The sequence below is a fragment of the Streptomyces sp. NK08204 genome (assembly GCF_020400585.1).
Taxonomy (GTDB): domain Bacteria; phylum Actinomycetota; class Actinomycetes; order Streptomycetales; family Streptomycetaceae; genus Streptomyces.
In genome coordinates, this window is sequence record NZ_JAINVF010000008.1 from 228,752 (window position 1) to 280,637 (window position 51,886).

Genomic DNA, 51,886 nt, shown 5'->3' on the forward strand with positions numbered 1-51,886 from the left:
CGGCGTGTGGCGGATCCCGGAAGCCAATGTGGAGTTCACCGGGCCGCAGGAGATCCGTGCCGGGGTCGAGCAGCTGCAGAAGGAGTGGGAATACTTCGTGCAGACCGCGCACCCTGGCACGGTCGAGCTGGCGGGCGACACCGCCTCCGGCCGTGCGTACATCCAAGAGCTCGGGCGCCTGCGCGACGGCAGGTCGGGACTGAACTACTCCCTGTACCACGACCGATACCGGCGCACCCCGGACGGCTGGAAGTTCACGGAGCGGGCCTATGAGGTGCGCTACTTCGACACCACGCCACTGGCGGGCTCGGGGTCTTCGCCGGACGCGGCAGGGGCGTCCTGACTCGTGAGGCCGCGATCCGCGCCGGGGACTTGCCGCCGGCGCGGATCGCATCCGCGCAGCCCGGCTTCCTCGGCGTGACGGCGGACCGCACCTGGTTCCACCCGCCCCGCGGGCAGCGACGCCCCCATGCCGCCGCGACTCGGCCCGGGTCCGGCAGCGGCAGGTTCCCGGCGCCGGCTTCCGCATCGGCACAGGAGGCTGCCGCCCGGAGCGCTGCCCCCGCGCCGCTTCACGCCGCCTCGCTCACCGCCGACTGAACCCCGGATCGGCCGATTCCGGCGAAGAGAGCTGAGCGCCGTGGGCGACAGCGGCCCGCCCTGGCCGCACGTTCGTCGTCCATGACGGAGCCATCCCGTCGGCAGCGTCATCCAGACGACGGCGAGCCCTGTCCTGGTCGTGGCGGTCGCAATCGCCCTCGGTCTCCGGTCGACGCGAGCCGCTCGGGCGGGCTTGCCGCGGCGGCCGCCCCACCGCCGTGGCGTTCGCGGTGACCAGGCGGTCGACGGACCTCCGTCTGGACTCCGAGACCGTCGGGTCTGCCGGCGACAAGCCACTGTGGGTCCGGTTCCTGCCGTTCCCCGGCTCCGCGTCGGTGCGACCGACTCGATGCCGCCCGGGCCCGCACCGGTTCGCCGGGAACCAGCCGGTCACGCCCGCGATCCGAGACGCCGCGCGGCCTGCTCTCGCCACGGCGGAGGGCCCAGGTGAGTCACCCGCGGACGGCGGCCGGACCGGTGGCCGGCGGGCACAGCGCCCAGGAGGCCGCCAGCCGGGCAGGCCGACGTCTGTGTGGACCCAGGCATCGATTCCCCCTGTGCGCCCCCGCGTCCAGCCGACGGGCAAAGACCGTGAAGCCGGGCCGTTTCCGCAGCAGCCACCCCCGGCGGTCGGCCGCACGGGTCCTTCAGGGCACGGCAGGACCGTTCCGTAGGCGGCAACAGCGACTCCGCACAGCCTGTGGCGAATACACCGACGCCGCGCCGTGAAACCCCTTGCTTATTCGCTGGGCATCGCCTTTCACGATAGAACACATCGCCTGTACCGGAAGAGTCCGGATCCACTCCGGATAGAGGCCGACTCGCATTCGAATTCCTTGACCGTGCAACATTCACCGTCGCCTATGAAAGGTATTCTCAGCGGCTTCGCCCGGTGTCGATCCGGATACCGAAGTCCGGCGATGCGGCGCCCGCCGGCGACCGATTCGGCCTCCGGCGCCCGGCGAACCCCGATCGCCCTTCGTCCGCAGCGGCGACTCCATGCCCGAGTTGCCGGGATTGGCCGATTGGCCGGTCTGGATGACGGTGGTCACGGAGGCCAGGCCCCCCTCGCTCCGGGTCCGGCCCCGCCAGGTGATTCCCGCGAGTGGAATATATCAATCCGCTCGTTTGGTCACGGTGCCGCGGCAGGATGATCTATCCAATGAGCAATGTCAAGGCTTGATCCACAACGAAAGGCCAACTAATGTCTGTCCGGTCGGCAAAGCCGTGAGCTCGGCAGGAGAGAGGAACTGCACGAGCTGAAGGAACCACAGTCAGGATCAGGGGAAAAGCGTGTCGGCTTCGGCAAATTCCGGTTTACGACCCACTGTCCCTGACCTAATGAGCTATTCCAGGCGGAGCCTGCACCGTCATCCGGTCCACCGGCCGGTGCCCGCCTCTGAAGACCGCGTACGGCGCAGCTCCCGTGGCGCCGGGAAGCACTGTCCCGGCACGGAGATCCGCCGATGACGCCGGAGACCGTGAGCCTCACGGCCACCTGCAGCCAGGGCTCCGGTGCGCCGCGCCCCACACCCCCGTTCGTCGTGCTTCTCGGCACCGACTACGCCGGCAAGTCGTCGGCGCTGACGGAAGTCGCCGAGCGCGCGCCCTCCTGGCACGTCGTCTCCCTCGACGACGAGTTCCTGGAGCCCGGTCACTCCCTGATCGGAAGGCTGCGCCGCAACCTGGTCGCCGACGTCCTGCCGGACCTGCATCACGGCTACTCCCTCGACTTCATGGTCAGCCTGCTGCAGACCGCGACGGTCCATCTGCGCGACAGCATCGAGCGCAGCCCGGGCGGAGCGCCGGTCCTGGTCGACTCCTACTACTACAAGATCCTCGCCAAGTGCCGGCTGGCCGGAGTCGACCGCCATCCCCTGTTCGACTGGTGGCGCGGCTTTCCCCAGCCGCGCCGGGTGGTCTTCCTCGAGGTGTCGGCGGCCGAGGCCTGGACGCGCTGCGGTGAAGGAGCCCGGACCAACCCCCTGGAGTACTACGGCGAGCAGCCCGACCAGGTGTCGTTCGAGAAGTTCCAGTGCGACCTGCGCGAGGCCATGTGGGAAGAGGTCCGGCACCTTCCGGTCACCGTCGTCGAGGAGCAGGAACACGTCTCGCGGACCGTACAGATACTAGGAGAGGTGATGGGCCGTGAAATCGGCTGACATGTGGACTGACCCGGCGCGGATGCGCAGCTACCGGGAGCGGGTCCTCGGTGAACGTGAGAGCCTCCGAGCCGCGCTCGCGGACGCGGAAGGCCACCAACGCCGGGTCCTGACCGAGCTGCTGGAGTACAACGCCGACACCGAATACGGCCGCGCCCACTCCTTCGATGCGATCCGTTCCCTCGACGACTTCCGCAAAGCGGTGCCGATCAACGACTACGCCGCGCTGTCACCCTGGATCGAGCGGATGGCGGCGGGCGAGAGCAACCTGCTGAGCGCGGACGACCCGGCGGTGTACTTCACCAGCAGCGGCACCACCGGCGCCCACAAGAAGATCCCGGTCACCGCGGCCTTCATGCGCCGCACCTTCTTCCCGTTCTACTACGCGGCCTGGGCCCCGCTGATCGAGCACTTCCCCGATGTGCTCGAGCGGCCCGACGCGGTACTGAACCTCAAACACGACCCGCGTCCCGCGCCGCCGACCACCGCCTCGGGCCGGCCCCATGTCGGCGCCAGCCAGGTCGACCTCGGCACCAGATTCGGCGAGCCGCTGTCCGCCGAGCCCGGCACGTTCGCGTCGTGGGGCACACTCCCGCTGGCCGTCGAGGAGAACGACCACCTGGAGAAGACCTACCTGCGGCTGCGACTCGCGGTGCAGAGCGATGTCCGCTGCATCATCGGGATCAACCCGGCGATGGTGGCCGCCCTGCCCTACCAGCTGAACCTCTGGTGGCCCCGGCTGGTCAAGGAGATCCGCGACGGAACGCTCGGCGGGGTGCCGTACGGCAGCCCCGACCCGGAGCGAGCGGCCACACTGGAACGGCTCGCCGACCACTTCGGGACGGTGCGCCCGGCCCACGTCTGGCCCCACATGCGGGCGCTGTTCTTCTGGACGACGGGTATGGCGTCGCTCTACCTGTCGCGGCTGCGTGAGGAGTTCGGTCCGGGCGTGACCGCACTGCCCGCGCCCGTCGCCGCGTCCGAGGGGCCCGTCGGTGTCGCCCTCGACCGGCACGGCTCCGCCGGCTCGCTGGTGGTGACCGCGTCGGCCTACGAGTTCCTGGACGCCGAGTCCGACATCAGGCCCGACTCCGCGACCCTGACCATGCACGAGCTGGAGCCGGGCCGCGACTACCACGTGATCTTCAGCCACATCGGCGGCCTCTACCGCTACGCGGTCGGCGACGTCGTCCGCGTCGTCGACCGGGTCGGCGGCGTGCCACGGGTGGAGTACGCGGGCCGGAGCACCCGGTCGGACGCCGTCGGCGAGCGGCTGCGCGACGCCCAGGTCATCCGCGCGCTCGCCACGGCCGCCCAGGCCACCGGCCTGGACGTCCGTAACGCCGCCTGCCGGGTGACGGACCGGCCCGAGGGCGCCACCCCGCACTACGAGTTCGCCGTCGCCGCCCGCGGCACGTGGAGCGAGCAGGAGACGGATCGCTTCGCTTCCGAGCTGGACACGGCCATCGGCCGGGAGGCCGCAACCTACCGGACAGCACGTTCGGCCGGCCGGCTGGGCTCCGTGGCCGTGCGGCGCCTGGACGGCGACGCCTTCCTGCGTGACTGGCACGCCAGCGTCGCCACCGGCATCCGGCCCACCCAGGTCAAGGACCGGCTGTTCAGACAGGACCACACACTCTGGGAGCGGCTGACCGGTACCGACCCGGTCAGCGGGGGAGGCAGGGCATGACCGAGAAACTGGACGCCGTCGAGCGGACCGCGCTCCTGACGGCAGCGCTCCGCGCGGCCGAGACCGGCCGCGAGGACCGGCTCTACAGCGACCCCTATGCGGCCCGGCTGGCCGGCGAGGGAGGTCTGGAACTGCTCCGCGAGATCCGCGAGGCCACCTTCCCCAAGGACGCGGACCGCACCGTACCGAGCACCCCCGACTACAACGCCATCCGCACCCGGTTCCTCGACGACTTCCTCCAGGAGGCCGCCCAGGACCCGGCGATGAACCAGATCGTGCTGGCGCCCGCCGGGATGGACTCGCGCGCCTACCGGCTCGACTGGCCCTCCCGTATCCGCTACTTCGAGGTCGACCGGCCCGCGGTCCTGGCCTACAAGGAGGAGCGCCTGAAGGACGTACGGCCCCGGGTCGACCATCGCTCGATCGCCCTCGACCTCACCTCACCCGACTGGGAGAGGAAGCTGGTGGACGCCGGATACGACCCGGAGCAGCCGTCCACCTGGCTGCTGGAGGGGCTGCTCTACTACATCCCCCACGACGACACGCACCGCATCCTCGACCGGGTGGCGGCGATCATGAAACCGGGCAGCCGGATCGCCGCGGACATCGTCAACGAGTCCGCGCTGACCCTGCCGCACATGCGTGACCTGCTCGACGTGTTCGCCGGCTGGGGCTGCCCGTGGCTGTTCGGCACGGACGAGCCGGAAGCCCTGTTCGGCGCACACGGCTTCACCGTGCAGGCCACGCAGCCCGGCGACCCGGAGGCCGACTACGGACGGTGGCCCGACCCGGTACCGGACCGCTCCCAGACCGGCGTGCGCCGGGTGTTCTTCGTCCACGGGCGACGGAGCTGAGATGGCGAGCGCGACAGTAGTCGGCGGGAGCATCGCCGGTCTGGCCACCGCACTCGCCCTCAGCGGTGCCGGCTACGAGGTGCGGGTGCTGGAGCGCTCGGCCCCACCTCCCGAGGGGCCCCTCGAGCAGGCCGTACGGGACTGGCACCGGCCCACCGTGCCGCAGGCGATCCACTCCCACACCCTGACCTCGGTCGGCGTACAGGCGCTGCGCCGCCGGGCCCCGCAGCTGCTCACCACGGCCCTGGAGGCAGGTGCCGAACTGCTGGACCTGGTCGAGGCGTTGCCCCCGATGGTCGACAACCGTGCCCGTGAGATCGGCGACGACGAGCTGGTGGCCCTGGCCTGCCGGCGCAGCGTCCTCGAGCTGCTCCTGTACCGGACCGTGCGCAACCTGCCGCAGGTCCGGTTCGACCACGCAACGGTGGTCCGCGGGCTGGCGCTCGACTCCTCCGGCGAGCGAGTGCGCGGAGTGCACACCGCCGGCGGCGAGCTGCTGCCGGCCTCGGTCGTGATCGACGCCACCGGCCGGCGTGCCGAGTCGCGCCACTGGCTGACGGCCGCCGGCATACCGGTCGCCGAGGACCTGGTCCAGCCCTCCGCCCTCACCGGCTACAGCCGCCAGTACCGGCTGCGCGGTACCGGGCGCCCAGGACCGCTCAACCGCGGCAACGCGAGCGGCGGGGTGTGGGACCACTACGCCGCCGCGCTGCACCCGGCGGACAACCACACCTTCGCCGTCGCGGTGATGGTGCCCCCCGGCGACCCGGCCACGGCACGCCTGCGCGAGCCGGCCGCGTTCACCGCCGCCGCCCGGGCCACTCCCGGTATCGGTGCCTGGCTCGCACCCGGGGTCAGCGACCCGCTCACCCCGGTCAACGTCATCGCCTGCCCGCCGAACACACTGCGCGGCACGGTGACGACACGGCAGCGGCCGGTGGCCGGACTGTTCGCGGTCGCAGACGCGGCCTGCGTCACCAACCCGCTGTACGGCCGCGGCATATCGCTCGCGCTGGACCACGCCTTCCGGCTCGCCGACCTGCTCGCCGGCGCGGCGCCCGACCAGGCGCTCGGGCAGGAGGCCGCCCGGCTCGCCGAGCAGTGCTTCACACCCTGGTACGAGTTCGCGGCTCGTGAGGACGCGGAGCGAGCCGCTCAGTGGAAGGCGGCGACCGAGGGCGACCGGCCGCCGACGCCGCCCCAGGAGCAGCGCGGCGACGGACCGAGTTCCGCCCAGGTGCGGGCCGCGGCACTCACCGACGGGCTGGTCTGGCGTTCCGTCACCCGCGTGATCATGGGGCTGAGCACTCCGGCCGCGGCCTTCGGCGACGAGAAGTTCCGGGCCCGGGTGGAGCAGGCGTCCCCGGTCGATCCGGCGCTGCTGCCCGCGGTGCCGAGCCGGGACGAGTTCCTCCACCTGATCGCGGCAGCGGAAGGAGCGTAGTGGAGACCACCCTTGAGGCCACCTCGGTGCGCGACCGGGCACAGCTCCCGCACGCCGAAGCCATGCCCCCCGGCACGGTGCGGCGCCGGGTGCTGCTGGCCCCGATCACCGTGACGCCGTCCAAGCCCCTGACACCGAGTCATCTCAAGGGGCTGCTGTGGACGGACGTGATGTACCGGGCCACCGCGCAGCTCGCCGAGGTGACCTACCGATACAGCCCCACCACCTACCACCTCACCGAGCAGACCCTCGGGTTCTGGGAATACCTCGACCGCACCGTCGGGGACACCGACTACTCCGGTCTGACGGAGGAGGCCATCGGCGAGTTGTACGTCGGCTACCGCTCCGAAGGACAGCGGGCCGGGCTCGCCGCCCTGCGTCCGTACGAGGAGGCCGTCGAGCTGCACGGCTGGGTCCACCCGGCGAGCGCCCGGGTCCTGGAGCTGTGGGCGGCGCACTACGCGCGCCTCGGCATGCACGACCCCGGTCTGCTCGCGCACCAGCCGCCCGGCCTGGGACTGGAGGAGGTGATCGACCGCCTCGGCGCCGTCGGCATGTGTCTCGACCAGCGCGCCTACGGCGGCCCGGTCTTCCTCGACGCCACCCGCTACGGGCTGCCGCTGCGCCAGATCGTCGACGCCCAGGGCCGGCCCAACTACCTCGCCTGCGCCCTGCGGGAACTCGTACCGCTGGCACCACGGTTCGACGAGATGGTGCTGCTGTACGACCGCGAGCTGGAACCCGACTACCTGCTGCTGGAGCGCACCCTGTCCGAGTTCGGAGCAACCGTGCGCAGGGTCACACTCGGCCGGGTGCCCATCGACGGGGTGATCCGCTCCGCACGCCATGGTGACTGGCACGACCACACCACCGGCGCCGTGCTGAGCAGGGCCGCGGCCGAGTACGACGATCCCGTGCTCCGGCTGGGCCTGCGCCTGTACTTCATCGCGGTGCTGGGCCAGGGCCAGCAGCAGTCCTTCCGCCACGAGGCGCTGCGTCAGAGTCTGGCGCGTGCCGCCCGGCTGCTGTCCCGCGCGAGCGCCACCGACCCGGCACCGCTGGAGGAGGTGCTCTCCCGGCACCGCGGAGACCACCTCTACGTCAATCCGTACCGGCTGACGTCCAGTCTCCTGGCCAGACACCGGCCGGCACCGAGTCCCGACCTGCTCTCGGCGGTGTACCTGTGACCGCCTCCCAGGAACTGCTCCGTGCAGAAGTGGCCCGGCGCATCGTGACCGCCAGGCCCGAGCTGGCGGCTCGCCACGACCTGCTGACCGCCGACGGGCTGCTGGCCGCCAAGCAGGAGATCACCCGGGCCGCGCAGGACGCCAAAGTACTGGCGGTCTGTGTGCTGCGCGACTTCGACCTGCCGGCCTGGGTGCGTGCCACGTGCGCCTTCGCCGCCCGCGTCGACCGGGCCACGGCCGCCGACTGGCGCCGCGACTTCACCCGGACCGTCTTTCTCGCCGGAAACCCGGACAACCTCAAGGACCGGTTCGCCTTCGGTCATGTGGCCGACGACGGGTCGGCCGCCTGGCAGGGCCCGGCACCCGCCGAGGAGAGCACCGCCCTGCGCCGGCTGCTCAAGCTCTTCCACGGGTCGGCCGGACTGCCGACCCGTCCCTCCACGGTGGTGCGGGTCCTGGCCGACCGGGACCCGCGAGGGCGCGCTCCGGTCCGGCGGGAGCTGCACGTGGCCACGGCCGGGGTGACCATCGCCGACTCCCTGGTCCACCTCAACCACCTGCTGGTCGAAGCCGTACTGGACGAAGTCGTCGGCCCCGGCGACGAGTTGGTCGTCCGCCAGGCGCCCTGGTTGCCGGCCTCGGCCGGTCCCTTCGCGGCCGTGCGGATCGACGGCACGCCCGACCGCCCGGACCGCCTCCGTGCCTACACCGCCCTCACCGAGGAAATCCACGATGCCTGATCCGACCCCCCGCCCCGTGGACAGCCCGATCCGCTTCGGCTACCCGAGCTCCCCGCGCACGGCCCTGGACATCCTCGCCTCCGCGGGGCTCAGCGAGGATCGGGCCGTGCTCGCCCCTTACGACCTCGCCGATCCCTTCTCCGCACTGCGCCGCGGCGAACTCGACGTGAGCGTCGTCAAGTTCGGCCCGCAGGAACCGGACCTCGTCACGAGCAAGGTGCTGCACTTCGAGCCACGCGCCGTCGTGGTGAGCGCGCGGCATCCGCTCGCCGGCCGCGACACCGTCTCCGTCGAGGAGATCGCCGCATACGACGCCTTCGAACGCCCGGGTGACTTCCCCGAGTACCTGTGGGACGACATCGTGCCGCGCCGTACCCCACAGGGCCGGCCGATCCACCGGCGCCACCGGGTGAACGGTATTCCGGAGATGATGGCTCTCGTCGTGCAGTCCGACGCGGTGCATCTCTCGGTGGCCTCCTTGGCGGACATGGCGCCGCCGGCCATCCGGGTCGTACCCGTCCATGATCTGCCGCCCGCACCGGTCTGCCTGGCCTGGTACCGGCATGCGGAACTGCCCGGACACGTGGCGCGGTTCATCGCCGCCGCGGAGGCCGCGAGCCCGGTGGCCGCAAGCCGGTGACACCGGGCCCCGGGCCGCCGCGCGCGTTCCGTCAGCCGTGCAGCACCCGGCGGATCGCGTCGATCTGGTCGCGCACCATCCGCTCCGACACCGCGGCTTCGGTGATTCCGGTGCAGGCGTGGAAGGTGCCGGGGTAGTGGTGCAGCTCGGTCGGCACGCCCGCCTGGACGAGCCGTGCGGCGTAGTCGAGGGCCTCGTCGCGCAGCGGGTCGAACTCGCAGGCCGAGATGAAGGTGGCGGGAAGCCCTGTCAGGTCGTCGGCCCTGGCCGGTGCCGCGCAGGGCGGGACGCCGGTCCGCTCCGAGCCGTCCTTGCCGCCCAGGTAGTGGTGCCAGCTCAGCAGCGCGGCGCCCCGGTCCACCACCGGTGTGTCGGTGAAGGCACGGGCCGACGGGGTGTCCAGCCGGTCGTCCAGCACCGGGAAGCTCAGGCACTGCATCCGCAACGGCAGCCCGCGGTCGCGGGCCAGCAGGGCCAGCCCGGCGGCCAGCCCGCCGCCCGCGCTGTCACCGGCCACCCCGAGCCGGTCGGGATCCACACCCAGTTCCGGGCCGTGCCGGACGACCCACTCCAGTACGGCGCAACAGTCGTACAGACCGGCCGGGAACGGGTCTTCCGGCGCCAGGCGGTAGTCGACCGAGAACACCATGACCCGGGCCTGTTCGGCGATGCGCAGCACAGCCGAGTGGTTGGTGTCCAGGTCGCCGCTGACCAACCCGCCCCAGTGCATGTACACCAGGCCCGGTATCGGTGCGGTGACTTCGTGCGGCCGGTAGACGCGCACCGCCACCTCGGGAGCGCCGGGCGGCCCGGGCACCCTGCGGTCCTCCACTTCCACCGGCTCGGTGGGCCGGTACACAGGCAACTGCGCGACCAGCGACGTCAACTCGGCGCGGGCCTGGACCACATCGTTGTAATCCATGGGCTTGAGCTGCGGTGCCCAGGGGGCCAGCTCGGGGTCGTACAGGTAAGCCATCAGCTTCCTCTCGCATGGACTCGCCAGCTGCTCCCGCATCCGTCTCGTCGGACTGCCCGGAGCAACTGCGCTTGATCCATTCTCTCTTCCGGCCCCCGCCGATGTGGCGGAACCGGGTCTCGGTACAAGGGCCGGGCCGTCGCGTCGTAGGCCGCTACCAGCAGGATCGGGTCCTCCGGGGGCAGACACCACGGCCGGCCCGGTGCAAAGGCCGCCGTCGGCAGGACCACGGTCACGTCTTCGCGCGGAGGAAGACCTGGAACATCCTCCGCGACTGCCGTCCGCAGGGCGACGGCATACCCACCGAGGTGCTCGGCATCGCCCGACTGCACAACCTGACAATTCTCAGTCGAGACAGAACTCGTTGCCCTCGATGTCCTGCATCACGATGCACGAGTCGTTGCCGTCATAGAGCAGTCGCACCCGTACCGCGCCGAGCGGGACCAGTCGTGCGCACTCGGCCTCGAGTGCGGCGAGGCGTTCTTCACCCACGAGCCCGGTGCCGACCCGCACGCAGAGATGCACCCGGTTCTTGACGACCTTGCCTTCGGGAACGCGCTGGAAGAACAGCCGCGGGCCCACGCCTGAGGGATCACTGCATGCGAACCATGAACCCTGATCCTCAGCAGACCGGGAGCGCTCGAAATCGTCCCACGTGGCGAACCCCTCCGGTGGCGGCGGTACGACGTACCCCAACACCTCGCACCAGAAACGAGCGAGGCGCTCGGGTTCCGCGCAGTCGAAGGTGACCTGGAACTGCTTGATCAATGACATCGGCGCACGATAGCAGGGGGATTGTCTTGCTCAATCGCCGGTGTGGAGCCGCATGTTGTCGGGAGGACGGCCGCTGCGACGCTCCTCCTCATGACCCAAGAGGACGCATCCTTACTCAGGGAGGCTTCCACCCGGGGGCGGATCCGGCGGCTGAGGCGACGCCCCGTCGCCGGGCTCGCGGCCGGCCGCGGCGTCGGCGGGACCGACGACGACCGATGACGGATCCCGCCCGGCGCCTGGGTGCCGTACACCGGGCCGCTGCGGTGCTGGATGACGTGGGTGAGCTCACGGGCGAGCGTGGTACGGCCCTGGTGCGAGGTGGGATCGCAACTGCCCCGCCGGAAGACGACGTTGTCGCCGACGGTACAGGCCCGGGCACCGATCTCCTTCGCCGACTCGTGTGCCGCCGAACCGGTGTGCACGCGTACGCCGTCGAAGTCGGCGCCCAGTCGGCCCTCCATGTCCGTACGGGTGTCGGTGCCCAGTGGCTCACCGCCACCGGACGCGATCACGTCGTGGACGCTGGAACGCGCCTCGTGGTGCTCCGGTTCCGGTTCGGCGTTCCGCTGGAGCGCCGCGCCGACCGCCGCGTTGCCGACCGCCCGCCGAAGGCTGCTCGTCCCGGAGCGGCCGATCACCTCCGTACGCCCGGTGTCGGCGGCCTTCAGCAGATGCGGGGGGCCGCCTTGGCGGACTCGTCGTGCTCGTGGTCCTGTCCCTGATCGTATGCGCGTATCCGGCGCTCCCCGCGGAATGCCGGACGTCCGCCTCGGGCGTCAAGCGTCGCGGGCGGTGCCTGCTGCCGTCCAGGCCGGGCCGTGCGGGGGAGACGCAGCGCGGATTGGTGATCAGATCGAGGTCGCGGCTGAGCGCCATGGCTGCACCAGCCTTTCGAGCCGGCGCTCCGGAAACGACACCCCCGGCTCACGACCGTCAGCCCCTTGCGGCGCTGACGGTCCTACGACCCATTCCCGGCGCGGTGCGCCAGGTGGCGACCAGGGCGACGGCAAGCAGCAGCTCGGCGATGTCGCCGCCGTAGTACATGATTTCCGCGCCGCCTTGGACCTGGTCGATCGGAGCATGGACATCGACCCAGAAGCCGCCGTACATCAGCTGTGAGATCACCGCGTGCGTCGCGACAGCGACACCGAGGAAGATCAGCCTGGCACGTACGCCCGGCCGGAACGGTGCGGGATCGGCACCGGCGACGATGTAGGCGAACAGGTATCCGGACAGCAGGAAGTGGGCGTGCAGCAGCCAGTGCGCTGCAGGGTTGCTCATGGTCGTGTTGTACAGGGGGGTGAAGTAGAGCACCGCGAGGCTGCCGGTGGACAGCGCGAGCGCCACCGCAGGATGGGCGACCAGGCGGGCCGGCCTGCTGTGCAGGACGGTGGTCAACTGCCGTCCCCGCGCCCGCGGCAGTGTGCGCAGGACAAGAGTGAGGGGGGCTGCCAGGACGAGGGCCAGCGGCGCGTACATGCCGATGAGCATGTGCTGGGCCATGTGGCCGCGGAAGTCCTCGTGCGCGAAGGGGGCCACGGGCGGCAGCAGCGCCATGCCGAGCAGGAAGATTCCGGCCAGGAACCATGCCGTTCGCCACCGGCTCCAGCCCAGTGCCGGATTCCGGCGACGTGCCCGTCGCGCCAGCAGCAGGTAGGTGCCGGCGGCGGCCAGCAGGGCGAGCATGGGCAGCAGTGACTCCAGGACGGCGCCGCCGGCTGAGTGCCCGCGTGCGGGCATGTCATGGTCCATCAGGCCGGCCGGCCTTCACGCAGACCGGCCGGGGCGTCGGGGTCGAAGGGCCGGCCGCTGCGCTGCAGCAGATAGCCGCCGGCAACCAGCAGCGCGCCCAGGACCAGGAAGGCGACGTCCCACCACACCTGGTACGGGCCGCCGTGGACGTGGTGGATGCCCAGGACGTGGTGGTCCAGGACGCCCTCGACCAGGTTGAACAGCCCCCAGCCGACGAGCATCCAGCCCCACAGCACCCGCGAGGTCCATACCCGCAGCCGGTTGCGGGTGACCCGCGCGTACAGCATGGCGAGTCCGAGCAGCACCGAGATCCAGCACGTCGTGTGGAAAATGCCGTCCCACAGGGTGTTCATCTCCAGGCCCGAGACGGTGTGGGGGTCGTAGTACTTCACACCGATGCGGTCGTGGTTGGTGCTGGAGAGCATGTGGTGCCACTGCAGCAGCTGGTGCAGCAGGATACCGTCGGCAAACCCGCCCATCCCCACTCCGAGCACGATGCCCGGCAACTGGATACTGGCCGGTCGGGTGATGCCGGACCGGGCTTCGCCCACTGTGGCCATCGCTCGCCTCCGTTCCTGCTTCTCGCTCGGCTGTAGGCACTTCCCAAGCGGGTTTCCCTGTCTGCGGCACTGATCCCCGTCCCTGTCCTCCATCCGGCCCTGCGTCGTCGGCTTTCACGGGAGCGGACAGCCCACCTGGCAGCAGCACCGGATTCGCCGGCACGTCGCGCGAGCGCGGCGAGTCCCCGGTTCCAGCGCGCCCCGCCGACCGGCGGGGGTTCCACGGCGACCGGTCCGCCCTCCGGAAGGACTCTGCGGCCTACGTACTGCAGACGGCCCCGACGAGCATGCGGTCGTACGGTGCCCTTTCGTGGGGATCGCGGGTTGGCCGGCAGCCGGGCGTCCTCCTCGAAGATCCCCTCGGCCCAGCGGTAAGGAAGCCGGTGGCCCGGCCGGTCTCGGGCACACCTCGAGCGTCGGCGTTCCGGCCGGGGCCTTGCGGTCGTCGCACGAGGTTGACGCGCAGTCAGAAATCTGCTTTAACTCAATAACTATGGATCTAGATAAAGACGGCTCGCCGTCGCCGATCGAGTTCCGTCTCGATCCGGGATCAGGGGTGCCCACCTACTTGCAACTGGTCCAGCAGGTGGAGCAGGCGATGCGGCTGGGGTACCTGCGGCATGGAGATCAGCTGCCGAGGGTCAAGGACGTCGTCGCCGGGCTGGCGATCAACCCGAACACGGTGTTGAAGGCCTACCGGGAGCTGGAACACCGGGGCTTGGTGGCCGGCCGTCGGGGAGTGGGGACGTTCGTCGAGGGCACCGTGGAGCGTGTGGGGCTGCGGGAGCAGGCAGCCCTGCACAAGAGCCTGCTGGCCTGGATGCGGACGGCGAACGAGGCCGGGGTGGACGAGGAAGGCATGAGTGCCCTGTTCACCGCAGCCCTGCACGATCTGCGGCACAGCCGTGCGGGCCGCGCGGACGAGGAAGGCGGCAGCAGCCGGGCAGGGGTGGTCGCATGAGCAGCGGTCTGGCGATCGAGACGGCCGGACTCGGCAAACGCTACGGCCGCACGTGGGCCCTGCGGGACTGCTCGCTGGCGGTTCCGGCCGGACATGTGGTCGGCCTGGTCGGCGCGAACGGTGCGGGCAAGACAACACTGTTGAGCCTGGCGGTAGGTCTGGCCAGGCCGACGACGGGACAGGTGCGAGTGGCAGGCGGCAGGCCGGCGGGTTCGGCTGCGGCGCTCGACGCAGTCGCCTTCGTGGCCCAGGAGGCGGCGCTCTACCGCAATCTGTCCGTGGCCGACATGCTGCGGATGGGGCGCGCCATGAACCGGCGATGGGATGCCGACCGTGCCCAGGACCGCCTGCAGGAGCTGGGCATTCCCCTGGCGAAGAAGGTCGGGTCTCTGTCCGGCGGCCAGCGCTCGCAAGTGGCGCTCACCCTTGCGCTCGCCAAACACCCGGAACTGCTCATCCTGGACGAGCCGTTGGCCGCACTGGATCCGGTTGCGCGCCAGGACTTCATGTCGGCGTTGATGACGGCCGTGTCGGAGGACGGCATCTCGGTGGTGTTCTCCTCCCACGTGGTCGCGGAACTGGAGCGGGTGTGCGACTACGTGGTCGTCGTACACAGCGGCCGGATCCAGGTCTGCGGTGAGGTCGAGGAACTGGTGGCCGGGCATCACGTCCTGACCGGTCCGGCCGCGCAGGCCGACTCCGTCACACAGCGCTTCCCCGTCATCCGGGACCGACGCACTGCCGCCCAGGCGCACCTGCTGGTCCGTACCCCCGACCCGTCGGCCGCACTGCCTGGTTGGCAACGGCACCCGGTCGGCCTGGAGGAACTGGTGCTGGCCTACATGCGCGAACCCTCCGCCTCAGCCCTGCCCGGCCCGAAACCCCTACGCGGCGAACAGGTGGTCCACTGATGGCGATGACCGATGCACCGTCCCTGGCCCGCGGTGCCTCGCTGCCCCGGCTCGGCCTTGTCTGGGTGACCTGGCGCCAGCACCGGTTCGCTGTCTTCGGGATGCTGGGAATGCTGGCCTGCTTCGCCGCGCTGATGGTGGCCGGAGGCATAGAGGCACGTTCAACCTACGAACAGCTGGGGCTGGCCCAGTGCACGTCCTACTCCAGCGGCCGCTGCCGGCAGCTCGCCGACGACCTGTTCACTTCCTATGCGACGAAGTGGCCGCTCATGTTCCTCTTTCTGCTGCCAGGGGCATTCGGTGCCTTCCTCGGAGGGCCGCTGATCGCACGGGAGCTGGAGACGGGAACCTACCGGTTCGCCTGGACTCAGGCCGCCGGGCGCACGCGCTGGCTGCTGACCAAGCTGACGCTGGTCGCGGTGGCACTGGTCGCGGTGACGGAGGCATTCGGCGCCCTGTACACGTGGTACAACGCCCCGCTGGACCACGTCCTGCCCATGGGATTCGGCGACTATCTCAACTTCGAGCTGGAGGGGATCGTCTTCCCGGTCCAGACGCTGCTGGCCTTCACGGCAGGCGTCTTCGCCGGCCTGCTCATCCGCCGCACCATGGTCGCGGTGGGTGCCGTCTTCCTCGGCTCGTTCGGCCTGCTCATGGCGACCGTTCTCAAGCTCCGCCAGCACTACATGACGCCGCTGACCACCATCGCCAAGCCCGGTGCACGTGACTGGGTGACCGGCACGGCATACGCAGATCCCACCGGTCACCCGCTCAGCGACTCCCAGAGCCACAGCCTCTACATGAAGTACATGGCGCAACTTCCGTCCACCAACCGGCTCCCCTCGGTCACCTACAGGGACTGGCTCCAGGCCCGGCACTACACCATCGTGACGAGCTACCACCCCGCCAGCCGGTTCTGGACCTTCCAGCTCATCGAGGCCGGCTGGATGGGCCTGCTCTCCCTGCTCCTGGCCATCGCCACCATCTGGCTGGTCCGCCGCAAGATGGGCTGACCCACCTGACCGCCCGCAGTCGCTCATCCCATCCCGGCACGCCGCGGAGAACACCTCTTCCCGCGACCGTTCGGTGGCACCGGATCCCGTCGGGGCCACCGACGACGCAGGCACTCGTTGTCCAGGACGGTCTTCTTCGCCCCCACTGCGACGGCTTCGTCCGGCCCGGGGTGGGTCGTCGGCCTCGGTGTCGTGGCGGCACCTACCTTGGGTTCTGGAGCAGCCGCTCAGCCACGCCGAGCTCGCTGAGCTCGAGGCACAGATGAAGGTGCGGCTGCCGGAGGATTTCCGAACGTTCCTCCTTCGTGTCGGCGCCGGCGGCGCTGGTCCCGCCTATGGCGTGTTCCCGGTGCGGCGAGTACAAGGCAGCTGGCGGTGGGAGGGCGACGGCGCCGGGCTGGCAGACCTGTCCCGGCTCGCCGAGCCCTTTCCCGAGCAGGGCCCGGACCCGAAGCTGCTGGAGGAACTGGCGGACCAGTGCCCCGATGAAGAGGACCTCGACGAAGTCGAAGAGTTCGACGACGCCATCAACGCGTGGGACGAACGCTGGGACGCCGTCATGTTCAACCCTGACCGCACCCAGTGACCTTTGCTCGTTGGTACACCGACTGGCTGCGCCACGCCGAGCACACACCACGGGGAGCAGCCTAGTGGCTTGTCTCGTGACCTCGGCCAGGTGATTGAGGCATGGTCGGCCGGAGGTTTTGCCAAACGGTCGACCAACGATCGTCCCTGCTCAGATAGCTTCCCGGCATCCGCTGAAGGTGACGGGCGGGTTGCTTGGGCCATGGTGGCAGCAGCAGCCCGCTGGGAGGCATGTGATGAGTTCGATCCACGTCGTGGAGACAGCGGCCGCGCTGCCGGTTGCCTGGACCTCCTGCTCCTTGGGACAGGTGGGGACGGCCTGTGTGAAAGTCCTGCGTATGGACAGCAGACCGGTCCAGGAAGAGGTTCACGGGGCTGATGAGGTACTGCTGGTACTTGACGGACGGCTGGAACTGCTGGTGGAGGGCGCCGAAGTCGCCATGGAGACAGGCGAGATGTACCGGGTGCCGGCAGGCGCGCGACACGCTGTCCGCCCTGGCAGTCGCGGCACCTTGATGATCGTGGAGGAACCCGGGGCGTGAAGGAGTTCAGGCGGTGTAGCCGGGTTTGTTGCTCGCCGTCGGCGCGAGCGCGGCCTCGATCACCGTCAGCTCCGCCGCCCGGGCCAGCACCGGCCGCAGCCCGCGCCCGCTGGAGCATGCGCAGTGCACCGACCCGTGCCGGACAAGGGCCGTCGCCGCAACGGCGCCGGCCGAAACGCCGAGCCACGTCGTCGTCGGCGTCGCGCCGGAGAAGAACGGCATGGGAGTTGCCGGAGCCGTGGCCCGGTTCAGCCCCGGCCGGTGGCCCACGGGAGCAGGGCCTCTTGGCAGCTCGATGGGTGTGTGCGTCAACGAGCTCTCCAGGAGGCCCTGTCCCTGCCCTACGCTCCCGCTGTCGCCGTGCGCGGCACCCACGGTGCCACCGACGGCGGCGCGGCGTGCGACCCGACTCGGCTCAGGTCGGTGCGTCCTCTGGTCGGAGCGACGAGCAGCTTCGGCTCCGAGGATCTCGCAGCGCCGGCGGAACCGGGTCCGTCAACGGCGAGCTCGAAGTCCTGATGCGCCTTGGCGTCCAGAGCCAGCGGCAGGTGGATACGCCCGTCCCCGACCATGCGTCGTACCTGAGCGCGGCTGAGACCGAGCCCGAGCACGAGCAGTCGTTCGACACGAACGGGCGCGGGCAGCTCGAAGCTGACCAGGACCTTCAGCGGTGTCGGGTCGTCGAGTGCGTAGAGGGGCGTGCGGGTCTCCAGCGCCCAGGTACCGGTCCAGTCGAGGCGGTATCCGTTCTTCGTGGCGAGCGACGCACTCATCGTCAGCTCGCGGACGACGGCAGGGTCATTGTCCTCGTACGCCACCAGACGAGCGGACTCCAGCGTCGAGACGTGGACGCGTTCGTGGACGGGGACCTTCGAGGTCCGGTCGCACGCCACACAGCTCAGGAGCAGCCAGACGTCGAGGAGCTTGCCGTTCGCGTTGACTCGGATCTTGCCCGAGGGACGGTGACGCGTGCCGGAGCAGTCCGGGCAGGGCCGTACGACAGTGGGCAGGGCGGACTGACGCACGGCCCACAGGGCCTTGCGGTCGGTATTCATGGATGTGGTTGCTTTCAGGACTCAGCAGGAGCTCTCGCGGGTCTGGCCGCGGCTCCTGGAACATGACGGATGCACACGCGGGCGCGAGTCATTGCCTCGGGGCCGAGTGGTCAGGCTCAGAGGTCAGTCGCGCGACAGGTTGGTCGTTGCTACGTGGCAGCCGTTACAGGTCCATGGGGGCGATCATGATCGAGCCCTCGGCCCGCAGGCAACTCGTTTTCCGCGGGCCCGCCGACGAACCCTGGCAGCGCCTCGGCCTCGCTGCAGGCAAGGCCCAAGTCCCGCAGCGAGCCGACCGCGAAGTGCAGGTCATCTCCCGCATCAGCGTCAGCCGGTGCCGGGCGGAGCAGGCGCCGGCCCGGGCAGGTCGTCGCCGACGAAGCCCTCTCGTCCAGGAAGATCCGCGCCCATCCGCACAGGCGGCACCAAGGCCTCGATCCCGGAACGGACCGGCCGGACGCGGGTCGGTGACACCACGCTGCCGGACGGTTCGCACCCGTCGTCGCCGTCGGCCAGGAGACCGCATCGCGTCGGCCTCCGCCGTCGCCCGGGCCATCGGACATCGTGTCAGGCCGTTGCGTCTACAGCGTTGTCATGCCCGGCACCGTGCGCACGCCCCGCCACCCGGGTCGGCCGAGACGAGAAGGGCGGCAAGACCGCGTGCCGCACCGACACGCGCAAGCTCTGGCCGGGCGAGCCGTCCGGAACATGCCGTTGAGTGGAGCAATTCGGCGTCAGGCCGGGTGATGCACACCAGGCTGGACCTTCGCCGGTGTCGTGTGACAGGAGTCCCGTGTGCGAAGACCGCGTAGGCCGAACCGTCCGGTATGTCGTCCGCCCGTGGGCACGGCCGACCGGGCCGTCCCGCCCGGGCCCATGGCGCTGACATTCTGGAGCGACACATGAGCAACGGACGTCCCGGTCACGATCCCGAGGCCGACGCCGCCGCACGGACCCGGTTGTCCCCGCCTCCGGCGTGGATGCGGTGGCTCCCGGTCCTGTACGTCGCCGGCGTTCTGCTGCTCGAAGCGGTCACGCCTGTGGAGTGGCCGGTCAGCTTCGTACTGATCGCCCTGTCTCTTGTGACCGCCTTCGCCCATGGGCCCGTCGTCGTCGGTGGCGCCACGGTGTTCGCGGTCCTCCTGGAAGGGGTGCTGGCCGGCACTCCGTGCTGTGCGGGCCGGCAGGTCGGCTATCTGTGGGACCGCCACTACGTGGCCATCTACGTCTGCACCGCACTGGTGGGCATCCTCGGCATGATGCTGGCCGCCCACCGGGTCCACCGCGAGCGCACGCTCGCCGACGTACGCTTCGTGGCCGACATCGCGCAGCGCGTGCTGCTCAGACCGGTTCCCCACCGGATCGGCAACCTGCGCCTGGAGAGCCTTTACCTCTCTGCCTCCGCGCAAGCGCGCATCGGCGGCGACCTCTACGAGGCCGTCCCCACCGAGTACGGGGTTCGGCTGCTCATCGGCGACGTCCGCGGCAAGGGGCTGCTCGCCGTCGACACCGCTGCCGCCCTGCTCGGCGCGTTCCGCGAAGCAGCGTTCGAGGAACCCGATCTTCCCGCCCTGGTGGACCGCGTGGAGACGAGCATGCAGCGCAGGGCGGCGCAGCTGGGCGGAAGCGAGGTGGGTGAGCGGTTCGTCACCGCTGTCTTCGCCGAGATCCCCACCGGCGGTCATGTCGTCCGAGTCGTCAACTGCGGCCACCCTCCCCCTCTTCTCCTCAGCGTCGGGGAGGTGCGCGAACTTGACCGGGGACGGTCGGCTCCGCCTCTGAACCTCGGCGTGCTGGTCACGGAGCCGTATCACGTCGAGGTCTACCCCTTCCGGCCCGGCGAGCAGCTGCTGCTCTACACAGATGGCGTCACGGAGACGCGGGATGCGGCCGGTTCCTTCTACCCCCTTCTCCAGCGACTCCGTTCCTGGGGCCCCCTCCCGCCCGGTGAGCTTCTGGACCTGCTCCACCAGGACCTGCTGGTCTACAGCCACAACCACCTGAAGGACGACACCGCGGCCCTCGCCGCCTGTTTGCTTGCCGACGAGCCGTCCGCACCACCTCCATCACCCGCAGGATGAGCCGAGTTCGGCGCGTCGGCGGCGCTGCAGAAAGCGGCGCGTGCCGCGCCAGGCGCAGAGCCTCCGGGGCGTCGCCGGCCTGACGCGAGGGCGCACGGCGTCCGGATGTGAGCCCTGTACGCGCCCCTGCCTTTGTGAGAAGACTGCGTCCTGTCGGCGGGCAGGTGACCGGAAGCCTGTCCGGTTGCCCAACTCGTGAGGAAGGCGGGTCGAGCCGCGTGCAGTTGCGTCTGCCCACGTCCCTGTCCGAAGCGCAGGAGTGTCTCGCCGAGGCGGCCGTTCCGATCGGAGGGGCGACGCTCCTGTGGGCCATCTGGCAGCGGGACGGATTCCCGGAACTGGCCATGTCGTTGCGCGACCTGCCGGATGCCAACGTCGTCGAACGTGGGACGCTCGGCGCCGCTGTGGTCCTGAACCGTCTCGACGACCGTGTGCCGGACGTACTGCGCCTGGCGGCCGCCACGGTGGGAACGGGCGCCGTGCGCCGTACCGCGACGGTCGGCGGCAACCTCGTCGGCAGCACACTGCGCTGTCTGCTGCCTGGTGCACTCGTCCTGGACGCCCGTGCCAGAGTGCTGGAGTCGGACGGTGTGCACGAGACCGACCTGGGCGAAGTGGTGGCCAAGCGGCCCGTGCTGCTCAGCCTCCACTGGCGTGAGCCGATCGCCTGCGCGTACCGCAAGCTGCCTTCCGACACAGACGGACGCCCGCCTCTCGTCGTCGCCTCGGCCCTGTGCACCGACGACGGCGCAGGTGTCCGCCTTCGTGTCGCTGTGCGCCACGGCTACGACGTGCTCAGCGGCACATCGGTCTGCGGCACCGACACCGATGCCGAACGGGCTCTCCTGGCGCTGCGCGACACGACCGTCGGTGACCTGCCGACCGCTGCCTGGGAAGTCGTCCGCTCGCAGGTCACCGGTCTACTGAACGGGCACGGCTCGGCCTGACGCACGGCCGCCCGGCCTCGCCGCCCGAACCGGCAGGGTGTGGCGGCGTCCCGTCCGGCCCGATGGCGGGCGGCGGGCGGTGGGACGACGGGGAGAAGGGCGCCGTCGGCGCCGACCGCGCGCCCGATGGTGTCGCCATGGCGGCCGTGATCAGCGGCACGCCCTTTTACCTGCGACCGGGCCCTGGCTGCGGCGAGCACGCTGGTGGCCGCCAGGGCGTAGACGGCCTGCAGCATGTTCAGGGCTGGAGTGGTCAGCCGCACGTCGGGCGACCGGATCAGTGCGAGCGCACGGTGCCCACGGGCTTCCGAGCACCATGCGGATCAGCGTGTGCACGCGCGAAACCGGGCTGCCGGGCGCTCTCGCGTTCCAGCAGCCCGGCTGCACGGCGGGTGGCGCCGGTACTACCGAGATCTTCCAGTGTCTCTGTCACCACGAACGGGTGGAGGACCCTGCGGGGAAAGCCATGGGTGTCGGGCCTTCCGGTGGTCTTCAGCGCCCGGTGCAGCGTCTACGCGGGCTCAGTAGGCGGAGTTGACGTTGTCGATGGAGCCGTAGCGGTGAGCGGCGTAGTTGGCGGCGGCGGTGATGTTGGCCACGGGGTCGGTGGTGCTGTGGGCGGTGCCGGCGACGTGGTAGGCGTTGAAGGTGGGGTCGATGACCTGAAGGAGACCCTTGGAGGGGGTGCCCTTCTGGGCGTTGACGTCCCAGTTGTTCTGGGCGGTGGGGTTACCACCGGACTCGCGCATGATGTTGCGCTTGAGGCCCTCGTAGCTGCCGGGGATGCCCTTGGCCTTCATGATCTCGAGGGACTGCTTGATCCAGCCGTCGAGGTTGTTGGCGTAGTGGGAGGAGCTGCCCCCCGCGGTGTGGCGGCCGGCGGAGGTGGCCGTGGTCGAGGCCTTCACCTGCGTTGCTTCGGCGGCCTGGGCGGTGGTGGGCATCAGGGTCAGGGCGGCGGCTGCGGCGCCGGTGGTGGCGATGCCGGCGATGGTGAGGGTGCGCAGGCGGGCGATGCGGGTGCGGGTGGTGTTGACCATGCGGAAGGAACTCTCCAGGGGAGTCGTCAGCGGTACCGGCCGCGGTGGAGTGCGGTGGCGTGGGTGGGGTCCCGGCGCTGGAGACCGGAGCGGGCGGGGCTGGTGGTTCCGGCCCTGTCCGTCTGGTGGCTCCCAGCGACGACAGCAATGGTTAGCGGCGGCCGGGGCGGGGCGCAATGGTGTGACGTACTACCCGACTACGGAGAAATGCCCGAATTGGGTCGATCTGGGGGTCTTTCGCGCTGTTCAGGGCGGTCTGGCTCTACGATCCGCGGTAGGATGTGATCTGCGTCCTGTGCGCGGCGTCACGCCGCCAGACCCCCTCCAGGCGGGTTCGGGCGCCCTCGGAGGGTGGATTCCGTCGGTCGTCGCACCACGGTTCGTCGCACCCGGGGTCGTCGCCGCAGTGGTGTCGGTTGCGGCGATGGTCGGTGTCGCCGGTGGGTTACGCGGCCCGGACCGGCCAGGGCGGGATCATCACCTGAGCCGGTGAGGCTCCACGACTCGGAGAAGGGGCCTGGACCGACTGGATCGACGCTGGGTCCAGTGCCGTCATCGCCACCCAGGAACGCCGTCATCAGGGTGACGTTCCAGGGCACGAGACAGGATTAGGCTGATCGGCGTTCCGCGTGCCCGTCTGACCTGGAGTGCCGTGTGCCTGAACCGCTGACCGTCGCCGTCGCCCAGCCTCGCTGCGTTGATCTGGACGTTGCCGCCAATGCCGCTCTGCACGCCGAGGCAGTGCTGCGCGCGGGGGCACGCCTGGTCGTCTTCCCGGAGCTCTCGCTCACGGGCTACGACCTCGCCGCACCGGCGGTGGCCACGGACGATCCCCGGCTTGCCCCACTGGTCGACGCGTGCCGTAGTACCGCCGCGGTGGCGCTGGCCGGCGCCCCCCTGCGTGGCGAGGACGGGCGCGAGTACATCGCGACTCTGGCCGTCACAGGCGAGGGGGCGGCGCTCGCGTACGCGAAGATGCACCTGCACGGAGACGAGGGGCTCCGCTTCACCCCGGGCGAGAAGCCGACGGTGCTGGAGGTCGACGGGTGGCGGATGGGACTCGCCGTATGCCGCGATGCGGCGGTGCCGCAGCACGCGGCCGAGACAGCGGCGCTGGGCATCGACGCGTACGTCGCCAGCACCCTTTACGGCGCAGGACCTGAGCAGTCGGCCCGTAGGGACCGGCATGTGCGGGAGCGGGCAGTGGCCCATGGGGTGTGGGTCGTTCTGTCGACCGTGGCAGGGCCGAGTGGCGAGTACCGGAAGACCTCGGGCGGCTCCGGAGTGTGGTCCCCCGATGGCTCACTGGTGGCGCAGGCCGGCCCCGAGCCCGGTGCCGTGGTGGGCGCGATCCTCGGCTGACGTTTCGCGGCCGTGGTCGGCCGGTGCGGCAGCCCGAGGCGGTCCGCGACCGGGACGGCCCGCCGCGCCCCGGCGGCGGTGCCTTCCGCGAAGACCGGGGCGCGATTGCGGCAGACGATTTCGGCACCGGGCCGCTGGGCCGCCCACGCGGCCGGTGCCGGTGCCTGCCGATCGGGCTGCAGGTCGACGGAGCGCCGGGTTTCCCTTTCGGGCGAGGACGCGCAGTAGGACTTCGCGGACACGCCGTGCGGCGCTCTGTCGCCGACGCGACCGTCTACCCGACAGCGGCGCGAGCCCTGCTGGGAGGCTCCGCCCTGCGGAGGAGATCGCCCCCGCGATCGCGCAGGTCGACCAGGGCGACCATGGCCCCCTGGAGGGCGAGATCAGAAGCCCTGGCCCGGCAGAGTGGCGTGTCCGGCAGCAGCGCTGAGGGGCGGCAAGTGCGGCGGGAGCGGAGGTCCGAGCCCGAGCCGGCGCTGGTTCCGCACCGGCCACTCGGGGCCCGCCTCGACGCGGCAGCCTGAGAGTGAGTCCAGGCTTGTCAAGTTTTCTCCCTCGGGCTATATAAGAGGTCGTAGGGCATCGCTTCTGAAGCGCCTGAAGAGAGGAGTTGACCTGTGATGCTCATGCGTACCGACCCGTTCCGTGAAATCGACCGACTCGCGCAGCAGGTCTTTGGTTCCGCCGCTCGCCCTGCGGCGATGATGATGGACGCCTACCGGTCGGGGGACGAGTTCGTCGTCCATTTCGACCTGCCTGGCATCGACCCGGAGACGATCGAGCTCGACGTCGAACGCAACGTCCTGAACGTCCGCGCCGAGCGCCGCAACCCCGCTCCGGAGGGCGCGGAGATGCTCGTCGCCGAGCGTCCCACGGGTTCTTTCACCCGTCAGCTCTTCCTCGGTGACACTCTCGACACAGAACGCATCGACGCGGCCTACGACGCCGGCGTGCTGACCCTGCGCATCCCCGTGGCCGAACAGGCCAAGCCGCGCCGCATCCAGATCTCGGGCGGCGCCGGCCGCAAGGAACTCGGCAAGTAGCCGACCTCACAGAAGCGTCCCGCAGCCGCACGCAACGCCGTCCGGCTGCGGGGCGCGGCACACCCCTGCGCATGGGAGGAGGAGCCCATCAGATGACCGTGACGACGGTGCCCAGTGCGACGAACGGCCCGCGCACTTTGCCCCGCAGCCCGGGATACGGTGCCACATGGAGCGAACTGGTCGAACAGGTACGGGACTTTGGCCAATACCCCACCCGAGCGGAGGCTGAACGCGTCACCCGCGTCGTCCTGTCGGCCCTCGGCGGACATGTGGTCGGAGACGAGCGCGTCGATCTCGCCCGCGCCCTGCCAGAAGAGGCGGCCCGGGTGATCGCCGACCAGGTCCCGGCCACACGCCCGCTGACGGCCCAGGAATTCGTCGACGCGGTGGCGGCCCGCAGACAGGGAGCGACCTCTGCCACCGCCCGCTGGGACGTCAGCTCGGTCCTGAGCGTCCTGCCGAGCCTGGCCGGCGACGACCTCGTGGACCGCATCCTGAGCCAGCTTCCACCGGGTTACGCCCTGTTGTTCGGTCGGGCGGAACTGACGCCGACACCGTAGGGAAACGACCGACGACGACCGGGGCACCGCCGGTGCGGGAACTCACCGGCGGTGCCGGTGCGGCCGAGGTCGGCATCGCCGTCGCCCACGAGAAGGGACGGCGTCCGCGTGCCGGTACCCGGCAAAGCAATCGCCCTTTCCGAGGAGCCGTCGAGCCGGCTTCCGACCGAAAACCACGTGGAGCAGCCACGACGTGGCTGCGGGTTCCGGTGGCCTGAAACAGTGACCCGCCGGGGTGGCGGCGCGCCGGGCACCGTTGCCTGCAAGAACCCGCGCGTGTCTGAGCGGGTCGGATGCGCGCGACCGGCTGAGCAACGCAAGGTCGGTCTCGTCAATGCAAGCCGTCGGCCGAGAGCCGGCCGCGGGAGCGTGAATGCGGGCCCCCGGGCAGCAGCCGCCCGCCGAGCAGCACCACGCAGGCCCCGACGGTGAGCAGCCCGCCGGCGAGGAAGGTGCCTCGCACATCGGCGAGCGGCAGGACCAGGCCCCCGAGTGCGGCGCCGGCCGCGATGCCGACGTTGTAGAACCCGGAGTTCGCTGCGAGTGCCATGTCCGTGCGGCCCGGCGCGCAGCGCAGCATCTCGTTCTGGGTGGTCATGAACACCGGCCCGAGCGCACCGCCCATCAGGACCAGGAACACCGCCGCCGCCACCTGATGAGTGCCGACCGTGTACATGCCGAGCATGCCCACCGCCTGCGTGACCACGGCCGTGGACAACGCGGACTGCGGGAAGCGGTCCAGCAACGCCCCGGTGATGCTCACACCGGCGAGACACGCAACACCGAAAACCACGAACAGGACGCTGACCCTGCTCGGGGGAAACCCGCTCACGTCACCCAGGAACTTCACGAGGTAGGTGTATCCGGTGAACGCCCCGGTGGCGGAGAGGGCTCCGGCCGCCAGCACCGTCCCGAAGCGCCGGACGTCGGGACTGTGTGCGTAGGCGGCTGGTTCCTCTTCCGGACGAGAGGTCGGCAGCAGAACGGCGACCGTCACCAGGCAGACGAGCCCCGGAGCCGCCGGCAAGGCGACGGGCAGCTGCCAGTCGCTCCGCCGGCCCAGCCAGGTCCCGGCGGGAACACCGAGCACGAGGGCGAGCGAACCGGCGACGGACAGCGCCCCGACCACACGCCCGCGGACCTCGGGCGCGAACAGACCCACCGCGACCGGCCCCATCACGGCCCAGAACAACGCCTGCGCCAGCGCGGTCAGCAGCCGCGCCGCAAGGAGCAGCCAGTACGAGGTGGCCAGCGCCGCAACCAGACTGGACACGACAAGAGCGGCCAGTAGTCCCGTCAGCACATGGCGCCGGGGAACCGTCCGCGTGACGTGGACGAGCGGCAGAGACGCGAGGGCCACCGTCACGCCGTAGCCGGTGACCAGGAGACCGACCGCTGACGGTGACACCCGAAGGTTTTCGGAGATCAGGTCCAGCAAGCCGATGGGCAGGTTCTCCGCCGTGTTGAAGGTGAACGCGGCCAGCATCAGGGCTACGAGCACCGCCGATCTGTGCCATGGAGCCGGCTGTGGTGTGACCCCATGGACTCTTCGTGCCGTCGCCCGTCGCTCCCGCTCCGTGGCACCGTCCATGGAGCTACCTCACAGGGCCCACCGGTCCCGCCGCAATCGAATTCATCTGCCGCGGTGGCGCCCGGATCACCAGGCATGGCCTCGGACGGCGCCTACGAACTGCTGCGCGCTTGCTCGTCCCGAGCCGGCCTGCGAAGATCGCCGCATGATCAAGCGAAAGGACAGCCGGGCCTTCGTCCGGTGAGCCGCCCTCAGCCATGGGACCTCGGCGACACCCTCAGTGGTCAGCCTTCCCTCTACAGCCATGCCCAGGCAGTCGACCGTCAGCCGTCGGAGCAGGCACGGCACCGTCAACTCCCCGGGAAGTCCCCGCAGGCGAGCCGTCGCGCCAACCAGTCGCATGACGCTGCGGCACGGATCGCAGCCGCTGCCACCCGCCTGACCCGTTCCGTTCCCGATCGCTCGGCAGCGTCTGTCCTGGACAGACAGCTTCGGCGCATCGTGTGGCGCGACCATGCGCGAACCCTCGAGGCAACTCTCCGAGAGAGATCCCTCCCCTTCGACCGCGTGCGCCAGTTGGGCCGGTGGTTCGCCACGCGCGGCGAGCACGCGAATGCAGTACGGTTCGGCATCCTGCTGCTGGGCATGGCCGGAACCGACGACGACAGCGAGATCCTGACAACCCTGGGCACCTTCTGGGCGTTCTCGACTGAGGCCTGTGAGGCCCTGCTGAGTTCCCAGGCCGACCCCTGCCGGGCTCTCTTCGAATTGGCCCGGCAGGCGGAAGGCTGGGCACGCGTCGATGCCGTCCGCCGACTCGGGGGAGCGTCCGATCCCGGGATCAGGGACTGGTTGATCCGTGAGTCGTGCACAGGCGACGTACTGGACAGCTACTTCGCGCTGACCGCCGCGAAAGTCGGTGGTCTCGCTGATGCCCTGTCCAGAGAATCACTGGACGAGGAAACCCTGGACGGTGCCGGTAGGTTGCTCGAGGCGCTCACCGACGTCGATGGACCGGGGCCCGAGTTGGCATCGTATGACGACGCAGTATGCGCGCTGAAAGGTTATCTGCGTCACGCGACAGCAAGAGGCATCACACTGCGGCGGCTTTGGAGCCTCTTGTCGATCAACCGATTCCTGAACGACTCGAGGGCGAGCGCCATATGCCGGGAACATCACGAGTGGCAGCGTGTTCGGCACCGATTCACGGAGCTGATCGCCGGCCCGGCATCGCGTGACGTCGTGATCTCCGGCCTTGCTGACGATGAGCCGAACACTCTCCGTCTTGCGGCATGGGCGGCGAGACTGATGAATGTCCCCGCCCGCCCGGCGCTGCTGCGGAGGGCGGAGTCGCAACCGTACGACAGCACGATCTGGTTCCTGCTCATCGACGGCTGTCCGAGCAAGGACATCTCGACGGTCGTGGAGGCCGCAGAGCGCCTCCTGCCTCTTCAGGGCCTGCGAACCGGCCCGACAACTGAACTCGGCCTCGGAACGAAGTACGAGGTCGACGGGATCCTCGACATCATCGTGAGCCGACTGGACGAACACCCCGGCCACGGGTGGCCCTTGATAGAAGCTGCCCTCAACAATCGAACGAGCAGGAACCGTCGTATGGCGCTCCGGGCACTCAGAGGCTGGCCGGCCGATTTCCTCCCCCCAGGGGCACGCCAGATCCTCCTTGCTGCTGCAGCAAGGGAGCCCGTTCCCGAGCTCCGGTCAGAAATGACGCAAGAAGCCGGACGCCTTTGAACTGGGCGTGGACCAAGGGAGGTGTGCCAGGAGGCTCGATGGACGCTCTGCCGGCACGCTGGAAGGCGCCGACATCATCGTCCATCGCAATCGTCAATCGGCCCCGGCGCCCACCGCCTGAAGCCAGGGGTGCCGTCGGTCAGGTGGGGCTGCCCGTCATCCTTCGTCCGCTCTGGACAGGGCTTCGGTGATCAGGCGGGTGGCGAAGTCATGGTCGTCGGTGAGCCGGTTGATGTGCTCCGCGAGCAGGAAGGCGGTGGCCTCCAGCGGATTCATCTCGTCCTTGGTCCAGTACCCGTACTGCTTGCGCCACAGGCTGGGGCTCAGGCCGGTGCCCGCGGCGACGAGCAGGCCGGCCATGGTGGGGATGGCCTCGGGGCGGATGCTCTTGGACATCATGCGCATGGTGGCCACGAGGTTGGGCACCACGTACTCGATGACGTCCTTGCCGTGGTCCTCGTAGGCCATCCGCAGCCACTGCATGAACATGTAGATGAGGGTGCACGCCCCGTCCAGCATGTCATCGAGTCCGCCGGGGCCCAGGGACACGGCGAACTGGTCGGTCAGCGCTTGTTGTTCGGCGTTCGTCTGGGTCTTGTCGTCGTAGATGGCTTTGAGTCGAGAGTCGATCATCATGAGCGCTGAGCCCACATCGCCGGCTGGAGCGTGCTGGGGGTCGCAGGGCGATGACACAGGATTCCTCCTCAGCTGACCGTGGGCAACGCGGCGTGTTCGTACAGTAGCCCGCCGATGGTTCCAGAGGTTGACGAATCCCCATGAATCGCCTTGTGGTGGCTGTGCCCCGGACCGACGAAGGCTCCCTTGGCCCTGTAGGCGACACGGAGCAGCGTTGCAGCGTTTCGGCGGTCTGTCGGACCGGTGCCGAGTACGCGGCGCCTCTCGAATGCTCACCGCTCCGGGAGGCGCCACGGACGCCCGGACGCGGGCGAAGGAGGTGGGGGATGCCCCTCGACCAGCAGCAGTCGCCGAACTCGTCAAGGCGATCGAGACCCGGTCTCCCGCCCATCGCGTCTTCGATGTGATCACGAGCGCTGTCTGGCCTGTACGTCATCCTCGGCGCCGCGTTCCCGGCTGCCACCGGTGGCGGCAAGAGCGTCTTCCGCACCGCCGCAGGCCGGCTTCGGCGGCCTCATCCACCCGGGCTTTGCCGCGCCCCAGGGGCCATGCCGCCGACGGGCGGGCGATGGACCCTGGGGCTTCGGGAGTCCAGGAGCAGGTCCGTGACCGGTCAGCGGGTGAGCACGCCGAACTCGTTCCCGGTCCACGGGATCTGGGAGTCGACCGGAGGCTTCACGACGCGGGTGGGCGCGGTCCCGGCGACCTTGCCGCCCTTCGTGCCGACCGACCAGACCTCCGACGTGTTCGCCTGGACCGGCAGGGCGATCTCGGGCTGCCCGTCGCCGTTCAGATCCGTGACCTTGAGCAGCCTGGGGATGCGGTAGACGCCCGCGGGCCGAGGCAGGCCGGCCGTGTCGTAGCCGTAGAACGCGGCACCGGTACCGGTCACCCCCTTGGCCGAGCCCTTGAGCACGTACATGCCGCCCCCGCTGATGTAGCAGTGTTCGCAGGTGGCGTGGTTCTCGCCGGGAGCACCCACGATCAGCTCCGAGTAGCCGTCCCGGTCGAGGTCGCCCGCGGCGACATCGGCGCCGAAGCCGTCCCCCGCCTCCACGCTGCCAGGGATGCCGGTGCTGTCCTCAGTGAACACCTTCGTGCCGCGGTTCTCGTCCACGCCGCCGGAAGAGCCGTAGCTGATCTGGACCCGGCCCGCGTGGTACTCGGAATCCATGTCGTACGCCGAGTCGCCCACCGCGATGTCGCCGTACCCGTCCTTGTCGAAGTCGGCGATCACGGCGCTGTTGCCGCCCCGGACGGTGACCGGGGTCTGGCGCAGCCCGGACGCGCCGCCGAGCAGCACACGGCCTCGCCTGCGCTCCTCGCCGAGCACCACGAGGTCGTCGGTGGCGCCCTTGTTGATCCTGCCCACGGCCAGCCGCTTCTGGGCATCCGTGTAGTTGAACATGGCGCCCACGTCCACCGGCTGGACCGAGGCAGGCGAGCCGTCAGCCCTGAAGGGTCCCCGGTAGAGGCGGATCGCCATGGAGTAGCCGACGATCAGGTCGGTCTTGCCGTCTCCGGTGAAGTCGCCGGCCTTCAGCACCGTGCCGAAACCGGGTCCGGCTTCGCTGCCGGGCATCCGGGTGCCGCCCTTGAGGCCGGTGGCGCTGCCCCAGAGCAGGGTGACCTCGTCGAGGGCCTTGGAGCGCGAGGCGACCGCGAGGTCCGCGTAGCCGTCGGCGTTGAAGTCGCCCTGGGCGAGCGTCCGGCCGAACCGCTGGTCCTGACCCGCGTCGCCCGGCACGCCGGGGCTGTTCCGGGTGACGGCCTTGAGGCCGGTCCGCTGGGCGCCGTACTTCGAGCCGTACGAGACGGTGACGTAGCCGGCGTTCGGAGTCAGGACGGGGTTCCCGTCAGGACCGGCGACGTTCACCGCGCCGTCCGGGGCGCCGATCGCGAGGTCGTGGTACCCGTCACCGTTGAAATCGTCGGCGTACCGGGTGGGTGCGGGACCCGTGGTCGTGGCCTGAGCCGGGGTACCGGTGGAGACCAGCAGGCCTCCGGTGAGAGCCGTGATCGTCATGGCCGCCGCGGCGATCAAGACTGCGTGGCGGATATGGCTGCGCACGTCAGTTCCCCCATACAAGAAATCGATCGATATGACCTCCAAGACCCCTGACAGGCGAGAACGGTTGTGCGGATCTTTGTGTCGCACTTTCCGTCACACGACACCGGCGTACCGCGGTTTCCCGGCAACTCACGCTCCTCCACCGGATGCCCCGCCCCACAGCGGCCGTGTTTTCAGCGGGTCGACCTTCGCCCACGAGCTCGGGTACGCGCCGGCGACCCTCACCGCCAATCAGGCCGCATACGTCCTCCTCACGACCTACGACCTACGATCTTTTCGGCCTGGACGACCGCGACGGGCACTTCCGGTGGTGCGCAGAACAGCTACGCCGCAACGCCGTGTTCAGCGCCTGATGCGGGCGTATCCGGTGGCGACGGCGCGGTGCCTCTTGAGGGCGGCCCCCCTTGATCGCGTCTGCCTCGGTCTCCCCGTGTCATGCGTGCCTCAGAGCCGCGGTGGCGCCCCTGTCATCCGTATGCAGGCGTGTTCGCCGGTGGAAGGCGCGGCCCTACTGGACCGTCACGATGATGTATGTGGGATCGCCCGAGAGGTCGACATTGATGGTTGATGGGGCCTTGTAGCTCCAGCCGCCGAGTTCTTCGAAGTGGACGATCCCGATTTCCTCGTTGGTGTTCGCGTTGATCACCTTGAGGTCGAAGGTGGAGGTCACGTCGAAGCAGTCACCGCTGTTCTTGGTCTCGATGTACTGCCCATTGCTGTTCGGGAAGGTCTGGCCGGAATCGATGACCTGGTCGTTGAAGACTGAGAGGTCGGAGCCGGGGGCGCTGCCCTGGCCGTGGTCGTACATGCAGGTGACGTTGTCGATGAACGTTCGCACGGGGTCCGCGTTGTCGTTCGTGACCATCATCATTGCGCTGTTACCCATGGCGGAAGCCCTTCTGGTCGGGGAAACGGAATGGCATGAGGCGAAAGGCCGGTGCCGCGTGTCGATCGTCACACAGTCCTTCAACCTGCGCTCTCTCGCTGGTCCGACCAGGTCACAACTGACCAATCGTTCCGTAAGATCCTGGTCGTGCGGGACTACTGGCGATCTCCGCGCGGTGTTGCCGGACGTTCGAGGCCACAGTTCAGGCCACACCCACACCGCGACATCACGACTGGAAGCGCAGGAGATTCGGGCCTGCCACAGAGCGATGACGACGAGAGAACCAGTACCCGACTGGCCGTCTGGGGCTGCCTTGCCGGGTTGGGCCTGGCCCTGGCCATTCCGGTGTACATACTGGCGGCTGTCCTCCTCTTTGGGATGCCAACCCCATAGATCTGTCGGTTGCTAGCGGCACGTCATTGCGGGTTGAAGCACCGTTCCACACGTTGCGCCGCTTGTAGGTGTCGCGGGCGAAGGCCGGGGGCCGTCCACCGCGGCTGCCACGCCGGAGGCGGTTGCGGACCCGGTCGGCCCGCTCGGGAATGGTGTGGCTGATCCCGCGCCACCGCAGTCGGCTGCGGATCGCCCTGGAGCTGCAGCCGTTGTCGCTGGGTGCGGCGCACTGGGATCGCTTCCGTCCGAGGCCGGGGTGCGGAGAGCCGGTCTGCGGAGCCGGGCGCGGACAATGGTGGAGTCGACTGACACCAGCCAGTCGATGCCGCCGCGGGCGGCGTCCGCCTTTGCCTGGGCGGCGCGGAGTATCCGCTCCCGCGGAAAGGGTGTGCAGCGTGGCCCACGGCCCGTGCCGCTCGGTCACGTCCCGACAGGCCGCTCCGTACGGAACTTCCACACGATCCCGTTGAGGACCCTGGACTTCGCCCAGAAGCGGACAGCAGGCGCCGCTCACGAAGCACAACCGCACTGATCAACCGGCGTCGGTCCTCGCTACCGGACCTCGTTGAAATGAGGTGATCAGAAGTCGACCAGGCCCCTAACCTGGGCAGCATGACGTTGCCTGCGTATCCCCAGAAGCCCGTGCCCGGTGACCGTATAGCGATCATCTCGCCAGCGTCCGGCCTGCCGGGGCTCTTTCCCCTTCCATACGAGTTGGGGCTCAAGCGGCTGCGCGAGGATTTCGGCCTAGAACCGGTGGAATACCCAACGACACGCAAAATGGGCTCCACTCCCAAGGAGCGAGCCGACGACATCCACGCCGCGTTCGCCGATCCCACGGTGAAAGCGGTGATGGCAACCATCGGCGGTGACGACCAGATCACCGTGCTTCCTTTTCTGGACCGCGAGTTGATCCGCGCCAACCCCAAACCTTTCTTCGGAACAAGCGACAACACCAACCTGCTGGTCTTCCTGCACAACCTGGGCATTGTTGCCTACCACGGCGCGTGCCTGATGACCGAGATCGGCCGCCCGTACGCACTCCACCCCTTGACCGCTGATTCGGTACGCGCGGCCTTGTTCACCTCGGGCCCGTACGAGCTCCGCCCCGCCAAGCACTACCGTGACACCGATCGTGACTGGGCCGACCCTGCCACGTTCGACATGGAACCGGACTCGCAGCCCGCCGACGGCTGGATCTGGCATCAGCCCGACCAACGCATCGAGGGCCGTGCCTGGGGCGGCAACCTGGAAATCCTGTCATGGCTGCTGATGGCCGACCGTGAGATCGCACGCGACCCAGCCGCGTACGAAGGCGGTGTGCTGTTCCTCGAGACGTCGGAGGAGATGCCCAGCGGGGAGAACGTCTTCCGCATCTTGCGCAACATGGGGGAGCGGGGCCTGCTGGCGAGCTTCCCGGCCCTGTTGATGGGCCGTGCCAAGGCATGGTCCTTTGAGCAGCCGAACAAAGCGGAGGACAAGCGTCGCTACACCACTGAGCAGCGGGAAGCCGTGCTGCGCGCGCTGGCGACGTATGCCCCTGAGACCATGGCGGTGTTCGATGTCGACTTCGGGCACACGGATCCCCAACTGGTGATCCCGTACGGCGGATCGGTCAGTGTCGACGGTCCGGCGCGGCGTATCACGGTGACGTACTGACGGCACTGGTGATCACACATGATCACATGTCAGCCGGCGCCGCGTTCAGGGGATCTCCAGCGGATCGCGGCCGGTCGGCAGGATTCGCAGCAGATCCGAATCTGCAGTGATCGAGCTGCCGAGCGCTGGTGCAACGACGGCTGCGGCCCACCCGTGATCATCGTGAGGTGTGTGGACTGACGATGAGGCGGTGGCCACAGGTCACAGCGTAACGACTGCCCGCCGGCAGGCGATGTTCGCGGGTCTGATGAGCCGGGAGGGCCGCTTCACGCGGGTCGAACCCCGGTATCGCGCACGGCAGTTGGTGCTCGGACTCCTGGCGGACCTGCCGCGCAAGAGATCGCCGCGGTCTCCAGCACTGAACGCGTCCCCACCCCGGCCGGACGTCAGCGCGCCGACTGCCTGGCCAAGGAAATTCCCGAGCGGGCCTGGCAGAAGCTGTCCGCCGGAATGGGCGCGAAAGGCCATCGCTGGTACGACTGGGTGCAGGTCGCCATCAGCGCATCCGGCCTGGCGGGCCATCGACAGCTTCTGATTCGCCGCAACCGCGGCACCGGCGAACTCGCCTATCACCGCTGCTGTGCGGCCAGCCCAGTGCCGCTCTCCTTCACGTGCCGGCGTCACCCACAACCGTGCGGGCGATTCGGCGCCCCTGGAACCACCCGCTGGAACGGCTCCCGCGGCTCATCCGGCACCAGCTGCTCAACCGGTCCCCGCCCCGGGAGACCGACGAGAGACCAATCGAGATGACCTGTGGACCAGCGGCGTACCCGGAAGCTCTGAGTTCGCTCTGAGCCTGGTGGCGAATACTTGAACGACGCATGACAGATCATCTAGCGTCCCGGAACGCAAGCCCGCATCACCCCTCGTGGTGTCGCCACGTTTGCCGCCTGGCCAGCGGCTTTTTGCACAGCCTTCCCGTTCCTCCCCATCTGTCGAGAAGGGCACCACCGTGCTTCGTTCTGCACTTGTCGCCGGCTGCGCCACCGCGCTGGCCGCCGCAAGTCTCGCCGTAGCCGCCCCGGCGGGCGCCAGCGAGTTCGCTCCCCACCACATGAACCCCCACACGGCGGCTTCGACCTCCACCACCAGCAGCAGCCCGCTCGCCTACAAGGGCGGCAATGTGGTCACCAGCCCCACCGTCTACATCGTCTACTGGGGCAGCCAGTGGGGCAGCGGCTCCACCATCACCAACGACCCGTCGGGCGAGGCCCCGCTGCAGCTGAGCTTCTTCCAGCACGCCTACGGCAGCGGCGACACCTGGTCCACCTCCATGACCCAGTACTGCCAGGGCGTCGCGACCGGCACCACCAACTGCAACGGCGCCGGCACCCCGGTCGGCCACCCGGCCTCCAACCCGGTCGGCGGCACCTGGCTCGACAGCGGCGTCACCGTCCCGAGCTCGCCCAGCTCCTCGCAGATCGCCACGGAGGCGCAGCGCGCCGCCACGCACTTCGGCGTCTCCGGAGACAACGTCCAGATCATCGTCGACGTGCCGCACGGCATCTCGCCCCAGGGCTTCAAGCGCCAGTACTGCGCCTGGCACGACCACACCACGGTCAACGGCGCGGACCTGCCCTACACCAACATGCCGTACATCAGCGACGCGGGCTCCGGCTGCGGCGCGAACTTCGTCGCCACCGGCTCGAGCGGCGTGAACGGTGCGACCGAGGGCGTCACCATCGTCGGCGGCCACGAGTACGGCGAGACGCTGACCGACCCGGCGCCGAGCAGCGGCTGGGTCGACGGCGGCGGCTCCGAGAACGGTGACAAGTGCGCCTGGATCTCCAGTGGCCAGGGCGCGTCCTCGATCATCAGCATGAACGGCGCCAACTTCGCCGTGCAGTCGCTGTGGAGCAACAACTTCAACAACAACGCCGGTGGGTGCGTGACCCACTACACCAGCCCGACCAACCAGGGCTGACGCCACACCAGCCGCCGCAGGCCGAGTCCGACACCCTCCCCGGGCCGGACTCGGCCTGCGGCCGTATTCCGAGGAGCCTGCCGTGAACCGTGCCCTGCGCACCGCCCCGCTCGCGCTGGTGGCCCTGCTCTCCGCATGCAGCAGCCCCGCGCCCGCGGCGGCGCCGCACCCCTCGCCGACCGTGCTGCCCGCGTGCACGAAGCTGCCGGCCCCCGCACTGCCGCACTCCGCAGGGCAACTGACGGAACGGCAGAACGGCGTCTATTGCCTGCCACGCGGCGGGCGGGTGGACGTCTTCCTCACGGCGGCGAAGAGGAGTGACCTGTGGCACCCGGTGAAGGCCTCGGGGAGCGTGCTCACCCCGACGAGCACGGGTGTGATGACGGCGCCCCTCGACGTGAGGCCCGCGATGTTCGTCGGGGCCGAGGAGGGCACGGCGGTGCTCACCAGCTCCACGCCGTCCGGCTCGACCTGGCGGGCCACCATCGTGGTCAAATAGAGATGTCGGTCTCGGCACCCTCGTCGCGGACGCCCAGTACACCGGCCGGCCGCCAGATCGTGCAGCCGGATCACCTCATGGACGTACATGGCACCCGGCGGAGTCGCCACCAGCCGCGTCAGTCATCGCCCGGCTGCCTGATCGTCATGAACCAGCTGCCGCTGTCCCCAGGCCGATGCGGGTGACGAGCTGCACGTGGCGGAGCTGGTGAGGGCTGCCGCCGCGCGGTCCTCCGTGGTCGGCCCCGCACCGTGCGGGGCGGGGCCAGGCACAGCAGGCCGGTCACGGTGATCCCGGTCTGCCGCATCCACGGCATGGCACGTTCACCACGCTGCGACCGTGACCGGCCCCTACGGTGTAACGGGGAGGATCCCAACGCCCGTGTGGGGACGCGCCTGTCGACGAACGGTGCGGCGCTCACCGCTCTGGGCTGACCCGGCGACTTTGGAGGCCGACCGATCGTGCCCGTTTCAACCGCGCCGACGCAGGGTGCCCGCTTACTCACGGCATTGGCCGGGGCTCAGCTGCTGGTGGCGCTCGACTTCTCCATCATCTACGTCGCGCTGCCCGACATCGGGACGAGCCTCCAGTTCTCCGCGGTCGCGCTGCAGTGGATCGTGAGCGCGTACGCGATCTTCTTCGCCGGTTTCCTGCTGCTGGGCGGGCAGTTGTCGGACGCCTTCGGCGCCGGCCGGGTGTACCTCACCGCTCAGCTGCTCTTTGCCGCGTCCTCGATCGGTGCCGCGCTCGCGTCTTCCGCGGCGCCACTGATCGCCGCACGTGTCGGGCAGGGGATGGCCGCGGCCCTGCTGGTGCCGGCGACGCTGGGCCTGCTCAGCTCCGCCTACCCGGCAGGACCCGAGCGCGACCGGGCCGTGAGTGTGTGGGGCACCACGGGGGCGGTCGGGCTGGCCCTCGGTGTCACGGCCGGCGGAGGCATCCTTGCCGTGGCCTCCTGGCAGTGGGTCTTCTGGATCAACATCCCCATCGTGGCGGTCTGCCTGCTCGCCGCCGGGAACGCGATCCGTTCCACCGCGGCCGGGGCACGAGTTCCCGTCGCCACCACGGCCACGCTCTCGGCCTGTACCGCGGTCGTGGCACTTGTCGGTGCCTTCACGGAACTCTCCCGCTCCAAGCCGGCCCTCTCCGTCGTCGCCGCCGCACTGGGGGTGGCGGTCCTGGCAGGAGGGTTCCTCATACTCAGCCAGAAAAGACGCAGACCGCTGGTGCCCCCGGCCCTGCTGCGAGTGCGGACCCTGCAAGTGGCCTGTCTTGTCGCCGCGTTGTACATGGCAAGCTTCGGGGCCGAGTTCTACCTCGTCACGCTCTACCTCCAAAAGGTCCGGGACTACAGCGCGTTCGCCGCGGGCATGGCCTTCCTCCCGCTGGCCGGGACCATCACCGTGGGGAACACGGTGGCGGGCAGGCTGGCCGGCCGGATGCCGTTGGAACGGCTGCTGTCCGCGGCCTTCGTCACCGGTGCGGCCGGCCTCCTGGTGCTCGCCCTGGCCGTCGCCGCCGAGGGCGGATACACGCAGGGCATCCTGCCAGGGCTGCTGCTCAGCGGTCTCGGGCAGGGCACGGCGTTCACCGGGATGTTCATCACCGGGACCCGCGATCTCCCGCAGACGAGCAACGCGACCGGGAGCGCCCTCGTGACAACGGCACAGTACATCGGTGGCTCCATCGGCCTGGCGCTGCTGGTTCTGCTCCACGGCGAGCAGCCGACAGCCCCGGACTTCGTCCGAACTTTCTGCGTCACCGCGGTCATCGCCACGGCAGCCGCGCCGTCGACGCTGTTCCTCCTCAGCCGTACGGCGCCGCCGCCCGTGCCGGTGTCCCGACCGCACCAGTCTTCCGAGCACAGCACCCGGGGGCGCCGATGAACGCCGCCCGCTTACTCGACAGCGCCGGGCCTCCGCCGGCCCGGCAAACGGCTGATGACTTCGAGAGGGAGCACGACACGTACGTCAGCCACCCGGCCCACTTCGGCCCCGAACTTCCGGAGTCGCTGCACGCCCCCGGGGGCTCGGCCGGACAACATACGTGTGGCATCCGACAGCCGCTGGAGCGATCGAGCTGATGGACGCCGTCACGGCGGTCGCCGACCTGCCCGAGCAGAGCGACACCGACCCCAGCCGCCATCTGCGGGTACTGCCCGGCATACCGGTGCGGGACACGGTGCACCCCAGGGGCTACGGCCTGCGTACGCCGGGGCCCAACCCGTCGCCCACCGCCTCTTCCTGCCCGCGGGGCGCTGTCAGTCCCCGTTCATAGGATCACGGCATGTCTGATGCCTTCACCGTCCTGTGGACCCATGACACGTGCCGTGCTCTGCGTAAAGCGGGTCGCGTGGGAGAGCCGCCGCCGGTGGCCTTCACCGGCGTACATTCCTCTCTGCCCGCCTGGTCGGGTGCTCGAGCCGGGGACGAGGTGTACGCGCTGCACGTCAACCGGTGCGCCGTGTACGTCGTGAGCCGGATGCGGGTGATCGACATGGAGCGGCGCGACTGCTGCGGCACGATGCCCACGTCGTGGCAGGACCCGGCGTTTCCCGGGCACGGAGACTGGTCGATGCTCGGTGCCGACGGCTGCGGCGCCGCGGCGGTGCACGTGGACGCGACGCCAGTACGGTTCGATATGCCGATACCCGGTGATCTCCTGGCAAGGCTCACCTGGCGTAACCGCCGGGGCCAGACCCGTGGTCTGAAATATGTGGTGGACGGCCGCCTCGAGCGCTCGGTCAGCCTCCAGGGCTTCTACCGACTGACCTCCCATTCCGCTGATGAGTTGGCGGAGGCAATCGGCAGCGCCACCCCTTGATCTCGGCAGACCTGCGGGTAACCGGGCCACACCCGCTACGCCTCGGGAGTCTTCGGCCCATGCGTCGTCGCGTGTGCCTCTCCGGCACGGCACCGCTCCTGATCACGCGGAAGAGCAGGGCTGGTTGCGCCGCAGGCACCCATCCAGGATCGGGGTTGGTAGGCCACTGGCCGACCACGAAGACGGTCGGCACCGTCTCATTGCCGTCGTTGACTGCCCTCGTCGCCCAGCGCGCGCCGACCGACGACGCGCTGCACTCCGGTGCGCACTTCCCGGCTCGCCAGTGTCATTCCGGCTTGAGGAGGCCCCGGGTTCCGGCGCGGGACGGCCCGGCCCCGCGGCTACCGGGACGACCTTCCGGCAGCAAGCTCAAGGGGCTTGGAAACAGCACGAGTTGTGTCGTGGGAATGCTCCGCATGTTCACAAGGTTGACCCGCCAGACATTTGTCATCGGGAAGGGAACGGCATGGGGACGCAGGTCAGGGAGCTCTACCTGAGCGTGGCGGACACGGCGGCGAAGCTGCTGGCCGCACCGGAGGTCAGCGGCGGTTGGCACCAGCCCTCCGCACTGCCGAAGTTGAGTGTCCAGGGGCTGGCGGGACACCTGGCCGGGCAGGTCTTCTTCATCCCCATGATGCTGGCGGAACCGGCACCTTCCGAGCCTGCCATCTCGATCCACGAGTACTACGCGCAGGTGAGTTGGATCGGCTCGGACCTCGACACACCGTTCAACCAGGCCATCCGGTCTGGCGGCGAGGACGAGGCGGCTGACGGTCCCGCCGCGCTGGCCGCGCGAGTCGCAGCGTGCGTCGAGGAGTTGCGCGGCACCCTGCGCACCGCGCCGGATCGCCTGGTCCGCCGGCCCACCTGGGGGCCATGGTCGATCACCTTCGACGACTTCGTCACCAGTCGGCTCCTGGAACTCGTTGTCCACTCCGACGACCTGGCGTACAGCGTCGGGCTGCCGACGCCCGAGTTCCCGGCCCAGGCCGTCGAGACGGTCGTGGATCTGCTGTCGCGGATCGCGCTGCGACGACACGGCGCGACCGACGTCCTGCGCGCACTGAGCCGCGCCGAACGCGCACCAGCGTCCATCTCGGCGCTCTAGGAGCACGCCCCGCTGACTCACCGTCCTCGGGCAAGAGCGGCCTCACCACCACATTCTCGTCGCCCTCGTCGGTCCATCGGCTGGCCTGCCGCCCGGGCCACACAAGGCCCTGCTGAGCAGGCCGCCGCCGGCTGAGAGGTGGAGCCGGCCGCTTGTGCAGTCCTTTCCGACCGCGCAAGTACGTCTCATGTGCCGGTAACTCCGTCGATCTGCTCGTGGACGAGATCGGCACGACCGTTGTGACGTGCGTATTCCTCGATCATGTGCGCCATGATCCAGCGCAGGGAGACTCCCTGATCGCCGACGTGACCGCTTCCTGTTCAGACAGGCGGCCGGAGTCGCCTTGCGATGCGCCAGCGATCAGCTCACGGCCTCGAGCGCGCTCCGCTTGCCACGCAGCCGTCACCTCGTCGAGCCCTCGTTCCGACCGAAGCGCAAAGCCGTGAGGCGTCGCCCGGAAATCGTCCACCCGAGTGTGGTGTGGTCGACAGTGCTGCGCCGTGAACGAGGCACTGCCACATGGGGATGAGTTGCCGTTCCCGTCGCTGGGCAGATCGGTGGCGGGCGCGGCCTGCCGGCCTCTCCCCGCTCTGGAACTCCGGCGTCGTTGAAGGCCACGTCAGCCGAATGAAGGTGCATGAGCATCAGACGTCGTGCGCAGGCCTCGAGTTGATCCGCAAGCGAATCCCGCATCTGTCAGATGGGCAAGTCAAGGGGTCTGTTCCGACGGCTGGTGCTCGTCATCGATTCTGAGAGGCGCTACGCCCAGAATCAGGTTCTCGAGGGCCTGCGGCATCGACCCGAAGCCAGCGACCCAGGTCTCGACGACGTAGACCTCACTGTCCTCATCGATACCGAGGAAGAATCGGCCGTGATCAAGCTCGCCGAGCGGGAAGAGACGTTTCCCTATGGAGTCACTCCACTCCGAGAACCGGTCGTCCTCGCCCCAAGCCAACTCCGGATCCAGCTCGAACGACTCGCGGGCGCGGTTGATCCCGGGGCCACTGATGCTCACGGTCAGCCCCCCGAACTCCTCGAGAAAGGCATCCGCGGCGTCGTGCATGACGAGGCCCGCCTTCTCGAACCTGGACCGCCAACCGGTCGTTTCCACCCGCCGACCAGCCGTCCACCCCGAAGCCTCCAGCACCTCACGCACCTCTGGCGACCATCTGCTCATGTCCGGCCCCGACTCCTCGGCTTCAAGTGAACGGCGGTTCATCCCAGCAGAAGACCCAGGGAGAACTCCCCGTGCCTGGGCTCGACGGCTGCCGGCGGTCCAGCAGACATGCTGCCATGTCGCCATGCGCCCGCCCCGGGAGACCGCGGAGCCCGGACGGGCTTCCGAGCTGATCACCGTCGGCGGCAGCCGGATACCCGTCTTCGCCTTCCGAGTACGCGAGGGCAGCGACCACTTCAGCGTGTCCGACGTGTCCGCCGACCGCGCGAACACGGCTGGCTCGTGCCGGCGTACACCTCCCGAAGAACCGCACCGACCTCGCCGTCCTGCGTATCGTGGCCCCCCAGGGCAGCCCATAGGGCTCCCGGCTCCTGTGCCCCGCACCGAGGCCGGCTGTCTGGCAACCAAGGAGGAAGTCCATGTGCCGCCTGTTCGGCCTCACCAGTGCGCCGCGACGCACCCGCGCCACCTTCTGGCTTCTGGACGCCCCCGACAGCCTCAGCCGGCAGAGCCACCGCGACCCCGACGGAACCGGTCTGGGCTACTTCGACGCGGGGGGTGCCCCGCACATCGACAAAGCCCCGATCGCGGCTTACCACGACCGAGCCTTCGCCGAGGAGGCGCGGGAGGTGGAGTCGGCGACCTTCGTTGCCCATGTGCGCTTCGCCTCCACCGGCAGCCTGGACATCCACAACACCCATCCCTTCGAGCAGGACGGACGGCTCTTCGCGCACAACGGGGTCATCGAGGGCCTCGACCAGCTCGACAACCACCTGGGCGAGGACCGTTCGCTGGTCCAGGGCGACACTGACTCCGAGCGATTCTTCGCCCTGATCACCCGTGAGACCCGACGGCACGACGGTGACGTCACCGCGGGCATCCGGCAGGCCGCCCGCTGGATCGCCGCGAACCTCCCTGTCTACGCAGTGAACCTGATCCTCATCACCCCGAGAGAGCTGTGGGCGCTGCGCTACCCGGACACGCACGACCTGTACGTCCTCGAGCGCCCGGCCGGCGGCCAGCACGGCAGCCGCCACCTCGACCACAGCGGCAGCCACGGCCGCATGCGCATCCACTCGGCGCACCTTGCGGATCAGGCCGCGGTCGTCGTCGCCAGCGAACGCATGGACGACAATCCCCACTGGCGCCCGTTGGAACCCGGTGAACTGCTCCACGTCGACCCCGACCTGCACATCACCCACCAGATCGTCCTGCCGGATCCTCCGGCACACCAGCTCACCCTCGACGACCTGCACCCCGGCGCCGCCGCCTCCCAGAAAGCCGCCTGACTCGCGCCGGAGGAGGCGACCGTGACCGCCTGACGAAGCAGTGGCAGGACGACCATGCCGCCTTCCAGTAGCGCGACTTGCCGCAGACCGACTACGTGTACGTGGGCCGACGGGGTGCACGCGAAGGTACGGCTCGGCCAGGCGCACTCGTGCGTGCGTGTCCTGCTCGGCGTACGCCTGGACGGCACCATGGAGCTGATCGCGTTGGCGGAGGGGCTGTGCGGGCCCGCCGAGTCATGGGCCGACCTGCTGCGCGACTGCCGCAGGCGCGGCATGCGCGACACCGGGGTGGTTGCAGCGAAGTCCGCACAGCCCGGCGCGACGAAGTAGATGCGAGAGATCTGCACCAAGGACCGGGCGGCCCACGCCGAGAAGGCGATCGAGGCATGCGCGAAGACCTACGGCGCGAAGTTCCCCAAGGCCATCGCAAAGATCACCGACGACCGGGCAGAGCTGCCGGCTGCGGGTGTCCGGCACGGCTCCGGCCGAACGTCCTCGATCGCTCCCGGCGTCACTCGTTGGGGCGAAGAGACGTCAAGGGTACGCAGGATCCGGGTGACGTCCGCGCGGGCGGAGCGACGGCGTGCCCGTGCCGAGAGGTGGGCAGGCGCCGATACACGGCTGCTGCCTGCGTTTTCCCCGCGAACTGCCGACAGCGGGCAAGGTCGCTGTGGTGTCGTTGCGGGTGCGCGGTTCATCCGTGTGGAGGGAGGTCCGCCCGCGCTGGACGTCTGCCGAGCAGGTGCCCGGACTCGCCCACCGGTTCGTTCGGCGGACCGAACGGCTGCGGCCGGCGCTGGTCACGATCTCGCGTTCGAGGGGCGGAGCGGAGCCTGGATGGTGGACGCTCGCGGGGGACAGGTCATCCGGAACACCTTGCGGAGACCGATCACCCTGCTGCCGGATCCCACCTACCGCCTCGCCCGGGTGGTCGGCGTGGACGAATACGCGCTCAGCCCAAGGGCCGGATCTGGGGACTGCGCTCGTCGTCGACGTCGAGCCACGTCGCCCGGTGAACCTCCCGCCGGACCGGAAGGCGGACACGTCGCGGCCTGGCTGTCCGAGTGGCCCGGGCTCGAGATCATCTGCCGGGACCGTGCCCTGTTCTGTGCCGAGGGCGCCACCCACCCTCACGGTCAAGGCTCCGCAGTGGTGTCGGCGGAGGCGAAGGGTGCTGGTGTCGGTCGTGCGGCACCGCGCACAGCCGGAGGAGGCTACCCGCGGTGCCCCCTGGTCCGGGCGTGCTGCAGCTTGCGGGTGAAGCGGTGCATGTGCGGGTCGAGCAACTCGGCCGGTTCCTCGAGCACCTGCTCGTCGGTGAGCCACCGGATTTCGTTGAACTCACCTTGGTCGTAGGAGGTGATCGTGTGGCGATCGGCATTGAGGAGGTACCAGAGCGAGACGTCGGTGTGCGCGCTCTGCCCTCGGGTTCGGGTGACGGTGAGGAAGAGGGGATGCTCGCCGGTGATCGGCGATGCCATGGCTTCGATGCCCAACTCCTCGTGGCATTCGCGGACCACCGTGGCCCACGGGTCCTCACCCGGCTCGACGTGTCCTCCGGCCGGCAGCCACAGGCCCGCCTTGCGGTGCGCGACCAGCAGCAGCCGCCCCCGCGTGTTGTCGAGTACGACGAAGTAGCTCACCAAGTGCATCGCCGGAACATCGGGCTTGCGGGTCCGGTAGACCGGGGCTCCGCCTGCGATCCACCGCGTGGCGGTCGCCAGATGGATGCGCTCCAGCTCGTCCCAGGGTTCGATGCCACCGAGCAGTTGGAGAAGGCGGGCACGCGGCTGCTCGTCAGGGGCGGTGAGCAGGTGATCGGTCGAGGTCATCTGTGCATGCTGGCAGGAGCCGCTGACAACCGTGCTCGACCGACGCCATCCCTCGCGGGCACCTGGAGAGGAGAGCGGCAGGACGGCGGCGCCTGGCATACGACCGGTCCGGTGGGAGCCATCCCAGAGGGAGGAGACCGCCGTCTTCCGGCGGCGTTCGAGGAAGCCTCGGATTCCGCACGCGCTCGGGTCAGCGGCGGATGAGACCGAGGGCGGTGGCGGTGGCGACGGCGGCGGTGCGCGAGTCGACGCCGAGCTTGACGTAGATGCGGGCCAGGTGGGACTTGACGGTGCCTTCGGTCAGGTGGAGGCGGTCACCGATGCCCTGGTTGGACAGGCCGTCGGCGACCAGGGTGAGGACTTCGGTTTCGCGCCGGGTCAGGGAGGTGCCGGGGGTGCGCAGCCGGTTCATCAGCCGGTCTGCGACGGTGGGGGCGAGGGTGGTGCGTCCGGCGGCGGCGGTGCGTACGGCGGCGGCCAGGTCTTCGGGCGGGGCGTCCTTGAGGAGGTAGCCGGTGGCGCCGGCTTCGATGGCGGGCAGGGTGTCGGCGTCGGAGTCGTAGGTGGTGACGATCAGCACGCGGGGTGCGCCCGGTCGGGCGGTGATCTGGGCGGTGGCTTCGGCGCCGCCCATGCCCTTGCCGAACTGCAGGTCCATGAGGACGACGTCGATGTCGCCTTCCGCGGCGCGGGTGACGGCGTCCTCGGCGGTGGCTGCTTCGGCCACGACGACGAGGCCGGGTTCGGTCTCCAGCACCGCGCGCAGCCCGGCGCGTACGACGGGGTGGTCGTCGGCCAGGAGGAGGCGGATGGATGCGGCGTCGGTCACGGGCGGGCCTCGGTCTCGGACTCGGTCTTGGTGGGCGGGCTGAGGGGGAGCTGGGCGGCCAGGGCGGTGCCGTGGCCAGGGGCGGACTCGATGGCAAGGGTGCCGCCGAGGGCGTTCATGCGGGCGCGCATGGCCGCCAGGCCGAAGCCGCCGCTTTCGGGGTCGGGGGCGGGCAGCTGCTCGGGGTCGAAGCCGTGCCCGTTGTCGACGATGTCGAGGTCGATGCGGTCACCGCGGTAGCTGAGGGTGATCTCGGCGGTGGTGGCGTGGGCGTGGCGGACGGTGTTGGCGAGAGCTGACTGGGCGATGCGCAGGAAGGCGACCTCGTAGGCAGTCGGCAGCGGTGCGGGGTCGCCGGCGAGGTGGAAGCGGGCGGTGAGGCGGTGTCGGGCGCTGGTGGTGGTGCACAGCCGTTTCAGGGCGTCGGCCAGCGTGGTGCCTTCCAAGGTCGGCGGGGTGAGGGCGGCGACGAAGCGGCGGGCCTCGGCGAGGTTGTCCACGGCTGCCTGGCGGGCCGCATCGACGTGGCGGGTGGCGATGTCTGGCTGGCCGGGCAGGGCGCGTTCGGCGGCGCGCAGCAGCAGCTGGATGCTGGAGAGCCCCTGGGCGAGGGTGTCGTGGATCTCGCGGGCCAGGCGTTCGCGTTCGGCCAGTACACCAGCGGTGTGCTGAGCTTCGGCCAGGTCGGCGCGGGTGGCGGTGAGTTCCTCGATCAGCTGTCTGCGCTGTTCGCTCTCCCGGTACAGGGCCTGGTACCCCCACACCACGGCGACGGCGACGGCGGCACCGAGCGCGGGGCCGATCGCCATGGCCGGGCTGAAGGTGTGCTGGTGGGCGGCGAAGCCGGCGATGGCAGCCATCGCGGTGGTCATCACTGCGGCGAGCCCGGCGCGGCGGGGCAGCAGGTGGAGCTGGAGGAAGTACAGCGGGAAGGCCACCCATACGCCGTCGGGGGACAGGGCCAGCAGCACCAGCCACGCGGCGCCTGTGGCAGCCAGCCACCAGGCGGCGGCGGGACGGGAGCGGCGTACGCGGGGCAGGAGCGGCCCGGCGGCGTACACCGCGGCGCATGCCGCGGCTGCGGCGACGATCAGTCCGGCGTGGGGTCGGCTGTCGGTCACGGCCCGGCCGGCGGCCAGGGTGAGCAGACCGATGATCAGCAGGTGCAGGCACCAGGCCAGGGCCCGGGTGGTCGGAGTCAGGGCGGGAGCAGCGGTGTTCACAGTGCGTCCCAGGATACGGAGGCAGGCATCCGAGGGGCCTCCATCGAAAGTTACAACCCGTGTGCCGCCTTTCGGCCCGCGAAGTGCCGTCGTGCGCCAGACGCGCGCATGGGGGACCGGCGGCGATGGTGGAGGCATACCGCTTCCACTGCTGGAAAGGACAGGCCAAGGCCGTGTTTGTCGCCTGGAGAGATCTGAAGTTCGCCAAGGGGCGTTTCGCCCTGATGGGGACTGTCATCGTGCTGATCACCCTGCTGGTCGGGCTGTTGTCCGGGCTGACGGCCGGACTGGGCCAGCAGAACATCTCCGCGATCACGTCTCTGCCCGCCGACAAGATCGCCTTCCAGGCTCCCAGCGGCGGCCAGGACCTGTCGTACTCCAACTCCACCGTCACCGAGCAGCAGTGGCAGCAGTGGTCCATGGCGCCCGGCGTCGAGAGCGCCGAACCGCTGGGGATCACCACCACCAAGGCCACCGCCGGGGACAAGAGCACCGCCGTCTCCGCCTTCGGTGTCCAGCCGGGCTCCCGCCTCGCCCCGGACAGCAGCAAGATCAGTGACAGCGCGGTGGTGCTGTCCACCGCGGCCGCCGGCGACCTGGGTGTGAAAGCCGGCGGCTCGCTCACTCTGGCCGGGCGGCGGCTGACGGTGGCCGCCGTGCAGGGCGACGCCTACTTCAGCCACACCCCGGTCATCTGGACCAGCCTGGATGTCTGGCAGAGGACCGCGCCGCCCACCGGCACCGGCCGTGGCCCCACCGCCACCGTCATCGCCCTGAACACCACGTCCCGGGTCGACGTGACGGGCACCGACCAGCGGGCCGGCACAAGGACGGTCGCCACCGACGACTCGCTGTCCGCGATCGGCTCCTACCCCTCCGAGAACGGCTCCCTGCAACTGATGCGCGGCTTCCTGTTCGCCATCTCCGCCCTCGTCATCGGCGCCTTCTTCACCGTCTGGACCATCCAGCGCAGCGGCGACGTCGCCGTCCTCAAGGCACTGGGCGCCTCCACGGCCAACCTCCTGAAGGACGCTCTCGGCCAGGCCGTGGTCCTGCTCGCCGGCGGCACCCTCCTCGGCACCGGCATCGCCGCCGCCCTCGGCGCCGCCGTGGCCGGCTCGGCCGTGCCGTTCCTCCTCACCCCCGCCACCGTCCTGCTCCCGGCCGCCGTGATGATCCTTCTCGGCGCCCTCGGAGCGGCCCTGTCCATCCGCCGCATCACCTCCGTCGACCCGCTGACCGCCCTGGGGAGCGCCCGATGAGCCTGACCCTGACCGACATCACCCTCACCTACCCCGACGGCGAGGCCTGCCTGACCGCTCTCGACCAGGTCAGCCTGGAGGTCCCCAAAGGCAGCCTGACCGCCGTGGTCGGCCCCTCCGGCTCCGGCAAGTCCAGCCTCCTCGCCGTCGCCGCCACCCTGATCAACCCCGATGCCGGCACCGTCACCATCGACGGCACCCCCACCACCGGCCTGACCCGCGGCGAGCTCACCGAACTGCGCCGCCACAAGATCGGCATCGTCTTCCAGCAGCCCAACCTGCTGCCCTCCCTCACCGCCGCCGAACAACTCCAGGTCATGGCCCAGATCGACGGCCGCAAACCCCGCACCGCCCGGAACCGCGCCCTGGAACTGCTCGACGCGGTCGGCCTGGCCGACCAGGCCGGACGCCGCCCCCACCAGCTCTCCGGAGGCCAGCGCCAGCGCGTCAACATCGCCCGCGCCCTGATGAACGACCCCACCGTCCTCCTGGTCGACGAGCCCACCAGCGCCCTCGACCACGAACGCGGCGCCGCCGTCATCGACCTGATCACCCGCCTCACCCACCAGCAGGCCACCGCCACCGTCCTGGTCACCCACGACCGCACCCACCTCACCGCCGTCGACCAGATCGCCGAAGTCCACGACGGAAGGCTCCACCTCGCGGCACCAGCCCGCGAAGAGGGTGCGCCCCACGCAGGGGTCCACCCCCGCACCCAGACTGCCCGCAGTATGAGATGACCTTCCGGATCGTGCCGGCCTGCCTGCCACAGCAGCTGGTCGGTGGCCGGCGACGATCCGGTCGATCGGCAGCAGGGTGCCGTCGAGGATGACGAACGCCTTGCGTGCCGTGGCGCGGGGCGGCCGCGGCAAGGTCCGGGGCGACGGCGGCGGGGCAACGGTTCTGTGGACCGTCGAAGTCAGCAACCAGCACAAGCAGTCGTAAGGGACCGGCTGCCTGATCGCGCCCAACCAGGTGTTCACCGCCTGTCACGCGGCCAGGCCCGGAAAAGACGGTGTCGTCACCGTCCGGGACATGGGGAGTGCCGCCTTGACCGACGCGGCGGTGGTGCGGGAGGGCCCAGGGCTGGACGCGGTGCTGCTGAAAGCTGACCCCGCTCTGGTCGGGGCCGGCATGAGCGTGGTGCCTCCCCCCAGATCCGCGACCCCATCGCGGCCCTTGCCGAGACCACGACGGCGCCGCGATCCCGGTTCTGCTCCTGGCCCGCGGACTCGACACCTGGTGGCCGATGTTGCGCCGCCACCTGCGCACCCGGAACGTCGGCCCCATGCGGGAAGCCTGCATCCTCACACCCGACGACGCGTTGACCGGCCACCGGCCCGAGGACATCTGCGTAGAGGCGAAAGCCACCTTCGCCCGCCGTGTCCGACTGCTCAACAGGCCGGACACGGCGACGACACCGGCATCGGGCGCCCCACGGCAGCCAGTGTCCACCACCACATCGCCGCGCTCGCCGACGTACTCGCCCACGCCCACCCCGACTTCGCTCTGAAGGACCACCCCATGGTGGTTCTGCTCGCGAACGGAGAGGAGCACGTGACCGCCCCCCTGATGCCCCACTGGGGTGCAGCGGCGTTACATGCCGTACGACCTCCCGCCCCGGCAGAACGCCTACGGCTACTTCGCCAAGGCGCAGAAGGACGGCATGGTCGGGGCTTCGTCCTGTGGCGGGGCCGCAGGCTGAGACTCTGAGGACGTCCGGCGCTGGTCGTTATCCGGCGATGTACTCGATCTCCGGGTAGCGCGGTGAAGCCCCCCACAGCAGATGCGCGGCGTCCGGGCGGCCGCGTAGCTGGAGATCGAAGAAGGCGCGCACGGTCGCCCGTACGGCAGCCACCGCCCGGTCGGCGGGGATCGTGCCGATCTGCAGCGTCTTGCGCACCGGCTCGGGGACCTGCGGTGCGATGGCCACGATGTCGGTGAAGCAGTTGTGGTCGGCGTCCGCGAGCCGCAGACAGCGGTGCCAGCCGCTCAGCTGCGCCCAGAACGGCGGCCAGGACCCGTCCTCGTTCAGCCCGTCGTGGACCGCCGTGTCCATCAGCAGGAACGGCCGGTCGAGACCGCGCTCGACCACCGGCCCGTACAGCGCGCCGTCCAGATCGATGCCGGCCCGTACCCGCTCGTCCAGATACATCACGGAAGCCGACGCGGCACCGCCCCGGGAGTGCCCGAAGGCACCGACCCGCGTGAGGTCCAGCGTTCCGCGCAGCCCGCGCGGGAGCGGACGTTCCCCGGCGTCGGGGTTGCCGCCCCGCTCCAGCACGGTCAGCTGGTCGAGGACGAACCGCAGATCGGCGGCGCGCACCGAGACCGCGGCCGTGCGGGCCTCGTCGCTCGCGTCGTCGGGGCGGTTGACGACCACGCGGCCGTCCGGGAACTCCACCTCGCCCGAGTCGTAGGGGTGGTCCACCGCGGCCACGACATAGCCCCAGGAGGCCAGTTCCTCGATGACCAGCGTGTTGTAGGTGCGGTCCGACTGGTAGCCCGGCGAGTGGAGCAGCACCGGCCGACGGCCCGGCCGGACCGGCGCACGGTCCGCGCTGTGGGTCTTCGGGAGCGCATAGCCGTCCACCGCGCCCCCGAAGCGGGCCTTCAGGGCCCGCTCGGCACCCGCCGGCAGCCAGGGCAGCAGTGCGCGGTCACGTACGTCCGCGGCCGGATACGTCACGGTCACCATCACCTCGCGCGCCTGCCCCGACCAGGGGTCGGTCCGCGACGGGTCGATCAGGTGCAGCTCCACCGCTCCCACCGGCAGGGGACCGGTCGGCCCGGCCAGCCGGATGGGGATGAGATCGGTCGCCGCCGCGGGCGTGGGCACCGACAGGGGAACGGCGGCTGCGGCGGCTACTGCGAGGCCACCGGCTATGAGGGAACGGCGATTCGGGCGTACGGGAGGCACTGCGCTCCTTCCGTGGCCGGACCCGAGGCGCACTGCGAAATGGTAAAGGGAACGCCATAGTCCGGCCTGCTTATCGTCAAGTTCATGAAATTTTAGATCACTTGACGTCGAAGGTCAGATCATTTATCGGTTCTCACCGTTCACTTACCGGCGCGGTTCTTCGCGTGGGACCGGTTCACCGCCTGCTGACCGGTAGAAAGGGTCTCCCCCCGGCCCCAGCACGGGGCGCGGACCGTGCCGTCGGCACCCCGGTAGCCCTTGTCGGCCCAGCACGTGATGCCGGCCTCGGCGAGGGCGTCGACGATGCCGTGTTCGCGAGCCGCGCGGACGTCGTGGACGGCGCCTGGCAAGGCCGGTGAGGCCCGCAACAACCGGCCGAAGGGATGGCGAGGACCTGCACGTCGCTCGCCCGGCGTTACAAGGTGTCGACATGGTGGCCAAAGTCCTTGCACCTCCGGTGTCCTCGAAGCGGAAAGACTCCGCCGCCGCGTCAGAGTGTGCTGGAGTGTGCGACATCCCGCGAGTTCTCCTGAGTCCCGCTGGGTGCCCGAGGCCGTGGCCAGGGGCTTCTTCCTCCTTCGGGTGTTCCGCCG

47 protein-coding genes and 3 pseudogenes (1 of these 50 only partly in view) are annotated in these 51,886 nt (G+C 69.9%); 31 read left to right on the plus strand and 19 right to left on the minus strand.

All coding sequences use genetic code 11. From position 1 onward, the window contains the following. The 8 genes from K7G59_RS15725 to K7G59_RS15760 all read left to right on the plus strand — a co-directional run. On the plus strand, positions 1-343 hold the 3' portion of the coding sequence (locus K7G59_RS15725; protein ID WP_225834562.1) for a nuclear transport factor 2 family protein. The gene continues 116 nt to the left of window position 1, outside the view; 343 of the gene's 459 nt are visible here — the last part of the coding sequence; its start codon lies off the left edge, out of view; its stop codon occupies positions 341-343. A gap of 1,723 nt (positions 344-2,066) precedes the next feature. Next, positions 2,067-2,762: a hypothetical protein gene (locus K7G59_RS15730; RefSeq protein WP_225834564.1), complete on the plus strand. Its 696-nt coding sequence runs from the start codon at positions 2,067-2,069 to the stop codon at positions 2,760-2,762. Continuing rightward, positions 2,749-4,452, plus strand: a complete 1,704-nt coding sequence (locus tag K7G59_RS15735; RefSeq protein ID WP_308295045.1) for a GH3 auxin-responsive promoter family protein — start codon at positions 2,749-2,751, stop codon at positions 4,450-4,452. The genes K7G59_RS15730 and K7G59_RS15735 overlap by 14 nt, the downstream gene beginning before the upstream one ends. Then, positions 4,449-5,306 carry an SAM-dependent methyltransferase gene (locus K7G59_RS15740; protein WP_225834565.1) on the plus strand — a complete coding sequence of 286 codons (858 nt, stop codon included), beginning with the start codon at positions 4,449-4,451 and terminating at the stop codon, positions 5,304-5,306. Before K7G59_RS15735 ends, K7G59_RS15740 begins: the two co-directional genes overlap by 4 nt. Before the next feature lies 1 nt (position 5,307). Further along, on the plus strand, positions 5,308-6,750 hold the full coding sequence (locus tag K7G59_RS15745) for an NAD(P)/FAD-dependent oxidoreductase (protein WP_225834566.1): 1,443 nt from the start codon (positions 5,308-5,310) through the stop codon (positions 6,748-6,750). Beyond that, the gene (locus tag K7G59_RS15750; protein WP_308295046.1) at positions 6,750-7,937 is read left to right on the plus strand and encodes a hypothetical protein; all 1,188 of its coding nucleotides are present in this window, start codon (positions 6,750-6,752) and stop codon (positions 7,935-7,937) included. Before K7G59_RS15745 ends, K7G59_RS15750 begins: the two co-directional genes overlap by 1 nt. Continuing rightward, complete coding sequence (locus tag K7G59_RS15755; RefSeq protein ID WP_225834567.1) at positions 7,934-8,677, plus strand: DUF6182 family protein; 744 nt, start codon at positions 7,934-7,936, stop codon at positions 8,675-8,677. Before K7G59_RS15750 ends, K7G59_RS15755 begins: the two co-directional genes overlap by 4 nt. Continuing rightward, positions 8,670-9,317 (plus strand): LysR substrate-binding domain-containing protein, encoded by a 648-nt coding sequence (locus K7G59_RS15760; protein ID WP_225834568.1) that lies wholly within the window; start codon positions 8,670-8,672, stop codon positions 9,315-9,317. Before K7G59_RS15755 ends, K7G59_RS15760 begins: the two co-directional genes overlap by 8 nt. A 31-nt stretch (positions 9,318-9,348) precedes the next feature. On the opposite strand, the gene K7G59_RS15765 is transcribed toward K7G59_RS15760, so the two are convergent. Beyond that, positions 9,349-10,293 carry an alpha/beta hydrolase gene (locus K7G59_RS15765; RefSeq protein WP_225834569.1) on the minus strand — a complete coding sequence of 315 codons (945 nt, stop codon included), beginning with the start codon at positions 10,291-10,293 and terminating at the stop codon, positions 9,349-9,351. Between the two features lie 233 nt (positions 10,294-10,526). Between K7G59_RS15765 and K7G59_RS15770 the strand changes: the two are divergent. Further along, positions 10,527-10,637 (plus strand): annotated as a pseudogene (locus K7G59_RS15770) (IS5/IS1182 family transposase); the annotation flags it as partial. Between the two features lies 1 nt (position 10,638). On the opposite strand, the gene K7G59_RS15775 reads toward K7G59_RS15770, so the two are convergent. The 4 genes from K7G59_RS15775 to K7G59_RS15790 all read right to left on the minus strand — a co-directional run bounded on the left by K7G59_RS15775 (position 10,639) and on the right by K7G59_RS15790 (position 13,379). Beyond that, positions 10,639-11,067 (minus strand): VOC family protein, encoded by a 429-nt coding sequence (locus K7G59_RS15775; RefSeq protein WP_225834570.1) that lies wholly within the window; start codon positions 11,065-11,067, stop codon positions 10,639-10,641. Beyond that, a complete protein-coding gene (locus K7G59_RS15780; RefSeq protein ID WP_263976368.1) occupies positions 11,058-11,528 on the minus strand; it encodes a DUF4157 domain-containing protein in 471 nt (156 codons plus the stop codon). Before K7G59_RS15780 ends, K7G59_RS15775 begins: the two co-directional genes overlap by 10 nt. A 472-nt stretch (positions 11,529-12,000) precedes the next feature. Next, on the minus strand, positions 12,001-12,807 hold the full coding sequence (locus K7G59_RS15785) for a cytochrome c oxidase assembly protein (RefSeq protein ID WP_225834571.1): 807 nt from the start codon (positions 12,805-12,807) through the stop codon (positions 12,001-12,003). Positions 12,808-12,818: 11 nt separating this feature from the next. After that, a complete protein-coding gene (locus K7G59_RS15790; protein WP_225834572.1) occupies positions 12,819-13,379 on the minus strand; it encodes a DUF2243 domain-containing protein in 561 nt (186 codons plus the stop codon). 556 nt (positions 13,380-13,935) lie between these two features. Here K7G59_RS15790 and K7G59_RS15795 point away from each other — a divergent pair. The 5 genes from K7G59_RS15795 to K7G59_RS15815 all read left to right on the plus strand — a co-directional run bounded on the left by K7G59_RS15795 (position 13,936) and on the right by K7G59_RS15815 (position 17,391). Beyond that, on the plus strand, positions 13,936-14,340 hold the full coding sequence (locus K7G59_RS15795) for a GntR family transcriptional regulator (protein WP_308295047.1): 405 nt from the start codon (positions 13,936-13,938) through the stop codon (positions 14,338-14,340). Further along, the gene (locus K7G59_RS15800; RefSeq protein ID WP_225834574.1) at positions 14,337-15,251 is read left to right on the plus strand and encodes an ABC transporter ATP-binding protein; all 915 of its coding nucleotides are present in this window, start codon (positions 14,337-14,339) and stop codon (positions 15,249-15,251) included. The genes K7G59_RS15795 and K7G59_RS15800 overlap by 4 nt, the downstream gene beginning before the upstream one ends. Positions 15,252-15,256: 5 nt before the next feature. Next, positions 15,257-16,264, plus strand: a complete 1,008-nt coding sequence (locus K7G59_RS15805) for an ABC transporter permease subunit (RefSeq protein ID WP_225834575.1) — start codon at positions 15,257-15,259, stop codon at positions 16,262-16,264. A 187-nt stretch (positions 16,265-16,451) separates the two neighbouring features. Further along, the gene (locus K7G59_RS15810; RefSeq protein ID WP_225834576.1) at positions 16,452-16,850 is read left to right on the plus strand and encodes an SMI1/KNR4 family protein; all 399 of its coding nucleotides are present in this window, start codon (positions 16,452-16,454) and stop codon (positions 16,848-16,850) included. A 253-nt stretch (positions 16,851-17,103) separates the two neighbouring features. Then, a complete protein-coding gene (locus K7G59_RS15815) occupies positions 17,104-17,391 on the plus strand; it encodes a cupin domain-containing protein (protein ID WP_374114234.1) in 288 nt (95 codons plus the stop codon). A gap of 6 nt (positions 17,392-17,397) precedes the next feature. Here K7G59_RS15815 and K7G59_RS15820 read toward each other — a convergent pair whose 3' ends face one another. Together K7G59_RS15820 and K7G59_RS15825 are read right to left on the minus strand one after the other, a co-directional pair. Beyond that, positions 17,398-17,613 (minus strand): hypothetical protein, encoded by a 216-nt coding sequence (locus tag K7G59_RS15820; RefSeq protein WP_225834580.1) that lies wholly within the window; start codon positions 17,611-17,613, stop codon positions 17,398-17,400. A gap of 119 nt (positions 17,614-17,732) precedes the next feature. Next, the gene (locus K7G59_RS15825; protein ID WP_225834582.1) at positions 17,733-18,446 is read right to left on the minus strand and encodes a DUF1062 domain-containing protein; all 714 of its coding nucleotides are present in this window, start codon (positions 18,444-18,446) and stop codon (positions 17,733-17,735) included. Positions 18,447-19,426: 980 nt separating this feature from the next. Between K7G59_RS15825 and K7G59_RS15830 the strand changes: the two genes are divergently transcribed. Then, a complete protein-coding gene (locus K7G59_RS15830; protein WP_374114236.1) occupies positions 19,427-20,527 on the plus strand; it encodes a PP2C family protein-serine/threonine phosphatase in 1,101 nt (366 codons plus the stop codon). Between the two features lie 218 nt (positions 20,528-20,745). Further along, a complete protein-coding gene (locus K7G59_RS15835; protein ID WP_225834586.1) occupies positions 20,746-21,474 on the plus strand; it encodes an FAD binding domain-containing protein in 729 nt (242 codons plus the stop codon). Positions 21,475-21,995: 521 nt separating this feature from the next. Here K7G59_RS15835 and K7G59_RS15840 read toward each other — a convergent pair. Next, positions 21,996-22,514: a transglycosylase SLT domain-containing protein gene (locus K7G59_RS15840; protein WP_225834588.1), complete on the minus strand. Its 519-nt coding sequence runs from the start codon at positions 22,512-22,514 to the stop codon at positions 21,996-21,998. A 654-nt stretch (positions 22,515-23,168) separates the two neighbouring features. Here K7G59_RS15840 and K7G59_RS15845 point away from each other — a divergent pair. The 3 genes from K7G59_RS15845 to K7G59_RS15855 all read left to right on the plus strand — a co-directional run bounded on the left by K7G59_RS15845 (position 23,169) and on the right by K7G59_RS15855 (position 25,479). Further along, positions 23,169-23,876, plus strand: a complete 708-nt coding sequence (locus tag K7G59_RS15845) for a carbon-nitrogen hydrolase family protein (protein ID WP_225834590.1) — start codon at positions 23,169-23,171, stop codon at positions 23,874-23,876. A 620-nt stretch (positions 23,877-24,496) separates the two neighbouring features. Continuing rightward, a complete protein-coding gene (locus K7G59_RS15850) occupies positions 24,497-24,919 on the plus strand; it encodes an Hsp20/alpha crystallin family protein (protein WP_225834592.1) in 423 nt (140 codons plus the stop codon). A 92-nt stretch (positions 24,920-25,011) separates the two neighbouring features. Continuing rightward, the gene (locus tag K7G59_RS15855; protein WP_225834594.1) at positions 25,012-25,479 is read left to right on the plus strand and encodes a DUF2267 domain-containing protein; all 468 of its coding nucleotides are present in this window, start codon (positions 25,012-25,014) and stop codon (positions 25,477-25,479) included. Between the two features lie 331 nt (positions 25,480-25,810). On the opposite strand, the gene K7G59_RS15860 is transcribed toward K7G59_RS15855, so the two are convergent. Then, positions 25,811-26,965 carry an MFS transporter gene (locus K7G59_RS15860; protein WP_263976371.1) on the minus strand — a complete coding sequence of 385 codons (1,155 nt, stop codon included), beginning with the start codon at positions 26,963-26,965 and terminating at the stop codon, positions 25,811-25,813. 612 nt (positions 26,966-27,577) lie between these two features. Here K7G59_RS15860 and K7G59_RS15865 point away from each other — a divergent pair. Beyond that, a complete protein-coding gene (locus K7G59_RS15865) occupies positions 27,578-28,762 on the plus strand; it encodes a hypothetical protein (protein ID WP_225834598.1) in 1,185 nt (394 codons plus the stop codon). A gap of 156 nt (positions 28,763-28,918) precedes the next feature. On the opposite strand, the gene K7G59_RS15870 is transcribed toward K7G59_RS15865, so the two are convergent. From K7G59_RS15870 to K7G59_RS15880, 3 genes are all read right to left on the minus strand, one after another. Continuing rightward, complete coding sequence (locus tag K7G59_RS15870; RefSeq protein WP_225834599.1) at positions 28,919-29,455, minus strand: hypothetical protein; 537 nt, start codon at positions 29,453-29,455, stop codon at positions 28,919-28,921. Positions 29,456-30,011: 556 nt separating this feature from the next. Continuing rightward, a complete protein-coding gene (locus tag K7G59_RS15875; protein ID WP_225834600.1) occupies positions 30,012-31,424 on the minus strand; it encodes an FG-GAP and VCBS repeat-containing protein in 1,413 nt (470 codons plus the stop codon). Between the two features lie 553 nt (positions 31,425-31,977). Further along, positions 31,978-32,355, minus strand: coding sequence for a hypothetical protein (locus K7G59_RS15880; RefSeq protein ID WP_225834601.1), 378 nt, complete (start codon positions 32,353-32,355; stop codon positions 31,978-31,980). Between the two features lie 1,005 nt (positions 32,356-33,360). On the opposite strand from K7G59_RS15880, the gene K7G59_RS15885 reads away from it, so the two are divergent. From K7G59_RS15885 to K7G59_RS15915, 7 genes are all read left to right on the plus strand, one after another. After that, entirely contained in the window at positions 33,361-34,407 is a 1,047-nt protein-coding gene (locus K7G59_RS15885) for a S66 peptidase family protein (RefSeq protein WP_225834602.1), read from the plus strand. 952 nt (positions 34,408-35,359) lie between these two features. Beyond that, positions 35,360-36,331, plus strand: a complete 972-nt coding sequence (locus tag K7G59_RS15890; RefSeq protein WP_225834603.1) for a hypothetical protein — start codon at positions 35,360-35,362, stop codon at positions 36,329-36,331. Positions 36,332-36,413: 82 nt separating this feature from the next. Further along, the gene (locus K7G59_RS15895; protein ID WP_225834605.1) at positions 36,414-36,830 is read left to right on the plus strand and encodes a hypothetical protein; all 417 of its coding nucleotides are present in this window, start codon (positions 36,414-36,416) and stop codon (positions 36,828-36,830) included. Positions 36,831-37,339: 509 nt separating this feature from the next. After that, complete coding sequence (locus tag K7G59_RS15900; protein ID WP_225834607.1) at positions 37,340-38,716, plus strand: MFS transporter; 1,377 nt, start codon at positions 37,340-37,342, stop codon at positions 38,714-38,716. 196 nt (positions 38,717-38,912) lie between these two features. Continuing rightward, a complete protein-coding gene (locus K7G59_RS15905; RefSeq protein ID WP_225834609.1) occupies positions 38,913-39,107 on the plus strand; it encodes a hypothetical protein in 195 nt (64 codons plus the stop codon). 9 nt (positions 39,108-39,116) lie between these two features. Then, the gene (locus tag K7G59_RS15910; RefSeq protein WP_225834610.1) at positions 39,117-39,653 is read left to right on the plus strand and encodes a hypothetical protein; all 537 of its coding nucleotides are present in this window, start codon (positions 39,117-39,119) and stop codon (positions 39,651-39,653) included. Positions 39,654-40,119: 466 nt separating this feature from the next. Next, the gene (locus K7G59_RS15915) at positions 40,120-40,761 is read left to right on the plus strand and encodes a maleylpyruvate isomerase N-terminal domain-containing protein (protein ID WP_225834611.1); all 642 of its coding nucleotides are present in this window, start codon (positions 40,120-40,122) and stop codon (positions 40,759-40,761) included. A 185-nt stretch (positions 40,762-40,946) separates the two neighbouring features. Here K7G59_RS15915 and K7G59_RS35345 read toward each other — a convergent pair whose 3' ends face one another. Next, positions 40,947-41,033, minus strand: coding sequence for a DUF664 domain-containing protein (locus K7G59_RS35345; RefSeq protein WP_374114237.1), 87 nt, complete (start codon positions 41,031-41,033; stop codon positions 40,947-40,949). 437 nt (positions 41,034-41,470) lie between these two features. Next, positions 41,471-41,938 carry an SUKH-3 domain-containing protein gene (locus K7G59_RS15925; protein WP_225834612.1) on the minus strand — a complete coding sequence of 156 codons (468 nt, stop codon included), beginning with the start codon at positions 41,936-41,938 and terminating at the stop codon, positions 41,471-41,473. A 419-nt stretch (positions 41,939-42,357) separates the two neighbouring features. Between K7G59_RS15925 and K7G59_RS15930 the strand changes: the two genes are divergently transcribed. Together K7G59_RS15930 and K7G59_RS35350 are read left to right on the plus strand one after the other, a co-directional pair. Next, positions 42,358-43,227, plus strand: a complete 870-nt coding sequence (locus tag K7G59_RS15930) for a class II glutamine amidotransferase (protein WP_225834613.1) — start codon at positions 42,358-42,360, stop codon at positions 43,225-43,227. A gap of 26 nt (positions 43,228-43,253) precedes the next feature. After that, positions 43,254-43,503: pseudogene (locus K7G59_RS35350) on the plus strand (transposase); the annotation flags it as partial. Between the two features lie 938 nt (positions 43,504-44,441). Here the strand turns inward: K7G59_RS35350 and K7G59_RS15940 are convergent. The 3 genes from K7G59_RS15940 to K7G59_RS15950 all read right to left on the minus strand — a co-directional run bounded on the left by K7G59_RS15940 (position 44,442) and on the right by K7G59_RS15950 (position 47,111). Then, positions 44,442-45,059, minus strand: coding sequence for an NUDIX hydrolase (locus K7G59_RS15940; RefSeq protein ID WP_225834615.1), 618 nt, complete (start codon positions 45,057-45,059; stop codon positions 44,442-44,444). Positions 45,060-45,249: 190 nt separating this feature from the next. Beyond that, the gene (locus K7G59_RS15945) at positions 45,250-45,888 is read right to left on the minus strand and encodes a response regulator transcription factor (protein WP_225834616.1); all 639 of its coding nucleotides are present in this window, start codon (positions 45,886-45,888) and stop codon (positions 45,250-45,252) included. After that, entirely contained in the window at positions 45,885-47,111 is a 1,227-nt protein-coding gene (locus K7G59_RS15950) for a sensor histidine kinase (protein WP_225834618.1), read from the minus strand. The genes K7G59_RS15945 and K7G59_RS15950 overlap by 4 nt, the downstream gene beginning before the upstream one ends. Before the next feature lie 173 nt (positions 47,112-47,284). On the opposite strand from K7G59_RS15950, the gene K7G59_RS15955 reads away from it, so the two are divergent. Next, the gene (locus tag K7G59_RS15955) at positions 47,285-48,373 is read left to right on the plus strand and encodes an ABC transporter permease (RefSeq protein ID WP_225834670.1); all 1,089 of its coding nucleotides are present in this window, start codon (positions 47,285-47,287) and stop codon (positions 48,371-48,373) included. Beyond that, on the plus strand, positions 48,370-49,113 hold the full coding sequence (locus K7G59_RS15960; RefSeq protein ID WP_225834620.1) for an ABC transporter ATP-binding protein: 744 nt from the start codon (positions 48,370-48,372) through the stop codon (positions 49,111-49,113). The genes K7G59_RS15955 and K7G59_RS15960 overlap by 4 nt, the downstream gene beginning before the upstream one ends. A gap of 992 nt (positions 49,114-50,105) precedes the next feature. Here K7G59_RS15960 and K7G59_RS15965 read toward each other — a convergent pair. Then, a complete protein-coding gene (locus K7G59_RS15965) occupies positions 50,106-51,293 on the minus strand; it encodes a lipase (RefSeq protein WP_225834622.1) in 1,188 nt (395 codons plus the stop codon). Between the two features lie 149 nt (positions 51,294-51,442). Further along, positions 51,443-51,676 (minus strand): annotated as a pseudogene (locus K7G59_RS15970) (transposase family protein); the annotation flags it as partial. Positions 51,677-51,886 lie beyond the last annotated feature (210 nt).

Excerpts from the sequence above, each read along its gene's own strand:
- K7G59_RS15730 (WP_225834564.1), top strand. The coding sequence starts at position 2,067 with ATGACGCCGGAGACCGTGAGCCTCACGGCCACCTGCAGCCAGGGCTCC.
- K7G59_RS15740 (WP_225834565.1), top strand. The coding sequence starts at position 4,449 with ATGACCGAGAAACTGGACGCCGTCGAGCGGACCGCGCTCCTGACGGCA.
- K7G59_RS15745 (WP_225834566.1), top strand. The coding sequence starts at position 5,308 with ATGGCGAGCGCGACAGTAGTCGGCGGGAGCATCGCCGGTCTGGCCACC.
- K7G59_RS15760 (WP_225834568.1), top strand. The coding sequence starts at position 8,670 with ATGCCTGATCCGACCCCCCGCCCCGTGGACAGCCCGATCCGCTTCGGC.
- K7G59_RS15765 (WP_225834569.1), bottom strand. The coding sequence starts at position 10,293 with ATGGCTTACCTGTACGACCCCGAGCTGGCCCCCTGGGCACCGCAGCTC.
- K7G59_RS15775 (WP_225834570.1), bottom strand. The coding sequence starts at position 11,067 with ATGTCATTGATCAAGCAGTTCCAGGTCACCTTCGACTGCGCGGAACCC.
- K7G59_RS15780 (WP_263976368.1), bottom strand. The coding sequence starts at position 11,528 with ATGGAGGGCCGACTGGGCGCCGACTTCGACGGCGTACGCGTGCACACC.
- K7G59_RS15785 (WP_225834571.1), bottom strand. The coding sequence starts at position 12,807 with ATGCCCGCACGCGGGCACTCAGCCGGCGGCGCCGTCCTGGAGTCACTG.
- K7G59_RS15790 (WP_225834572.1), bottom strand. The coding sequence starts at position 13,379 with ATGGCCACAGTGGGCGAAGCCCGGTCCGGCATCACCCGACCGGCCAGT.
- K7G59_RS15800 (WP_225834574.1), top strand. The coding sequence starts at position 14,337 with ATGAGCAGCGGTCTGGCGATCGAGACGGCCGGACTCGGCAAACGCTAC.
- K7G59_RS15805 (WP_225834575.1), top strand. The coding sequence starts at position 15,257 with ATGACCGATGCACCGTCCCTGGCCCGCGGTGCCTCGCTGCCCCGGCTC.
- K7G59_RS15820 (WP_225834580.1), bottom strand. The coding sequence starts at position 17,613 with ATGCCGTTCTTCTCCGGCGCGACGCCGACGACGACGTGGCTCGGCGTT.
- K7G59_RS15825 (WP_225834582.1), bottom strand. The coding sequence starts at position 18,446 with ATGAATACCGACCGCAAGGCCCTGTGGGCCGTGCGTCAGTCCGCCCTG.
- K7G59_RS15830 (WP_374114236.1), top strand. The coding sequence starts at position 19,427 with ATGCGGTGGCTCCCGGTCCTGTACGTCGCCGGCGTTCTGCTGCTCGAA.
- K7G59_RS15840 (WP_225834588.1), bottom strand. The coding sequence starts at position 22,514 with ATGGTCAACACCACCCGCACCCGCATCGCCCGCCTGCGCACCCTCACC.
- K7G59_RS15850 (WP_225834592.1), top strand. The coding sequence starts at position 24,497 with ATGCTCATGCGTACCGACCCGTTCCGTGAAATCGACCGACTCGCGCAG.
- K7G59_RS15855 (WP_225834594.1), top strand. The coding sequence starts at position 25,012 with ATGACCGTGACGACGGTGCCCAGTGCGACGAACGGCCCGCGCACTTTG.
- K7G59_RS15860 (WP_263976371.1), bottom strand. The coding sequence starts at position 26,965 with ATGCTGGCCGCGTTCACCTTCAACACGGCGGAGAACCTGCCCATCGGC.
- K7G59_RS15875 (WP_225834600.1), bottom strand. The coding sequence starts at position 31,424 with ATGACGATCACGGCTCTCACCGGAGGCCTGCTGGTCTCCACCGGTACC.
- K7G59_RS15880 (WP_225834601.1), bottom strand. The coding sequence starts at position 32,355 with ATGGGTAACAGCGCAATGATGATGGTCACGAACGACAACGCGGACCCC.
- K7G59_RS15885 (WP_225834602.1), top strand. The coding sequence starts at position 33,361 with ATGACGTTGCCTGCGTATCCCCAGAAGCCCGTGCCCGGTGACCGTATA.
- K7G59_RS15905 (WP_225834609.1), top strand. The coding sequence starts at position 38,913 with ATGGACGCCGTCACGGCGGTCGCCGACCTGCCCGAGCAGAGCGACACC.
- K7G59_RS15910 (WP_225834610.1), top strand. The coding sequence starts at position 39,117 with ATGTCTGATGCCTTCACCGTCCTGTGGACCCATGACACGTGCCGTGCT.
- K7G59_RS15915 (WP_225834611.1), top strand. The coding sequence starts at position 40,120 with ATGGGGACGCAGGTCAGGGAGCTCTACCTGAGCGTGGCGGACACGGCG.
- K7G59_RS35345 (WP_374114237.1), bottom strand. The coding sequence starts at position 41,033 with ATGGCGCACATGATCGAGGAATACGCACGTCACAACGGTCGTGCCGAT.
- K7G59_RS15925 (WP_225834612.1), bottom strand. The coding sequence starts at position 41,938 with ATGAGCAGATGGTCGCCAGAGGTGCGTGAGGTGCTGGAGGCTTCGGGG.
- K7G59_RS15930 (WP_225834613.1), top strand. The coding sequence starts at position 42,358 with ATGTGCCGCCTGTTCGGCCTCACCAGTGCGCCGCGACGCACCCGCGCC.
- K7G59_RS15940 (WP_225834615.1), bottom strand. The coding sequence starts at position 45,059 with ATGACCTCGACCGATCACCTGCTCACCGCCCCTGACGAGCAGCCGCGT.
- K7G59_RS15960 (WP_225834620.1), top strand. The coding sequence starts at position 48,370 with ATGAGCCTGACCCTGACCGACATCACCCTCACCTACCCCGACGGCGAG.